The sequence below is a fragment of the Arthrobacter sp. LAR12-1-1.1 genome, assembly GCF_040676555.1.
Taxonomy (GTDB): domain Bacteria; phylum Actinomycetota; class Actinomycetes; order Actinomycetales; family Micrococcaceae; genus Arthrobacter.
Genome location: NZ_JBEGIG010000034.1, coordinates 1 through 56,988 on the forward strand (window position 1 = coordinate 1; position 56,988 = coordinate 56,988).

General features: G+C 67.0%; 46 protein-coding genes, 1 rRNA gene and 1 pseudogene (1 of these 48 only partly in view). 14 read left to right on the forward strand and 34 right to left on the reverse strand.

The annotated features are described in order from the left end of the window. The first annotated feature begins 327 nt into the window (after positions 1–327). The 5 genes from rrf (at position 328) to MRBLAR12_RS16220 (ending at position 5,674) form a co-directional block, all read left to right on the forward strand. Positions 328–444: ribosomal RNA gene (rrf, locus tag MRBLAR12_RS16200) — 5S ribosomal RNA — on the forward strand. Between the two features lie 261 nt (positions 445–705). After that, entirely contained in the window at positions 706–1,674 is a 969-nt protein-coding gene (locus tag MRBLAR12_RS16205; protein ID WP_364747138.1) for a GNAT family N-acetyltransferase, read from the forward strand. A gap of 525 nt (positions 1,675–2,199) precedes the next feature. After that, the gene (locus MRBLAR12_RS16210; RefSeq protein ID WP_364747140.1) at positions 2,200–4,464 is read left to right on the forward strand and encodes a hypothetical protein; all 2,265 of its coding nucleotides are present in this window, start codon (positions 2,200–2,202) and stop codon (positions 4,462–4,464) included. A gap of 191 nt (positions 4,465–4,655) precedes the next feature. Continuing rightward, positions 4,656–5,504: an SDR family NAD(P)-dependent oxidoreductase gene (locus MRBLAR12_RS16215; protein ID WP_229994022.1), complete on the forward strand. Its 849-nt coding sequence runs from the start codon at positions 4,656–4,658 to the stop codon at positions 5,502–5,504. Positions 5,505–5,584: 80 nt separating this feature from the next. Then, positions 5,585–5,674 (forward strand): excalibur calcium-binding domain-containing protein, encoded by a 90-nt coding sequence (locus MRBLAR12_RS16220; protein ID WP_229994021.1) that lies wholly within the window; start codon positions 5,585–5,587, stop codon positions 5,672–5,674. Positions 5,675–5,770: 96 nt separating this feature from the next. Here the strand turns inward: MRBLAR12_RS16220 and MRBLAR12_RS16225 are convergent, their stop codons facing one another. The 8 genes from MRBLAR12_RS16225 to MRBLAR12_RS16260 all read right to left on the reverse strand — a co-directional run bounded on the left by MRBLAR12_RS16225 (position 5,771) and on the right by MRBLAR12_RS16260 (position 17,322). Next, positions 5,771–7,588 carry a putative bifunctional diguanylate cyclase/phosphodiesterase gene (locus tag MRBLAR12_RS16225; RefSeq protein ID WP_364747143.1) on the reverse strand — a complete coding sequence of 606 codons (1,818 nt, stop codon included), beginning with the start codon at positions 7,586–7,588 and terminating at the stop codon, positions 5,771–5,773. Positions 7,589–7,745: 157 nt separating this feature from the next. Further along, entirely contained in the window at positions 7,746–10,088 is a 2,343-nt protein-coding gene (locus tag MRBLAR12_RS16230; RefSeq protein WP_364747145.1) for a multicopper oxidase domain-containing protein, read from the reverse strand. Next, positions 10,085–10,792, reverse strand: coding sequence for a hypothetical protein (locus MRBLAR12_RS16235; protein WP_229994018.1), 708 nt, complete (start codon positions 10,790–10,792; stop codon positions 10,085–10,087). The genes MRBLAR12_RS16230 and MRBLAR12_RS16235 overlap by 4 nt, the downstream gene beginning before the upstream one ends. 178 nt (positions 10,793–10,970) lie before the next feature. Beyond that, on the reverse strand, positions 10,971–11,297 hold the full coding sequence (locus tag MRBLAR12_RS16240; protein WP_090583485.1) for a GYD domain-containing protein: 327 nt from the start codon (positions 11,295–11,297) through the stop codon (positions 10,971–10,973). A 314-nt stretch (positions 11,298–11,611) separates the two neighbouring features. Continuing rightward, entirely contained in the window at positions 11,612–13,849 is a 2,238-nt protein-coding gene (locus MRBLAR12_RS16245) for a putative bifunctional diguanylate cyclase/phosphodiesterase (protein ID WP_414645523.1), read from the reverse strand. A gap of 136 nt (positions 13,850–13,985) precedes the next feature. Then, on the reverse strand, positions 13,986–15,158 hold the full coding sequence (locus MRBLAR12_RS16250) for a glycosyltransferase family 4 protein (protein ID WP_364747147.1): 1,173 nt from the start codon (positions 15,156–15,158) through the stop codon (positions 13,986–13,988). Between the two features lie 422 nt (positions 15,159–15,580). Beyond that, complete coding sequence (locus MRBLAR12_RS16255) at positions 15,581–15,820, reverse strand: hypothetical protein (RefSeq protein WP_364747149.1); 240 nt, start codon at positions 15,818–15,820, stop codon at positions 15,581–15,583. A 65-nt stretch (positions 15,821–15,885) separates the two neighbouring features. Further along, positions 15,886–17,322 carry a flotillin family protein gene (locus MRBLAR12_RS16260; RefSeq protein ID WP_229994015.1) on the reverse strand — a complete coding sequence of 479 codons (1,437 nt, stop codon included), beginning with the start codon at positions 17,320–17,322 and terminating at the stop codon, positions 15,886–15,888. Between the two features lie 346 nt (positions 17,323–17,668). Between MRBLAR12_RS16260 and MRBLAR12_RS16265 the strand changes: the two genes are divergently transcribed. Then, positions 17,669–19,096: a phenylacetate--CoA ligase family protein gene (locus MRBLAR12_RS16265; RefSeq protein WP_364747151.1), complete on the forward strand. Its 1,428-nt coding sequence runs from the start codon at positions 17,669–17,671 to the stop codon at positions 19,094–19,096. Positions 19,097–19,101: 5 nt separating this feature from the next. On the opposite strand, the gene MRBLAR12_RS16270 is transcribed toward MRBLAR12_RS16265, so the two are convergent. The 3 genes and pseudogenes from MRBLAR12_RS16270 to MRBLAR12_RS16280 form a co-directional block, all read right to left on the reverse strand. Then, on the reverse strand, positions 19,102–19,980 hold the full coding sequence (locus MRBLAR12_RS16270; protein WP_364747153.1) for an HNH endonuclease: 879 nt from the start codon (positions 19,978–19,980) through the stop codon (positions 19,102–19,104). An 89-nt stretch (positions 19,981–20,069) separates the two neighbouring features. Beyond that, positions 20,070–21,281, reverse strand: a complete 1,212-nt coding sequence (locus tag MRBLAR12_RS16275; protein ID WP_364747155.1) for a serine hydrolase domain-containing protein — start codon at positions 21,279–21,281, stop codon at positions 20,070–20,072. Between the two features lie 208 nt (positions 21,282–21,489). Further along, positions 21,490–21,639 (reverse strand): annotated as a pseudogene (locus MRBLAR12_RS16280) (helix-turn-helix domain-containing protein); the annotation flags it as partial. Positions 21,640–21,697: 58 nt separating this feature from the next. Between MRBLAR12_RS16280 and MRBLAR12_RS16285 the strand changes: the two are divergent. Next, complete coding sequence (locus MRBLAR12_RS16285; RefSeq protein ID WP_229994011.1) at positions 21,698–21,931, forward strand: hypothetical protein; 234 nt, start codon at positions 21,698–21,700, stop codon at positions 21,929–21,931. Positions 21,932–22,349: 418 nt separating this feature from the next. Here MRBLAR12_RS16285 and MRBLAR12_RS16290 read toward each other — a convergent pair whose 3' ends face one another. Continuing rightward, positions 22,350–22,913, reverse strand: a complete 564-nt coding sequence (locus MRBLAR12_RS16290) for a dihydrofolate reductase family protein (RefSeq protein ID WP_229994010.1) — start codon at positions 22,911–22,913, stop codon at positions 22,350–22,352. Between the two features lie 227 nt (positions 22,914–23,140). Here MRBLAR12_RS16290 and MRBLAR12_RS16295 point away from each other — a divergent pair, with 227 nt between their 5' ends. Continuing rightward, positions 23,141–23,620, forward strand: a complete 480-nt coding sequence (locus MRBLAR12_RS16295; RefSeq protein ID WP_364747157.1) for a hypothetical protein — start codon at positions 23,141–23,143, stop codon at positions 23,618–23,620. Between the two features lie 375 nt (positions 23,621–23,995). On the opposite strand, the gene MRBLAR12_RS16300 is transcribed toward MRBLAR12_RS16295, so the two are convergent. From MRBLAR12_RS16300 to MRBLAR12_RS16350, 11 genes are all read right to left on the reverse strand, one after another. Further along, on the reverse strand, positions 23,996–25,135 hold the full coding sequence (locus MRBLAR12_RS16300) for an aminopeptidase P family protein (RefSeq protein WP_364747159.1): 1,140 nt from the start codon (positions 25,133–25,135) through the stop codon (positions 23,996–23,998). Between the two features lie 116 nt (positions 25,136–25,251). Then, entirely contained in the window at positions 25,252–25,869 is a 618-nt protein-coding gene (locus MRBLAR12_RS16305) for a putative immunity protein (protein WP_364747161.1), read from the reverse strand. A 474-nt stretch (positions 25,870–26,343) separates the two neighbouring features. Beyond that, on the reverse strand, positions 26,344–27,267 hold the full coding sequence (locus tag MRBLAR12_RS16310; protein ID WP_364747163.1) for an MBL fold metallo-hydrolase: 924 nt from the start codon (positions 27,265–27,267) through the stop codon (positions 26,344–26,346). Positions 27,268–27,554: 287 nt separating this feature from the next. Then, positions 27,555–27,884, reverse strand: coding sequence for a ferredoxin (gene fdxA, locus MRBLAR12_RS16315; protein WP_364747165.1), 330 nt, complete (start codon positions 27,882–27,884; stop codon positions 27,555–27,557). 6 nt (positions 27,885–27,890) lie between these two features. After that, the gene (locus MRBLAR12_RS16320) at positions 27,891–29,366 is read right to left on the reverse strand and encodes an aldehyde dehydrogenase family protein (protein WP_364747167.1); all 1,476 of its coding nucleotides are present in this window, start codon (positions 29,364–29,366) and stop codon (positions 27,891–27,893) included. 47 nt (positions 29,367–29,413) lie between these two features. Then, the gene (locus tag MRBLAR12_RS16325; protein WP_364747169.1) at positions 29,414–30,199 is read right to left on the reverse strand and encodes an SDR family oxidoreductase; all 786 of its coding nucleotides are present in this window, start codon (positions 30,197–30,199) and stop codon (positions 29,414–29,416) included. Continuing rightward, positions 30,199–31,131 (reverse strand): dihydrodipicolinate synthase family protein, encoded by a 933-nt coding sequence (locus tag MRBLAR12_RS16330; RefSeq protein WP_364747171.1) that lies wholly within the window; start codon positions 31,129–31,131, stop codon positions 30,199–30,201. Before MRBLAR12_RS16330 ends, MRBLAR12_RS16325 begins: the two co-directional genes overlap by 1 nt. Positions 31,132–31,220: 89 nt before the next feature. Beyond that, on the reverse strand, positions 31,221–32,006 hold the full coding sequence (locus MRBLAR12_RS16335; RefSeq protein ID WP_364747505.1) for an enoyl-CoA hydratase-related protein: 786 nt from the start codon (positions 32,004–32,006) through the stop codon (positions 31,221–31,223). A gap of 29 nt (positions 32,007–32,035) precedes the next feature. After that, positions 32,036–33,298 (reverse strand): CaiB/BaiF CoA transferase family protein, encoded by a 1,263-nt coding sequence (locus MRBLAR12_RS16340; protein ID WP_364747173.1) that lies wholly within the window; start codon positions 33,296–33,298, stop codon positions 32,036–32,038. Continuing rightward, the gene (locus tag MRBLAR12_RS16345; RefSeq protein ID WP_364747175.1) at positions 33,295–34,677 is read right to left on the reverse strand and encodes an FAD-dependent oxidoreductase; all 1,383 of its coding nucleotides are present in this window, start codon (positions 34,675–34,677) and stop codon (positions 33,295–33,297) included. Before MRBLAR12_RS16345 ends, MRBLAR12_RS16340 begins: the two co-directional genes overlap by 4 nt. Positions 34,678–34,902: 225 nt before the next feature. Further along, entirely contained in the window at positions 34,903–35,511 is a 609-nt protein-coding gene (locus MRBLAR12_RS16350) for a helix-turn-helix domain-containing protein (protein WP_229994000.1), read from the reverse strand. Between the two features lie 590 nt (positions 35,512–36,101). On the opposite strand from MRBLAR12_RS16350, the gene MRBLAR12_RS16355 reads away from it, so the two are divergent. Both MRBLAR12_RS16355 and MRBLAR12_RS16360 read left to right on the forward strand, forming a co-directional pair. Continuing rightward, a complete protein-coding gene (locus tag MRBLAR12_RS16355) occupies positions 36,102–37,406 on the forward strand; it encodes an MFS transporter (protein ID WP_229993999.1) in 1,305 nt (434 codons plus the stop codon). Between the two features lie 41 nt (positions 37,407–37,447). After that, positions 37,448–37,945, forward strand: a complete 498-nt coding sequence (locus MRBLAR12_RS16360; RefSeq protein ID WP_229993998.1) for a hypothetical protein — start codon at positions 37,448–37,450, stop codon at positions 37,943–37,945. 254 nt (positions 37,946–38,199) lie between these two features. Here MRBLAR12_RS16360 and MRBLAR12_RS16365 read toward each other — a convergent pair whose 3' ends face one another. Then, positions 38,200–38,685 (reverse strand): DUF4383 domain-containing protein, encoded by a 486-nt coding sequence (locus MRBLAR12_RS16365; protein ID WP_090583425.1) that lies wholly within the window; start codon positions 38,683–38,685, stop codon positions 38,200–38,202. Positions 38,686–38,838: 153 nt separating this feature from the next. Between MRBLAR12_RS16365 and MRBLAR12_RS16370 the strand changes: the two genes are divergently transcribed. Beyond that, positions 38,839–40,158 carry a DUF6350 family protein gene (locus MRBLAR12_RS16370; RefSeq protein ID WP_364747178.1) on the forward strand — a complete coding sequence of 440 codons (1,320 nt, stop codon included), beginning with the start codon at positions 38,839–38,841 and terminating at the stop codon, positions 40,156–40,158. A gap of 32 nt (positions 40,159–40,190) precedes the next feature. On the opposite strand, the gene MRBLAR12_RS16375 is transcribed toward MRBLAR12_RS16370, so the two are convergent. Continuing rightward, positions 40,191–40,619, reverse strand: coding sequence for a hypothetical protein (locus MRBLAR12_RS16375; RefSeq protein WP_229993996.1), 429 nt, complete (start codon positions 40,617–40,619; stop codon positions 40,191–40,193). Between the two features lie 39 nt (positions 40,620–40,658). Here MRBLAR12_RS16375 and purN point away from each other — a divergent pair, with 39 nt between their 5' ends. Then, positions 40,659–41,237 carry a phosphoribosylglycinamide formyltransferase gene (gene purN, locus MRBLAR12_RS16380; RefSeq protein ID WP_229993995.1) on the forward strand — a complete coding sequence of 193 codons (579 nt, stop codon included), beginning with the start codon at positions 40,659–40,661 and terminating at the stop codon, positions 41,235–41,237. A gap of 97 nt (positions 41,238–41,334) precedes the next feature. Here purN and MRBLAR12_RS16385 read toward each other — a convergent pair whose 3' ends face one another. Then, positions 41,335–42,687, reverse strand: a complete 1,353-nt coding sequence (locus MRBLAR12_RS16385) for an MFS transporter (protein ID WP_229993994.1) — start codon at positions 42,685–42,687, stop codon at positions 41,335–41,337. A gap of 150 nt (positions 42,688–42,837) precedes the next feature. Here MRBLAR12_RS16385 and purH point away from each other — a divergent pair, with 150 nt between their 5' ends. Further along, on the forward strand, positions 42,838–44,523 hold the full coding sequence (purH, locus tag MRBLAR12_RS16390; RefSeq protein ID WP_364747181.1) for a bifunctional phosphoribosylaminoimidazolecarboxamide formyltransferase/IMP cyclohydrolase: 1,686 nt from the start codon (positions 42,838–42,840) through the stop codon (positions 44,521–44,523). A gap of 1,102 nt (positions 44,524–45,625) precedes the next feature. Here the strand turns inward: purH and MRBLAR12_RS16395 are convergent. After that, positions 45,626–46,624, reverse strand: coding sequence for a trypsin-like serine peptidase (locus MRBLAR12_RS16395; protein ID WP_364747183.1), 999 nt, complete (start codon positions 46,622–46,624; stop codon positions 45,626–45,628). Between the two features lie 245 nt (positions 46,625–46,869). On the opposite strand from MRBLAR12_RS16395, the gene MRBLAR12_RS16400 reads away from it, so the two are divergent. Then, on the forward strand, positions 46,870–49,092 hold the full coding sequence (locus tag MRBLAR12_RS16400) for an NADP-dependent isocitrate dehydrogenase (RefSeq protein ID WP_364747185.1): 2,223 nt from the start codon (positions 46,870–46,872) through the stop codon (positions 49,090–49,092). Positions 49,093–49,231: 139 nt separating this feature from the next. Here the strand turns inward: MRBLAR12_RS16400 and MRBLAR12_RS16405 are convergent, their stop codons facing one another. From MRBLAR12_RS16405 to MRBLAR12_RS16435, 7 genes are all read right to left on the reverse strand, one after another. Then, positions 49,232–49,816, reverse strand: coding sequence for an SRPBCC family protein (locus tag MRBLAR12_RS16405; RefSeq protein ID WP_229996098.1), 585 nt, complete (start codon positions 49,814–49,816; stop codon positions 49,232–49,234). A gap of 213 nt (positions 49,817–50,029) precedes the next feature. Next, entirely contained in the window at positions 50,030–50,551 is a 522-nt protein-coding gene (locus MRBLAR12_RS16410; RefSeq protein WP_229996097.1) for a mucin-associated surface protein, read from the reverse strand. Further along, on the reverse strand, positions 50,548–51,786 hold the full coding sequence (locus MRBLAR12_RS16415) for a serine/threonine-protein kinase (protein ID WP_364747507.1): 1,239 nt from the start codon (positions 51,784–51,786) through the stop codon (positions 50,548–50,550). The genes MRBLAR12_RS16410 and MRBLAR12_RS16415 overlap by 4 nt, the downstream gene beginning before the upstream one ends. A gap of 612 nt (positions 51,787–52,398) precedes the next feature. Further along, positions 52,399–53,643, reverse strand: a complete 1,245-nt coding sequence (locus MRBLAR12_RS16420; RefSeq protein ID WP_364747187.1) for a hypothetical protein — start codon at positions 53,641–53,643, stop codon at positions 52,399–52,401. A 154-nt stretch (positions 53,644–53,797) separates the two neighbouring features. Further along, entirely contained in the window at positions 53,798–54,868 is a 1,071-nt protein-coding gene (locus tag MRBLAR12_RS16425) for a Gfo/Idh/MocA family protein (protein WP_229992932.1), read from the reverse strand. 185 nt (positions 54,869–55,053) lie between these two features. Next, positions 55,054–55,761: an ABC transporter ATP-binding protein gene (locus MRBLAR12_RS16430; RefSeq protein ID WP_229992931.1), complete on the reverse strand. Its 708-nt coding sequence runs from the start codon at positions 55,759–55,761 to the stop codon at positions 55,054–55,056. Between the two features lie 2 nt (positions 55,762–55,763). Then, positions 55,764–56,988 carry the 3' portion of an ABC transporter permease gene (locus MRBLAR12_RS16435; protein ID WP_364747190.1) on the reverse strand. Its footprint extends 212 nt past the window's final position, so only the last 1,225 of its 1,437 coding nucleotides appear in the window; its start codon lies off the right edge, out of view; its stop codon occupies positions 55,764–55,766.

A 56,988-nucleotide genomic window follows, 5' to 3' on the forward strand; every position in this document is an offset into this window, starting at 1 on the left:
TGTGAGAGGCCCCCAGCCAGACCACTGGGTTGATAGGCCGGATGTGGAAGCGAGGACTAACGACTCGTGAAGCTGACCGGTACTAATAGGCCGATAACTTACACCACACACCCATCCCGTGAACGGAATCAAAAGACGTTCACACCCCGGGAAGGGTACAAAGAAACAAGACTGCTTGCGTCCACTATGTGGTTCCCAAACAACAAACCCGTCACCGACGGCACTGTTGCACAGGAACCGACAACAAAATAACAACACCACAGATGTTGTAACCACCAGATTTCCCACCCCCACGCCACCAGGCGCCGGCGGGTGCGGACACAGGGTTACGGCGGTCATAGCGTGGGGGAAACGCCCGGTCCCATCCCGAACCCGGAAGCTAAGACCCACAGCGCCGATGGTACTGCACCCGGGAGGGTGTGGGAGAGTAGGTCACCGCCGGAACACCATTCACGGTCGAGGACCCCCAACCACAGGTCGGGGGTCCTCCCGCATTTAACGCGCCTTCGCAGATGAGCATGGTTAGAGTAGGCGGGAGTGCTGGACGAGGCCACCCAACTCACGCCATAATGCACACCACCACCAAGCAACGCGCGCAGCGATTTAGACCACCCCACGTGACCCTATCGCCGGGAGTGTCGGACTCGTTTCGCGATGGGGTTGCGTCTGATGGTTTGATGCGTGACGTCGTGGAGGGAGAGACTCATGACCGCACAGGAACCCGGGCGAAAGAGTGTCGGGGGCCCGGCGTCGGTCCGGCCGCTGCGCGAGACGGACCTCGATCGCGCTGACGAGATCTGCAGGGCGGCGTTCGGGACGTTCCTCGGGGTCCCCGATCCGTTCGGGACCGCCGACTATGTCCGCACTCGCTTTGCCGCCGATCCGCACGCCGCCTTCGCCGCGACGGTCGACGGCGAGCTCGCCGGATCGAACTTCGCCGCCAACTGGGGCAGCGTCGGGTTCTTCGGACCGTTGACCGTGCGTCCGGACCTGTGGGACCAGGGCGTCGGCAAAAGCCTGATGGAGCCGATCATGGGCTGCTTCGAGACCTGGGGGAACAGCCACCTCGGCCTGTTCACCTTCTCGCACAGTCCTAAACACCTCGAGCTCTACCGCAGGTACGGCTTCTGGCCCCGTTTCCTGACCGCCGTCATGCGTAAGCAGGTCGCGGCCCCTGGCGCGGTGCCCGGCCGGGTGACGTATGCCGAACTGTCCGCCGGCGAGCGGCCCGACTACCTCAATGCCTGCAAGGCCCTGACCGACGCCGTATACGAGGGTCTGGACCTGGAACGCGAGATTGCGGCAACGCACGCGCAGGGGCTCGGCGACACCGTACTGCTTCCGGGCGAATCGGGGCTCGACGGGCTGGCCGTCTGTCACTGCGGACCGGGCTCGGAGGCTGGTGCGGATGTGTGCCTCGTCAAGTTCGGTGCCGTACGCCCGGGCCGGCAGGCCGATGACAGATTCGAACGACTACTCGACGCCGTTGAGCAACTGGCCGCCGAGCGCGGACTGGGTCAGCTCGACGCCGGGATGAATCTGGGTCGCCCGGATGCCTATCAGCGCATGGTCGCCCGCGGTTTCCGTACCGGGTTGCAGGGCGTGACCATGCACCGGCCCAACGAGCCCGGCTACAGCCACCCCGACGCCTATGTGATTGACGACTGGCGCTGACATATCCGTCCCGTTGCCATCATTCTTGCGATACCTGCGCCAAGGCGCGTCGCCTGAAGATCCTCGTTGCCCTTTGGCCGGGGTACACGGCCCAGACTGGATGGACACGTACTGCACCCGGGAGGGTGTGGGAGAGTAGGTCACCGCCGGAACACCATCCACGGTCGAGGACCCCCAACCACACGTTGGGGGTCCTCCCGCATTGAACCCCCCACACCATGAAATTGGACGAGCTGGCTCTGGATGGAATCGGCCGTTTGGATGCTAGAGTCCGTCTCACGGCTCTTTTGTGTAGCCCATAAATTCTGGTCTGTGGGGGGACTTGTGCGAACTGTGCGCTCAAAAGCTTGGGTTCAAAAACTGACGGCAGTATTGATTTGCAGCATCATGTTGGGAGGGGCCGCTTCAGCTGGCCCGGCGCAGGCAATTGTGCCTTCTGCATTCATCCATTCCGCGATGGCAATGGCGTCCGGAATGACGACTCCGGGGGACCCTGGAGCCTTTCGGTCCGTAGCACCGAGACGGGTGCTGGATACACGATGGGGTGGAGGCACGCCCGTCGGCTCCGATTCGTCGGTTTCCTTCTCGGTGGCCGAGTACAAGGGCACATCCAGCGGCATCGCAGCGGTGGTGTTCAACCTCACCGTGACGGAACCCGGGTCCTTCGGGTTCGTGACAGCCTACGCCGGCGGGGGCGCCAAGCCGTCCGCCTCGAATCTGAACTATTCCACTGGCCAGACGGTGTCGAATCTCGTCACGGCGCCCGTCGGAGCCGATGGCAAAGTCACCCTGTTCAACCGCTCGCCAGGAACGGCCCACCTCATTGTCGATGTGGCCGGCTTCTATCTGGAAGGGGCGGTCAGCCAGCCTGGGGCATTCCAGCCAATGGCACCAACCCGTTTCCTGGACACGCGCACCAGAAATGCTGTGGGACCGGGCTCGGCAGTGTCCTTCCAAGCCGCCGGGGTACACGGCATACCGTCGACCGCTGCGGCCGTGGTCTTCAACCTGACCGCCTCCGAGGCAAAGTCCTTTGGATTCGTGACAGCGTATCCGAGCGGGACGAAGCGGCCAACGTCGTCGAGCCTGAACTATTTGAAGGACCAGACGGTGCCGAATCTTGTCACTGTTCCCGTCGGCGCTGACGGGAAGGTGAGTTTGTTCAACCAGTCCTCCGGTAGCGTGCAGCTTTTGGCGGACGTTGCAGGCTACTTCCTGCCCGGAGATCCCACGGCGCCCGGCGTATTTCATCCGCTGGCGCCGTCACGGGTGCTGGACACGCGCAAGAGTTCCGCAGCGGCGGCCGACGGGGCGGTCTCGTTCCAGGCCGCAGGGGCCAACGGCGTCCCGGCGGGAGCTGCGTCGGTGGTGTTCAACCTGACAGTGACTGAAACGGAAACCTTTGGGTTCGTCTCGGCCTACCCCAGCGGCACGAAGCGGAGCGATGCATCAAACCTGAACTATTCCAGGGGGCAAACGGTTCCGAACTTGGTCACAGTGCCTGTCGGGGCGGACGGCAAGGTCACGCTCTTCAACCGTTCGAAGGGTAGAGCGCAACTGATTGCCGACGTCGCCGGCTACTACGTGGCCGGCACACCGACTGAAGGAGCGGCCTACACCTGGGGCGGCAACTACGCCCGTGAAGCAGGCACAGGCTATGGGGAAGGCACTTCCAGCCCGGATCAGGTGCTGGGGGTCAACGCCACGAGCATCAAGGCGGCTTACTACTCCCGGTACGCGCTGCTCAAGGATGGAACCGTGAAGGCCTGGGGCGACAACGCCGCCGGCCAGCTGGGCAACGGCACCACTGCCGAAGGGCTAAACCCCGTCACGGTCAAGGGGCTCGGCGGCGTGGCGGCAATCGAAGCAGGGTATCAAACGGCCTACGCCGTGCTGAGGGATGGTTCAGTTCGAGCGTGGGGTGCGAATACCCGCGGTCAGCTGGGAAACGGATCCACAACAGGCTCCCGTGTACCTGTGGCCGTCAAGGGCCTGTCCGGAGTGGCAGCCGTCGTTGCCGGCGAATCGGTCGCGTACGCGTTGCTGAATGACGGCAGCGTCTATGCCTGGGGCGACAACCGGAGCGGCCAACTGGGGAACGGCACAACAGTTAGTACGTCCACACCCGTCAAGGTGCACGGCTTAGCTGGAATCGCTTCAATCACCACAGCAGGGCAAACCACTTACGCCAGGACCACTGACGGGAAGGTCCTGTCGTGGGGGTCCAACGAGGGAATGGCATTGGGCAATGGAAACCCAAGCAATGACGCTGTGGTGAGAGAGCCCACGGCGATTCCACGCTTGTCCGGCGTGACCTCGGTAGTCTCCGGAATGTACAGCGCCTACGCATTGCTCGACAGCGGAGCCGTCATGGCGTGGGGCTCCAACAACTTCGGCCAACTCGGCAACGGGAGCACTGCGAACTCCGCCGTCCCGGTTCCCGTGGACAACGCCTCCGGGACCGTCTCCCTCGCCGCGGCATTAGGAGCTGCCTACGCCGTGCGTCGGGACGGTAGCGTCCTGGGCTGGGGAAACAACCGTTACGGCCAGCTGGGGAACGGAACCACCACGAATGCGCTGGTACCGACGCCGGTCGTGGGCGTTCAGAACGCGAAACACCTGGCGGTGAACGGCGACAACGGCTATGCGCTCACCTCCGACGGCACCGTATATGCCTGGGGGAAAAACGCTGACGGACAACTGGGCAACGGAACCACCACCGACTCCACGGTTGCCGTCAAGGTCAGCGGCCTCGAAGGGGTTGGTTCAGTCATCCCGAGTGGCTCTTGAAATTCGCTGCAACGACGGGCTGACTGCGCACGCAAGCCCCGATCAATGCATCGGCGGGATCAGGGAAACTCCCAGCAGATTCCGGGGAAAGCCCCGGCCCGTCCGGAACGAACACCTGGTTGGGCTCGTTAGAATTTGACGGGGCTGGATTCCAAAAGACCAGCCCAACGCTTCGTTCTAAGGACACTTCAATGCCCGAGCGCACTATCGTCATCACCGGAGCCAGCGACGGCATCGGCGCGTCCGCCGCCCGGACCTTCGCCGCGCAGGGGGAGCGAGTGGTCGTCGTCGGGCGTTCCGCGCAGAAGACCGAGACGATCGCGAACGAAATCGGCGCCGACTTCTTTGTCAGTGACTTCGCCGATCTTGCCCAGGTGCGCACACTGGCCGCGCAGCTGAAGGAAAGGTACCCGCGGATCGACGTCCTGGCGAACAACGCCGGCGGCATCATGGGACCGCGCGAGCTCACCGTGAACGGCCACGAGACAACCTTCCAGGTCAACCACCTGGCCCCGTTCCTGCTCACCACCGAGCTGATTGACGTGCTGACCGCCAGCCAGGCCACCGTCATCAACACCTCGAGCGTCGCGAATTCGCTCTTCGGCAAGCTGGACATCGACGACCTCGACGCGGCCCGCAAATACTCCACCAACCGCGCCTACGGCAACGCCAAGCTCGCCAACATCCTCTTCACCACCGAGCTCCACAACCGCTACAACACCGAGGGGATCTCGACGGCGGCGTTCCACCCAGGCGGCGTGGCCACCAACTTCGCGGCCGACTCCACGAGCCCCATGCGCCTGGCCTACAAGTCCTTCCTCAAGCGCTTCATGCTGACTCCGGACCAGGGCGCAGACACCCTTGTGTGGCTCGCCAACTCCACCCCGGGCCACGACTGGATCTCCGGCGCCTACTACGCCAAACGGACGCTCTCCAAGGCCAACAAGCAGGCTTACGACGCCGGCCTCGCCAAGGCCCTGTGGCAGCGCAGCGAGGCGATGGTGGCCCAGGACCTCGACAAGCTGGAGCACCGGCCGTAATTCCGCACGGGGTCGGCCGCAGCGGCGCCCGGGACAAGACCAGCGGAAAGCCGGTCACCACCTTCCGCGTCAACAGCACCGTGTACAGCTACAACGACGGCGGTGCGCGGCACTGGGGCGAATACGACCTGGACCGTGACAACGACGGCATCGCCTGCGAAAAGCGCTAATGTGAATCGTCGGGATCCCCGCCAGCGGCGGGGATCCCGACAGGTTTAGCCGGCGACCCGGCCCTAACGGCGCGCGCCCCGCCGGCGACCGCCCGGCTACCCCCCGGCGTCGACCTTGTCCAGGGCGTTCAGGGCGCTTTCCATGGTCCCGGCCAAGTGGCTTGCAGGGGCGGGCTTGGCGAACAGGTAGCCCTGCAGCGAATCGCAGCCTCGGTCCATCAGGTACATGGCCTGCGCGGGTGTTTCGATGCCTTCCGCCGTGACCAACAGGTCGAGGGCATGCGCGGCCTTGATCATGGTGGCGAAGAACGGGAGCTGTTCCTGGCCGGTTTTGATCATGGCCACGAAGGAGCGGTCGATCTTGACGTTATCCAGGGGCAGCTCCTGGAGCCGGCCGAGCGTGGAATACCCGGTGCCGAAGTCATCCATGGCAATCCGGACACCGGCCTCGCGCAGCTGCCGCAGCTGGCCCAGCACGTCCGAGGAAGCGTCGAAGAACACGCTCTCCGTCAGCTCAAGCGTGAGCTGGCGCGGATCAACACCGGTGGACGCGGCAATCCCGAGCACGTCCGTGGCGAAGTCCCGGTGCTGGAACTGCAGGCCCGAGACGTTCACGGCGACGCTGTAGGCGGGGTCGCCGGCCAGCCACGGCCGGATCTCGGCGCAGGCGCGGCGCAGGACTTCATCGCCGATCTCGCGGATCAGGCCGCTCTGCTCCGCCACGGGCAGGAACTGGTTCGGCGGCACCAGCCGGCCGTGCCGCTCCCACCGGGCGAACGCCTCGAACTGCACCACCGAACCGATGCCGGGCGAGACCACGGGCTGGTAGTGCACCGAGATCTGGCCCAGCTCGACGGCGCGCCTGAGGCCAGAATCGCCGTCGGCCTTGTGGGCCGCGGTGCTCAGCATCTCCGGCCGGAACCGCAGCCACGTGTTCTTCCCGGCAGCCTTCGCCGCGGTCATGGCGGCGTCGGCCTGCCGCAGCAGTTCCGCCCCGTCCAGCGTCTGCCCCGACTTGGACGCCAGGCCCATGCTCACGCCGGGCCGGACCATGGAGCCGCCCGCGCGCAGGGGCGCGTAGAGGGACTCGGCGATCCGCCTGGCCACCGCGTCCGCGTTGAGGCACTCGGTCAGCAGCACCGCGAATTCGTCGCCGCCGACCCGGGCCACGGTGTCATGCGGGCGGACGCAGTTGCGCAGCCTGCTCGCCAGCTCCACCAGCAGCTCATCGGCCGCCGAGCGTCCCAGCACGTCATTGAGGTGCCTGAAGTCATCGACGTTCAGCAGCAGGATGTCCACCGGATCCGGGCGGCGCAGGGCCGCGGCGAGGCGCTCGTTGAAGAGGGGGCCGTTGGGCAGCGCCGTCAGCGGGTCGCGGAGGGACCCGGCCTTGAGTTCGTCGTCGTGCTCGACAAACGCCGCGGGAGCGGCAGCCGCCGGAAGTCCCCCAAAGCCAGTCGCTCCCCCTGAAACAGGAGTACGACGGCGGAGAAAGTCGCCGCTTAGGGAACGGCCGGCGCCGCCGGCACTGGAGTTTCCTCCGGGGTTTCCTCCGGCAGCGCCACGGATCGAGAGGGCCACGGACGTTCCGGCGTCGGCCGATCCTGCCGGCGGGGGGACAAGGGCACACGTGATTTCGACCGGGAGTTCAGTGCCGTCGGCACGGCGGCCCGAGCCGGCGAACGGCGAGCGGGGACTGGCGGCCTTGCCCAGCCCGGCCAGGACGCCGTGGAATTCCTCCCGTGAGGCCTCGGCCAGGAGCATGCTGTGGTCCGCGCCCAGGAGCTGCGCCCGCGGGTAGCCAAAGAGCCGTTCCGCGGCCGGGTTGAGGAAGGTAATGGATCCGTCCGGGCCGACCAGCAAAAGCGCGTCCGGGCTGTACTCCAGCAGTTGTTGTGCGAAACCAGCTTCCATGATGTCTGACAGCCCCCCAGGCGGTGAATACGGATAGCGGGCACCTTGCTAAGAGCAGGGCGCACTGCACTGACTGAATCATATGCGGTGCGGGCTCCCCGAACGTGACGGGTATCACGCCGCAATCAGATGTGTCGAACGCGCCACCCGGGCCGCGCTAGACGGCGACGACTGGAATCCTCCGAGTGAAGAGGACCTTCTCGGTGATCCAGTCCAGCAGGTCCACGGTGAGCCAGTACGTGCCCGGTGCCGGCGGGCGCAGCAGCATGTCGTAGCGTTCGGCGGCGCCGAAGTTGATCAGGCTGGACCGCAGAGGGCCTGTGGAAGAAATCGGCCGTGCCGGTCCGGTGGGGTTGGACGTGTCCCGGAACGGCCGCCCGTCGTGCGAGATGAGTTCAGCCATGACAACCGGCTTGCCTGCGGAATCGGTGAAGCGCACATTGACCGGGAAGTAGTTGGCGTTGAGCAGACGCAGCAGGGTGGGTTTGGTGGCACCTCCTGCCATCCTGGCCCGGATGCGGGTCAGCCGGATTGGGCCTTCTATTTTCGGGGCACGGGCTAATTCACCGCCCAGAAGGTAGAAGTGCTTGGGATTGAACTTGTCCAGTCCGGCGTCTTCGCCCGAGAGCCCGGCGGCGTGGTTGAGTTCGTGCCAGCGGGGGTCGACGGAGAAAGGGACGAGGAGAGTCTCGGTGTCGATGTCGTATTCCGGTCCGTCAACGAAGGCCCGCCTGGCGCCTTTGGTCACCGGAAAGTCCGGGTGGACTGGAGGGTCGATGATCAGCGGGCCGAACATGCCCATTTGTACGTGCAGTGTGGTGTTGACGTGGCAGTGGTAGAAATACGTTCCGGACGCGCCCACATTCGGGTTGCCGGGCTGCCCGCGTTCCGGCCGCCACTGATAGGTGTAGCTTCCGGAAACCTCGAAGGAGGTGTGGCCGACGCCGTCGTTGCGTGGATCCGGCTCGATGCCGTGCCAGTGGATGGTGTGCACTTTCTTGCTCGGGAGCACAGTGCCGTGGAACAGCTGCCCCTCGGTGAGCCGGATCAGCGGTGCGGGGAAGATCCTCCCGGAGTTCTCGGTCTCGAAGGTCCAGATCTCGAATTTGCCGCCGTCGTCGAACACCATTTCGCGGTTGAAGAACTTGAACTCGTGTTCCACGTCCGGGCTCTGGCGGAACTCGGTTTCGGGGCTTCCCTCGTGCATCTGATGGGAGCTGAAATCGACCTGGGTGCGGAACAGCTCGTGGGTGGCCTCGCTTCCGGGTGCGGGGGCCGCTACGGTCCAGTGGCCAACGAGCCCGCCGGGATACATGCCGCCCCGCGCTACCTGGGAGGGCTCGGCATGGCAATGCATCGGGTAGTCATAGTCCTCTTTCCGGGCGTTCCACACCTCATCGATAATTTCCGGCGGCCGCCTCAACGGGAGCATGGAGTCCTTGCGGTCCAGCGGGTGCATTTCGATGACGTCTTCCCACTGCTGCAGCACCACGTGACCGTCAGCGTCAATGTTTCCGCCGGTACGCGGAAACATGCTCCCGTTGCGGTTGACGGTCCAAAGGTGGTTTCCGTGGAAGTGGAGCTGGTGGTGGACGACGCCGGCGTTGAGGAAGCGCATCAGCTGGCCGGTCCTCACAGTTCCGGCCGCGGCGCTCAGGCTGAAATTGCGGACGTCGATCTGCCGGGGCGAGCCTGACATCAGGGAGTCCTCTTCCCGCACGCGGTTCAGCGCCAGGTCAGTGGACGCGGCCAGCGATTGGAAGCCGCTGCGGCCGTTGAGCGTAAAAAACCGCGGATACACCGGTGTCTTGTCGGGATCCACCGTTCCGTTGCGCGACGCGATGCCGGCCCACACCGGGTCAACGTTGTGGAGCATCCACAACCATTGGCGTTCGAATTCCGGCCCGTTGGGCATGAGCAGCCACGGCGAGGCCGGATCGGTGACCAGCAGGGCACCAAAAAGGCCCAGGACGCGCTGGACCGGGTCGGCGGTCGGATCGGCCGGATCGGCGCCAGGATCGCAGTAAAGGTAGGTGCCTGCCTTGGGGGCCGCGAATTCCAGGGTTTTGGTTTGACCGGGCCTGATCACGCCTGTACCGACGTGGCTGTTCCCCGCTCCCGCGTTGAGGAACTGCAGTGCGTGCTCCTGGGCCAGGTGGTTGGTGACGCGGATGCTGACGGTGCTGCCTGTTTCGGCGATCAGGGTCCGTTCCGGGAAGAAGCTGGCCCAGAATGCGCGGCGGACCAGGAATTCCCCGGGGTTGGCAGGGTCCTTGGCGGCAGGTGCCGGGCGTCCGAGCGGGGGAATGGCGGCCTTCAGGGGGTAGGTGCGGCTCGCCACGATCGAACCGTTGCGCAGGAACACCCTCGGGCTTACCGTCAGGCTGGGCTTCGGGTCGTTCACCAGCGTCCGCCGGTCACCGAAACCCCGGTGGTAGACGCGGGATCCGTCCACCATCGGCAGAAATCCGTCATTAATGTGGATATCGAGCGGGCTCATGACTTCACCTGGCTGACCGTCAGAGACGGCAGGGGGAGGACGGCCGTGCCATCGTGTTCCGGTTCCGAATACTCCAGCTCCATCGCGACGGCGTCGTGAGGCGCCAGGTAGCTGATCCAGAGATGCTCTGCGGCCCCGGGCCCGACCGAGCCCGGGCCGCGGTCGAAGTCCTGTGGAGTGACAGTGGTTCCGGACGGGAGCAACCTGAGACGCAGTTGGCCGGGGCTGAAGAGCACGGGTTCCTGACTGGAGTTGCGGACTTCAACCTCGAGGAGGACGACGTCGCCCCAGGTCAGGTTTAGCGGCTGGGGCCAGCCGGGATCCTCAGGTGGTGCGCTGTCATGGTCATGGTCGTGGGAAGTTGCGGGGAGGGTCGTCGGGCTCGCGGCGCGATGGAAACTGCCCGCGACGGCCCTGTTTGCGCCGGCGGCCATGGCTCCGGGATCGGCGAGCACGGCGGCTGCGCTTTCGATTGACCGGAAGGCCTGTTGGCCCTGGGCGTTCAGCCGGGCGAGGCGGCCGGCCCGGGTGACCGCCAGGACACCAAAGGCCGTATCCAGTTGCGTTGCAGACCGTGGACCGCTTCGGGAGACGGCGGCGTATGTGCCGCCTGCCATCAGCAGGAAGGCCCCGCCCCCCACGATCAGTCCGAACTGGCGCCGGTTCAGGACTGGGCCGGAAATCAGGGGGGAGCGTGCGTCCATGGTTGTGCCTCCACGTTGAGTCCGCGATAAGGCCCAATGGTGCTTACACGGCCCTATAGAAAACTTGGGAGGAGCCCGGACGCGAGTTTGCGCACCGCTTTCGGGACGGCGGACGCGAGCCAGCGGCCAGGAGTGCGTTGCACTGCAGCCTGGCCGTGGTGCCAGTTCGCGTGGAATGTCAGGTGCCGGGCGGGCGGTACTTAATCTGTTCGGCTTTCCGCAGGGCTTCCATCGTTTCGTCGACGGTCAAGAGCACTGTCGTTTCGAAAGAGCTCAGTGCGCCTCCTCCGCTGATCGCCAAGGCAACCGCGGCCATGGACACGTTGTCGGGAGCCTCCCATAAGTTGTAGCCGTCGTGGGCGCCGAATGCGTACCAGAATCCATGGAGTTTTCCTCCGACCGATTCGATGTATGCCTGGGCGGCCTTTCCGCGGTCCTCGGGGTTGCTCATCAGCCTCGCCCAGGTCTCCGGTGTGTAGCTGAACTTCGACAGATAGAGCGGCATCGTCTCTTCCTTTCGTTCGCTGTCGGATGTGCGGATTCACCAAGAATGGCAGTCTGCTGCCAGGCCAGCAATGCAGCCGGGCCACGACGTCGCCCGGACCCGGCACCAGCCGAGCTACCCGGGCAGCGGTACGCCCTCGAGGTCAGCGATGGCCGCGGCTGAGTTTCGGGTTCCCACGACGATACCGGCCCCCAAGCGACGGAAGTTCATACAGCGATGATGTTCCCGGCCGAGGTGCCCGGATCAATGCGTTCCCTGCATCATAGGGTCCTTCGGCCCTGTGTCCAGCACATTGGCCACGGAGCTTTGGCGGGTCACCGGTTGCCGGGCACCCGATCGCCCCGCAGCGCGGCGATGGCCCGGGCCGCGCGGTCCAGCGCAGGCTTGAGCGCGGCCTCCGGCTGGGGGCCCGAAAACAGGAAACCCTGCAGGGCATCGCAGTCCAGCTTCATCAGGTAGCCGGCCTGGGCGGACGTTTCCACGCCCTCTGCTGTGACGGTGAGCCCCAGTCCGTGGGCCATGCCGATCATGGCGTTCAGGATGGGCAGCCGTTCCGTGCCGGTCTTGATCATGGACACGAACGACTGATCGATCTTCAGCGTGTCCACGGGCAGGCCCTGCAGGCGCCCCAGGGAGGAAAAGCCGGTGCCGAAGTCACCCAGCGCCACGCGGACGCCGACCGTGCGCAGGCTCATGAGCTGCTGGATCACGTGGCAGTCGTCCTCGAAGAAGACGCTCTCCGTCACTTCCAGGACGAGCTGGCGCGGGTCCACGCCGCAGGATTCCGTTACGGCCAGGACCAGCTCGGCGAAGTCCCCGTGCTGCAGCTGGACCCCGGAGACGTTCACGGCCAGCGACCGGGAGGAGTCCTCCTCCAGCCAGGGCTTGAGCTCGGTGCAGCCGCGCAGCAGCACCTCGGTGCCGATCTCGACAATGAGGCCGCTGCGTTCCGCCGCCGGAATGAACTGCTTGGGCGGAACCAGCGCGTCGTCGCGTACCCAGCGGGCCAGGGCCTCGACCTTGGTCACTGTCCCGCTGCCGGCGGAGACGATCGGCTGGTAGTGGACGGCGATCTGTCCGCTGTCCACGGCGAGCCGCAAGCCGGCCTCGAGGTCGTTGCGGTCCACCAGGGCCTTCAACATCTCCGGCCGGAAGCGCATGTACCGGTTCTTGCCGGCGGCCTTGGCGGCATACATCGCGACGTCAGCACGGCGCAGGAGCTCGGAGGCGTCCACGGCGGCCTCGCCGATCGAGGCGATCCCCAGGCTGAGGCTGGGCCGCAACATGGTGCCGTCGATCCACACCGGGACGCGCAGCGAGTCGACGATCCGGACAGCAACCGCCTCGGGCTCCAGCGACTCGATCAGGAGCACCACGAACTCGTCGCCGCCCAGCCGGGCCACGACGTCGTCCGGCCGCACGCACGCGCGCAGCCGCCGGCCTACCTCAATGAGCATCTGGTCCCCGGCATGGTGGCCCAGGATGTCGTTGACTTCCTTGAAGTCGTCCAGGTCCAGCAGCAGGACGTCCACGGCGGTGCCGCGCGGATCCGCGAGGGCGCTGGCGAGCCGGTCGTTGAACAGCTGGCGGTTGGACAGCCCGGTCAATCCATCCCGGAACGCCAGCGCCTTGAGCTGGGCGGACTGCGCGGCGAGGTCTGCCATGGCCCGGGTGATCCGGTCCTGGGCAACCTTGGCCGCGGTCACGTCGCGGAAGCTCCACACCCGTCCGACCACCTGGTCCGCGACTTTTTGTGGGCGCGAATAGCGTTCGAAAGTCCGGCCGTCGCGGAATTCCAGGATGTCGTGGCTTTCTGCCGCGGGATCGGCGTAGAGAGCCTCGACCTTTTCGACAAACTGGGCCGGCTCCCGCAGTTGGTCCAGGACGAAGCCCATGACGGCCTCATCGTCCCCGGTGGCCAGCATTTCCCGAGGGATGCCCCACATGGTGAGGAACTGATTGTTGACGCCGGCGATCTCGCCCTCGCTGCTGACCACGAGGATGCCGTCGGCCGTGGATTCGAGCGTCGCGCTCAGCAGCGACATGGCCTCGCGGAGGCTGTCATCGTTCTCCGGCCGGTGCGAGGTGTCCCGGACCGCGGCGATCATGCTCGCAGTTCCATTACCAGCGCCGTCCCCGGTCACGAAGATGGCCCCGGCCACCTCGGCCTGGAACTCCGTGCCGTCCCGCCTCACCCCGTAGGCCTCCACGGGAGCGGTGTCTGCCTCGTCGCCGTCGGCGTCTGTGTGCGCGTCGCGGCGGAGGTTGAAGAACAGCCGCTCTAGCCCGTTCCGGAACCCCTCGGCCAGGAGAATGCGGTGGTCCGAGCCCACGAGCTCCGCACGGGCGTACCCGAACATGCGCTCCGCGGCGGTGTTGACCATCCTGATGGACCCGTCCTCGGCCACCACCAGCAGGGCATCGGGGCTGGATTCCACGAGATCCCCGTAGCCCGGGACCGCGCCGGAGACTTCCTCTGGGACTGCGCCGGAAGCTTCCTCCGGGCACGACGACGCCGTCACCGGGCTGCCGCCGTGCGAACCTGAGACCACCAACGAGACATTTAGAACCCTCCCCTCGGGAAATCATAGGCGTCCCGAGGCTCCCTTGGGTGTCAACACGTGGGCGGAGCGGATCCAGGCCCGCGGGTAAGGACCAAACGCCCCGTTGCGCTATCACCTAGGGTGCTCAAAAGCCCGGGTTGGCCGCCCTAAGTGACAGGGCAACGAGAGGGGACTGGCCAATTAGGGGTTCCCGGGTCACGGCCTTGTAATGGCCAACGAGTTCGGCCCCGAGGACGGACCACGTCCGGCCCTGGACCGAGGCGTGCGCTGCCGCGGCGAACGCGCGGCGCTTGGCGTCGTCGCCCATCAGGTCCACCACCCGGGCACGGAGCGCGGCAAGGTCGCCGGGCTCGTACAGCCAGCCGGTCCGCGAATTCTCCACGAGGTCCAGCGGGCCGCCTCGGCCCGTGGCCACCACCGGCACTCCGGATGCCATGGCCTCCTGGATGGTCTGGCAAAAGGTCTCGAACTCGCCGGGATGGACGAAGAGATCGAAGGACGCCACCGCCCGGGCGAGGTCGGCGCCGCCGAGGAATCCGGTGAAGACCGCCTGCGGCAGCGCGGCTTCCAGGGCTGGCCGCTGGGGCCCGTCGCCCACGATCACCAGCCGGGTCCCGGGAACATCGCCCAGCACCGCCAGATCCTCCACCTGCTTCTCCGCCGCCAGCCGGCCCACGTAGCCGATCAGGCGCTCGCCGCCGGGTGCCACCGAAGCCCGCCAGCCGGCGTCGCGCTTCGCGGGGTTGAACCGCTGGGTGTCCACGCCGCGCCGCCACATGTCCACGCGCGGAATGCCGCGGCCGCGGAGCTGGTTGAGCGCAAAGATGGAGGGGACCAGGGTGCGCGAGGCCAGCAGGTGGATCTGGTCCACCCGGTTCCAGGCCCAGTTCTCCAGGAAGGGGACGCCGTAGCGGCCCGCGTAGCCGGGGACCTCGGTCTGGTAGATGGCGACCGTGGGGATGCCGAGCTGGTGGGCCGCCTGCGCTGCCCGCCAGCCGAGCACGAACGGGGACGCGAGGTGAACGACGTCGGGCGCGTAGTCGGCAAGGATTCGCTTGACCCGATACACACCGCCCATCGCCACCCGCACATTGGCATAGCCGGCCAGCGGAACCGAGGGGAGCCGGTGGACGTGGGCGCCATAGACCTCGTCCGGGACGTCCGTGTCCTGCGTGGACGGCGCGATCACGAGCACCTCGTCCCCGCGCTCCTGCAGATGCTCCAGCACGCGCAGGATGGAGTGGGTGACTCCGTTCATGAGCGGCAGGAATGATTCGGCGACGATTGCGATCCTCACTCCTCCACGGTGCGGGCGGCGGCTTGCGGCGCGGGGGAGCGGGTGTGGCCTGCAGGGGAAGAGTGGGTTAACACGTGGGCGCGCTCAGGCGTGAACTGCCACGGGGCGGACAGCGCGGAAAATGGGCGGTCAGGGCGGGGGCGTGCGGGGACCTAGCTAGGAAGTGCCAAGAGGGCGTACTTGACTGCGGCCATGCGTCCGAGGCGCAAACCCGACAAAGCAGCGGTGCCGGACGGCATGACGAAAGACGAGCTACAGCGGATCGGGCCAGTTGCCGACCGGGAACAGGGAACGGATGCCGGAAACCATCGCTATCCTCACACCCGGACCGCTACGCGCACGCATATTGCCTTCCATCTGAAAATACCTCCAGAGGCTACGGAACTTCAGAATACGCCCGTCGCCTCCAAGCGTCCAGAGGGTCATTCGGCCTTGAGGATATCCGGAAGCTCGTCCACAAACACGGTTTGCGGCGGTTCAAAATAGATGACCAGGACCTGCTCGCCCACGGCGAAGACGCTGCTCTTGTCGAACGGGTGCGCATGGAACGCGCTGGTTCCGCCGCGGACGGGGAGCATGACCTCGCCGATGGTGCCCGGGCCGATCCGACCCGTGACCCGCCCGATCTTTCCAGTCAGGCTCCGGTCAACATCCCTGTGCATCAGAATCCCCGTACATCTAAACCCCTGCGTATAGAATCCCCGTGTTTGCCCTCGCAGGGCGGCCACTACGCCCCCGGAGCCTTGGTATCCCGTTTGGCGGCGTCCCGGCCGTGCTTGAGCGCGGTGGAGAGTGCCGGGAGGTAATCGCCCACCTGTGCCAAAATACCGCCGATCATCCGGTTGACCCCTTCGCCGCCGTTGAGGACGGTCATCTGTCCAACGTGTGAAAACGGCTCGGCCGCCGCCGCCACGATCGCCGGCATGTTCTCGGCGAGCTGCTGGGAGATGACGGCGTCCTGGTTGGTTGCGAGTGCTTCGGCACGGGCCTTGATGCCTTCCGCCTCGGCCAGTGCCTTGGCCTTGATGGCGGAGGCGGCGGCATCGCCGCGGGCCTTCGTGGCGGCGGCCTCGGCCTCGCCGGTGACCTTGGTGGCCCCGGCCGCCGCCGCTGCCGCCGTCGCGTTCGCCTGGGCCTGCAGCTCAGTCCGCCGGGCGTTGGCCGTAGCCTCGAGCTCGGTGCGCCGGGCCAGCGCCTCGGCCGCGCTGATGTCTGCGGATTTCTGACCCTCGGCATCGGTGCGCTTGGCGTAGGCCCTCGCGTCGGCGGGCTTGCGGACGGTGGTCTGTAGCTTCTGCTCCTCCCGGTCGGCCTCGAGCTTGGCCACTTCGGTTTCCTGGACCACCACCTGCTGACGCGCCGTCGCGTCCGCCAGCGGCCCGGCCTGGGCCGCGTTCGCCTTGGCGCGCTCGGCATTGGCCTGCGCCTCGGACTGCCGGATCGCGGACACGCTCCGGGCGTCGGCAATCAGGGCCTCGGCCTCCGCTTCCTTTTCTGCGGCCTCCCGGTTCCGGGTGGCCTCCGCGATGCGGGCTTCCATCTTGACCATGGCGATGTGCGGCTTGGCGATGTTCTGGATGTAGCCCGTGGGGTCCTGGAGGTCCTTGATCTGCAGCGAGTCGACCACCAGGCCTAGCTTTTCCATTTCGACGCCGCTGGCGCTGCGGACCTGGGAGGCCAGTTTGTCGCGCTCGCGGATGATTTCCTCGACCGTCATGCTGCCGATGATCGAACGCAGGTGGCCCTCGAAGACGTTGTACACCTGGCTTTCCATCTTGGGCTGCTGGCCCAGGAACCGCCGTGCGGCGTTGGCAATGAACGGCGGGGCGTCCCCGATCTTGTAGATGACCACGCCGTCGACAATCACCTGGATGCCCTGGGAGGTCACGCAGGAGACCTTGAGTTCGGTTTCATTCAGCGTCAGGGACAGCGGCCGCACAGTCTGGAGGCCGGGCAGCACCAGGGCCCCCTTGCCCGTGACGATCTTGAAGTCCATCCCCTCCCGGGTTTCCAGCGTGCCGCGGGTCAGCCCGGAGATGATGAGGGCCTCGTTCGGTTCCGCTACCTTCCACATCAGTTTTGTTGCCACCCAGATGACGCCGACGACGGCGACCGCCCCCAGGATGATCGAAATGAGCGGATACAAAAATGACAAGTCCGGCATAACCAGGTCCTTTCACGGCGGTGGAAAAAGGTATTAAGCAAAGCCCCAAACGATGCTGCTGGTAGTCCCGGCCGGCCTGGAGGCAGGAATTCTTACGCCGCCCAGCCAGCCGTTGTACACAGTCTGTGGTGCTGCCTGCCGTTAGTCCAGCAATTCGACGGTGTCCGGGCATATGCCCAGGTCCCGCCGGTGCCTAAAGCCCCTGTTGGGGCGGCCGCCGCCGTGCCAGCGTGGGAGAGGGTGCGAGCGTGGAAGAGCGGGTGAGCGTGAAAGAGCGGGTGAGGCCGAGATCTGGAGTGCCGGCCCCGCGAAAGGATGATGGGTGATGCGCGGCTCTCCTCTCGGGATGACACGACTGACCGGGATCGCGTGGGACATCTGGCGGGCCGGGCGGGCAAGCCAGGACGCGATCGCCCGCCGGCAACGGGACCGGCTCGCCGCGCTGGTTGAGTGCGCGCGGTCCTCCTCGCCCTACTACCGCAGGCTGTACCGGGACGTTCCGGACACGGTCACCGATCCGGTCACGAACCTGGGGGAGCTGCCTCCGGTGGGCAAACGCGAGCTCATGGAGAACTTCGACGAATGGGTCACCGACCCGCACATCACGCTCGCCGGGCTGAAGCAAGACCTGCTCGATGACCCCTCGCGCATCGGCGGCCTCTACCGCGGGCAGTACCTCGTGGTGACGTCGTCGGGGTCCACGGGGGACCCCTCGGTCCTGGTCCACGACCGGACCTCGCAGCTGGTGGCGAGCCTCCTCGGCCCGATCCGCGAACGGCGGACCCTGATGACGGCTGCGGAGGCCCGCGCTTTCCTGCACCGGGGGCTGCGGGCCGCGGCGCTGATCGCGGACGGCGGCCACTTTGCCGGCGTCGTGCTGACCGAAGCCGCGCGGCGACGCAGCCCCCGCATTGCCCGCAGGGTCCGCGTGTTCTCCGTGCTCCGGCCGCTCCCGGACCTCGTGGCGGACCTCAACGACTTCCAGCCGACCGTCCTCTACGGCTATCCGAGCGCCATGCTGCAACTGGCCGCCGAACAGAAATCGGGACGGCTCAGAATACATCCGCTCCTGGCGGTCGCTTCCGGGGAGTCCCTGGCAGCCCATGCCGGGGCGGACATCGAGGCGGCCCTCGGCTGCCGGGTCACTGTGCGGTACCTTGCCTCGGAGGCCCTCGCACTGACCAGCCGCTGCCGGCAGCGGCTGCTTCATGTCAACGCGGACTGGAACATCGTGGAGCCGGTGGACGACGCCTTCCGTCCCGTGCCGGCCGGGGAACTCTCCCACACGGTGCTGGTCACCAACCTGGCCAACCGGGTCCAGCCGCTGATCCGGTACAACCTGGGCGACCGGGTGCAGCTGGGTGCCGGGCCGTGCGCCTGCGGCAGTCCGTTTCCCACGCTGCGGGTCGAAGGGCGCAGTGGCGACGTACTGAGCTTTGGTGCCGCCGAAGGGGCAGAGTTCGACAGCGCAGGGTTGGACGGCGCAGGGTTGGACGGCGCAGTGGTGACCGTGTTGCCGTTGGCGCTGGGGACGGTGATCGAGGAGACCGCCGGCGTCCGGCGGTTCCAGGCGATCCGCACCGGGCTGCGGTCGCTCACCGTGCGGCTCGAGCTCTGGCCGGGCGCCGAGCCAGGTGCCGTGCAGGCGGCGACTCGGGATCGCCTTAGTGCGTTCTTCGCGGCCCAAGGCGCCGACGGCGTCGATGTCCGGTTTGCCGAGGAGCCACCCCGGCCGGACCGCAGCGGCAAGTTCCGGCAGGTGTGGTCCGCCTGAGAACGCTACTGCTGATTAAGGATCCGCCGGGCGTCCTGCTGGGCCTGGAGCTCTTTCTGGGTCAGCGCCTGCCCGGTCAGGTACCCGGCTCCGGCCATGGCCCGGCGCAGCTCCGCGACCGTGCGCGGCGTCGTCACCCCGAGGTGCGCCATGGCATGGCAGTTGGCGCAGAGCGGCACGAGGTCCGTGACGGGATCAAGTTCATAGGTGCTGCCCAGCTGTGACACCGGGACCAGATGGTGGACCGGGATGAAGTCCTTGCCGATGTCCCCGTAGGCGATTTCAAAGGAGAACCCGCACACGGCGCAACTGGTCCCGTGATGGGCGATGCAGGCCCGCCGCGCGTCCGGATTGTGCTCATACCGGTTCACCTCGACCCGGCTGACCGCCGCCGACGTGACGGTTCCGGGCACCGGCTGGGTGGGGTCGGCCCCCGGCGGCGGGCCAAACTCTCGCCAGAGTCCGCGGAGCAGGGGCTCGACGGGCGGTTCGACCGCCAGCGCGGGGCCGTGCAGCGCTTCCCAGTCGAGGCCGGGCACGGTCTCCTGGAGGACCGCAGGCGGGATCTGGTCCCCGGCGGGCAGGAGGGCGTCGAAGGCCACCCGGACGTAGAGCGGGGACCAGTCCTCCGCGGCGCCCGCGGCGTCCGGTGCTTGGGGCCGTGGCGCCGGCCGCTCCGAGACGATAACGCCGTGGCCGATCAGGCCGCGCCCGTGGCGGCCCTGGAGCACCAGCCACGCGTCCGCGCCGGAGGTAGCGAAATCTGTAGTGCCGACCTCCCAGCTGGCCAGGAACCGGCCGGTTTCGGCGACCTCTTCCAGGACCGCCGGGTAGGTCCATTCGTTCCATTCGTCGGGGTTCCAGACGAGGATGATGGCTGTCATCTGCCCATTGTCGCAGTGACTTTTGCCTGCTTGTCACGGAGACGACTACTGGTCACAGAGACGCCTGCTTGTCACAGAGACTGCCGCCGTTAGCCCGGACTTCCTGCGGCATTGTTGAGGGGCCCTGTCGGCCCGGTCTGGCACGTCGCGTTGAGGGTGTCCTCCGCGATGGATTCCATCTGGTGCAGGATGCGGGTGTCCCCGGACCGGAGCGGTTCCGGCGGGTAGGCCACGGCCATGGTGAGCTGCCGGGTTCCGTCCGCGCTGGTCATGGCGATGGTGCCGTAGCCGGGCACGTCGCCGGGATGGCCGTAGTAGAAGTTGTTGGTGCAGAGGTCGTTCCAGCGGACCACCCCGAGTCCGTACCTGGCGTAGAGCGGGCTCTCCATTTGCGCGATCGTGTCCGGCTTGAGCAGCCGGTTCTGCAGCAATGCGCGGTAGAACGTATTCACGTCCGCCACGGAGGACACCATGCCGCCGGCGGCGTTGTCGATCTGGGCGGCCGGGTACGTGACATCGAGTTGTTTGCGGTCCAGCGCGATGTAGCCGTGGATCATGGACGACGGCGGCGGCCCGACGGCCGTCATCGAAGTTTCGCTCAGGCCAAGCGGCTGGATGATGTCGGTGCTGATCACCTCGCCGATCCGGCGGCCGCTCAGGCGCTCGACGATCAGCGCCAGGGCAATGTAGTTCGAGTTGGAGTACTCAAATCCCTGGGCCAGCTTCGCCTGCCACGATATCCGCCCCGCCATGGCCAGCAGGTCCGCCAGGCTCACCCTGGTGGTCAGGGCCTCCCGCACGGTGGCCGGATCGAACAACGGCCCGTCCACGGACGGCATGCCGGAGCGGTGCTGCAGCAGTTGGCGGACGGTGACAGGTCCCGGCGGGTGCATCACCTTGTTAAACTCCGGCAGGTAGGTGCTGACCGGTGCGTCCAGCTCCAGCCGGCCTTCCTCGGCCAGTCGGAGCACACAGACCGCCACCATGGATTTGGTGATGCCGCCCACGTGCACAGGGTCCGTTATTTCGGCCCGGGAATGGCTGGCCAGGCTTCGAACACCGTAGGCCGCGGACCACTCGTCCCCGCCCACGCGGATCTGGATGAGCACGGCCGGGGCGCCGTCGTCGAGCAATCTCCTGCTGAACTGTTCCAGCATGGCCCGGTAGCCGGAATCGGGCGACACCGGCTGCGCCGGCGGCTGGGGCCCGGGACTGCACCCGCCCGTCGCCGCCGCGAGCACGACGGCGACGATCGCGGCCGTGAGCCGGCGGAACGATGCTCGAGTCCAGGCCACCGACATGATGGTCCTTCTTGCAGGGCGGGTTTGTGGTCGGCGTAGGAGGATGCCCCTGGCCGGGCACAGTCCTGACCCTTGTGATGCTCCTCAGCCGGACGTCAGGAGACCAGAGCCATAGGTCACGGGTGTGGATTTGATAGCTCTTCGGCGGCGTTCTGTGATCGCTTGGTGTCGCCTTCAGGGAGGATGCGACGCGGCTAGTCCCTTGAGTGCTCGCGACCCGTCTATAAAACGTTGCTCGGGACATTCCGAGATCGCGGGCAACCTGCGCAGCGGGCTGACCGCCTTCGACCAGGCGGACAGCGCGTCGAATCTGACTGTCGGTGACCCGGCGGGGTCGGCCGCCAAGGTCCTTTCCTCCGGAGCTCGTCCCACGGCGGAACCTGTACACAGGACTTCGTCGGTGCAACACTGCGTCGATGAACATCTTCGAGTGGTGGCCTCTGGTCGATGCGGAAACACGCCGCTGGCTCATTGAGCACAACGGCGAGCCGCTGCCGCCGCATGTCATCGCCGACATCATGGCGACTACGGGCGGCGTGACCGATTCTGAGTGGTGGGCTGGCGAATCAGGAGACGGTCCCCAGCTTTCCGACGAGGCTGTGGATTGGATCGAGGCTGTCGCCAACGATGAGGAGCCGACAGCCGGCTGATATCTTCCGCCGCGTCCCGCTGAGCGTTCGGCTTACGGGCAGAGCTGCCTGCTGGTGCTTCAGCGTGGCACCACGTCACTGAAAGGGATCACTTTGTGGTGCTGCTCGCGGAGGCGGAGCTAGTGTGCGGATAGGCCAGTTTTCTCGCGTGGGTCGCACAATTCGGTGTCGTTCAAGGGACCATCATCGACGCCACACTGCGGAGCGGGATCTGGTGATCTGCGAGTCCCAATTGGAGTTGGCGCGTTTGCTGTTCGCGGACTTCGATGGCTCGGTGGGCCATATTGTGGCGCAACCGTTTCTGTTGAAGGCTGAGGTCGCCGGGGCGGTGCGCAGGCACATTCCGGACTATCTGCTGCCCGCCGACGTGGGGCCGCTGGTGGTGGAATACTTCCCCGACCGCGCGGAGGAATTGCGCTCAGCGCCTCGTCTCGTACCTGGTCAGGACCACGCCGCCGGGAAACGTCCGCGTCTCCACCAGGTCCAGGTTCACCCAGCTGTCCAGCGCGGTGAAGAACGGAGTGCCGCCGCCGACCAGGACCGGATGGGTGGCCAGCACGTACTCGTCGATCAGCCCGGCCCGCATGGCCGCCCCGGCGAGCGTTGCGCCGCCGACGCTCATCGGGCCGCCGTCCCCGGCCTTGAGCCGAGTGATCTCGGCGATCGCGTCGCCGCTGACCAGGCGGGTGTTCCAGTCGACCCTGTCGATCGTCGAGGAGAACACCACCTTCGGCGTGTCCCGCCAGTTCCGAGCGAACTCGATCTCCGCCGGGGTGGCGTCTGGCTGCTGGTCGCCGGTCGGCCAGTAGGAGCTCATTGTCTCCCAGAGCTTGCGCCCGTACAGCGACAGGCTGCTAGCCCGCTCCTGGTCGAGCCACCACTGGAACAGTTCGTCGCTCGGCCCGCCCCAGCCGATGTCGTCGCCGGCCGCGGCGATGTAGCCATCCAGGGTCAGATTCATGCCGTAGATTAGTTTCCGCACGGCGCCAGCCTTCCGTCTTGTCGTGGTCGAGGGCGTCATTGAACTCTGTCGTCCCGCATATGATCGGCAGCGTCCTGTCCCTCATGGAGCCACCGTAACTGCCCATGATCTGGATGCAATAGCCTTCGCTCCGCGTTTCAACTGAGCTGACCCGTGAAGGATCCCCTATCAGACGGCCGCACCCTCGGCACGGGCGGGAAACTTTTGCGCATCGGTAGGCTAAGCCCATGGCATTGGGGGATGCGGCGCGGCTGCAGGCAGTTCGGTCACAAAGAGTGGTGCTGGATGCGTACGCGTTCATCAAGGGCTGGCTCATCGCCACCTCGCTCTGGGTGGGCGTGCTACTTCTCCTGGTGGCGGCAGGCTATGGCGTGCCCGCCTCGCGGGACGGCACCGACGCCGGCCACGTATGGGGCTTTTTGGGCATGGCGATTCTGTATGGCTTCGGAGTTTCCCTGGTGGTCGCGGCGCCACTGGCCTGGGTGCTGGCCTATCTGTTGCGCCCGGTCCGGAATCAATGGATCCACATCGGAGCCTTTTTCGCGGTGCCCACCCTAGTGTTCTGGCTGCTCGGAAGCGCCCTGGGCCTCGGCTGGCAGCCCTGGCTACTGATCCCATGGGCCACCGTTGGCGCAGCGGCAGCCATCGGCCGTTGGGCAATCCGCAAAGACGTCCTTGCCTCGAATTCTGCAGCTAACCCGGCCTGACCGCCCGCTGCACGATCCCCTTGCGGGCTGCGAGATGACAAATAGCGCTGCGAAAGGACCGCCATTTATCGCTGCGAGTCACATTGCCGGCCCGCCACAGCTTGATGCAGAGGGGGTATGTCACGCTGCGGCACGGCATCACCCATTTAGCTACCGAGGATCTGTTTTGCTTCGCCAACCAGTGATACCGCGGGGATGCTGGTTCTGTTATGGGATCAGAGCAGGCCGGCAGGCTGCAGGCGAAACAGAGAGCGCATACACCGTGACCACAACACTGAATGAAACGACCCTCGACGTCCCCGTGGACGTCCGGTTCACCGCGCCGGGCATTCCGCTGGCAGTGCGCCACGTCAGATCGTGGACCACGTCGGCTAACTAGTGGACGATTCTCATCTCGTGCGAGGTCTGATTGAGTCGCCGTCCGCCGTCGGGAACGACCGTCACAATGTCCTCGATCCGTACGCCGAACCTGCCCGGCAGGTAGATTCCGGGTTCGATCGAGAAGCACATGCCGGGGTGGAGGATCTGGGTTTCGCCCTCGACCATGTACGGCGGCTCGTGAGTCGTCAGTCCGATTCCGTGCCCGACGCGGTGAATGAAGTAGTCGCCGTAGCCGGCTTCAGTGATCACCGCCCGGGACACGCGATCGATCTCCTGGCACTCGACGCCTGGCCGCACGGCCTCGAACCCGGCCTGCTGTGCGTGTCTGACGACGTCGTGAACCTCGCGCTCCTCGGCGGTGGGTTCGCCGACGTGCACGGTCCGCGTCGTGTCTGATCCGTAGCCGTGTTTGAGGCCGCCGAAGTCGAGGACCACCATGTCTCCGTCCTCGATGATCCGTGGGCCGATCTCGTGGTGAGGGTTGGCTCCATTCGGACCCGAACCGACGACGGTGAAGTCCACCTGCGAATGACCGAATTGGCGAAGGAGGTCGGCGAGATCAGAGCCGACGTCGGTCTCGCTGCGCCCAGCGAACCGCACGGTGACGATCTCCTCGTACGCCTGGTCTGCGGCCGCGCCGGCCGCCGCCAGCCGCTCGATCTCGTCGTCATCCTTGATCGCCCGAAGCATCGGCAGGGCGGTCGTCATCGAGACGTAGGACGACTTGGGCAGTCGATCCTGCAGGCCGAGGAGGTGCATGGCCCAGGCCGAGTCAGAGACGGCATAACGTCCGGTGCCGGCCATCAGCGTCGCAGATTCCGTGTAGGGGTCGCTCCCGTCGGTCCAGTCGGTGATCCGCAGAATCGAGGCGCCGGCGGCCGCTTCCGCGTCGGGCCTCTCGAGCCTCGGAACGATCATGGCGGGCTCCGCGTCGACGGGGATCACGAGCATGGTGATGCGTTCAGTGATGGCCACGGGTGCATACCCGGTGAGGTACAGCAGGTCCGGTCCGGGAGTGACCAGGATGCCGTCGAGCCCGGCATCTTGGGCGGCGTGGGCTGCTCGCCGCAACCGCTCGGCGAAGTCATCGGCGGTGAACGGAGCCGGCTCGGAAAGGCTGCGATGATCACTCATGGTTCGCATTTTCGTGCGCGGGGCATCACTGGTCAACCCGTCGCGGGTTTGTCAGACGCCCTAGCAGTTTCCGGTTCCTTTACGTTCGCTCTCGACCCCGCCCGTAAGCCGTTCGCCTACCGGGCACCCTCCTGTGGCGAGATATTGTCCATAGCGGCCTGAATCTTCCGAATGATTGACCCGAGAATGCCCGACGCGAGAAGTCCGGTACCGAGCGGGCCCGCGGAGTCTTCACCAAGTGGTGGCAACTGCTGAAGCGCCGCCCTCACTTGAGCATTCATGTGCTCGAGTTGCCAAGAGATCTCGTCGGAGATGGCCGTGGGCTGATTCGGAGCGGCCAGCCCGGCCGCTTTCGCGGCGTAGGCGGCTGCGCCGAGAGCGTGCGCGCCCATGTGAGCGACCCCGGCAGCTTGTCCAGCAGCCCGGGCGGCCGCCACAGCCGCAGGAGAGCTAACCGCGTGCGCGGCCCGACCAGCAACGAAGCGCCGGCGAATTTCACCGGCGGCATCAAGTTCACCGTGAGCAAATGCCCGAGTACGAGCGATGGCATCACGTGGTCGACCGTCGGTCGGAGCCTCCGTCTCGAACAGGACCAGGACCCGCTCCGCACAGTCCGCCGCCCACGCTGCGACGAGGCGGCGATCAGTTTCGCTCAGTGACTGCGGGGACGGCATGCCAGCATTTTCGCACGCGGGCCCGCTGGACGATCGTCTACCAGGCACCAGGGGTGACATTTAGCGCTGCGAAAACGCCGCCACTTATCGCTGCGATCCGCAGATTTCGGGCGGCTGCGAGCACGTAGCACCAAGCTGGAGTTCGTGAGACCGCGCGTGCCACCCGGCGCGCGATCCGCGATCGAGTCCCTCAACGCCCGCTACCGGTGAGCGGTGCGAGCGGGCGGGCGCTTACCGAACGACGCCGCAGCGCTGAAATGCCTCAACTCGGGGCCCTCGTTCACGCGATCACACAACGGATCCCAGACTGACCCTCCATGCCGGCGCAGACGAGTTCGGACATCGGTGCAGACGACTTCGGGCGCTGACAAGTGTGTCTCGAAACCTCTGCATCTCATAACCCATGCCATGTAAGACGGCACCTGCCGCCGACAACTGCGACATCGAGCGATTACTCAACGGCGGTGAATCGCAGCGATAAGTGGCGGCGTTTTCGCAGCGCCAAATGTCACCCCCATGCCCGCAAGACGATCGCTAGCCGGGCGTCCCGTCGCGCTCGCTTCTTCGGGCGAGGAGCTCGAATTGCCGTGCGTGCACGCCGCCCACCCAGTCCCAGCCGGGCATGGCCGACGGGCCGATCCGCGGGTCGCTGGGAACATGGGCATCACGCAAGGCGTGCACGTACGCCCGATCCTGGTCGATCCGTGCGCGTATCTGATCAGCTCCGCCGATGGACCCGTGGCCGGGGACGAGGACATCGACGTCGCCCGCCACGCCCTCGAGCAGCCGCAGCGCGGCGAGGTAGTCCTCGATCGGGTCAGCGGTGTCGTTCAAGTCGATCATCGGAATCAAGACATCAGAAAGCATGTCGCCGGCGACGAGAACCCCTCGTTCCTCAATCAACAGCGCCGCATGGCCCGGGGCGTGCGCCTGATGCTCAATAATCCGGACATGAGGGCCATCCCAAGGAATCTGCGCCATCCCGGCGGGCAGGCCCGTAATGAGGCCGAGCAGGTCCAGCGGTACCTGCTCGGGGATGCCGAGCCGGCGTAAATCGAGCCCGACCGACAGCCGATCCCGGACAGTAGCCGCACAGCGCGCGGTGCCGTAACGGGGCGCCGCGCCGAGCCCGGCGTGCCAGAGCAGGTGATCCCAATGAGGATGCGTCGAGAAGCCTGCCACCACGGTCTGGCCCGAATCGGACAGGTCGTTCGCGAGGCAGGCCATTTCGTAGCCGTGCACCCCGGGGTCGATGAGCAACACGCCAGCCCGGCCTTGCACCACAACGGCGTTGCTCTGGCAGAACTCGCTCTCGTGGATCAGCACACCCTCCGCGACCGGCCTCAGCATGGCTGCAAGGCTACCGCGCCCAGCGCCCGCCAACAACGATTCGCGCGACTCGCGTCGCGACGGGTGCAGATCGGTGTGCCTGGCGGCCCGCCAGTTGATCACCGTCACACCGTTTGACGCGGCGCCCGCAGAGGATCGTCGGCGGTCGGCTGGGGGGTCTGGGGCTGTTGCGCAGCGCGCCCATTCGCGAGGATGTATTCCATCCGTGTAGTGCGATCAAGGAGGCGACACAATGGCGCGCAGGAGGTGCGTGCGTTCCAGTACGACGCCGCGAGCTGACGGGCCTCAAACTCGCACCCGCCCGCAGTAGCGGAGCGATACCAAGCGATCACAGGGAGCGATACGAAGCGATCACAGAACGCTGGCACGAAGCGCTGAACTCCACAGTCACGGGCTCAGCCGACGGCGCCGGCCGTTGCGGGCGCATCCGCCACCACAGGATGGTCGCGGTGCAGGTTTCCGAGGGCTGAGGCGCCTTGCGGCGACCCCAGCTCCTCGAAGAACTCCACGTTGGCCCGCACGTAATCGGCCCATTCGTCCGGGACATCGTCCGAGTAGTAGATCGCCTCCACGGGGCAGACGGGATCGCAGGCGCCGCAGTCCACGCACTCGGACGGGTGGATGTAGAGCGTGCGTTCACCCTCATAGATGCAGTCCACCGGGCATTCGTCGATGCAGGCCTTGTCCTTGACATCCACACAGGGCTGGGCGATCACGTACGTCATGACTGGCTACACGCCCGTGTAGACGGTCTTGCCCCACGTGAAGAAGTCCAGCGCGGACTTCCCCTGTTCGCGGAACGTGTTGGTGGAGGAGTCCTTGACGCCGCCGAACGGCACGTTCAGGTCCAGGCCCGCGGTCGGACGGTTGACCTTGATGACCCCGGCCTGGGCGCGGGCGGCGAAGTCCGTGGAGAACGCCAGGGAGTCGGTGCAGATGCCGGCGGTGAGGCCGTAGCGGGAATCGTTGATCGCGGCGAGCCCGGCCTCATAGTCGGGGACCTCGAGGACGGCCACCACGGGACCGAAGATCTCCTCGGTCACGGCGGCGTCGTCGAAGGGCAGGTCCGTGAGGATGGCGGCCGGGAAGCGGAAGCCGGCGTCCGTGCCGCCGTCGTACTCGCCGTGCAGGAGCGTGGCGCCGCGTTCGACGGCGGTGCGCACCGCTGCCTGGTTCTGTTCGAACTGCTGGCTGCTCACGACGGCGCCCATCCTTGCGTCGAACCCGTCACCGGCGGTGTACTGCGCGGCCTCCTCCGTCAGGGCTGCCAGGAAGGCAGCACGGATGCCCGGCGTGACGTAGACGCGGGACGTGGCGGTGCAGGCCTGGCCGGTCAGGCCGAACGCGCCGGCCGCCACCACCTGGGCAGCCTTGCGGGGATCGGCGTCGTCCAGGACCAGCACGCCGTTCTTGCCGCCCATTTCCAGCTGCACCCGGGCGCGGCGGGCGCTGAGAATCTCCTGCAGGCCCAGACCCACGTTGGTGGAGCCGGTGAACGACATCCCGGCAATGCGGGGATCGCGGGCCAGGGCGTCGCCCACCACGCGGCCCTTGCCGTGGACCACGTTGAACACACCGGCGGGAAGGCCGGCATCCTGCAGAGCACGGGCCAGGTGCGTGGCTGAGAGCGGTGTGAGCTCGGCAGGCTTGATGACCACGGCGTTGCCGCTGATCAGCGCCGGGGCGGCCTTCCAGGCCGGGATGGCGATGGGGAAGTTCCACGGCGTGATGAGCCCGACGACGCCCAACGGCTCGCGGCGGGTGGTGATGGTGGTGTCCGGCAGGCCGCTGGGCAGCACCTCGCCGGTGGCGGCCCAGCCGAGGGAGCCGAAGAAGCGCAGCACGTCGGAGGCGCGCTTGACCTCGCCCTTGGCCTCGGCGAGGGTCTTGCCCTCTTCACGGACGAGGTCCTCGGCGATGGCCGCCTGGCGGTCCAGGAGCAGGTTTCCGGCGGCCATCAGGATGGCGCCGCGGGACGGGGCGGGCAGGGCTGCCCAGGCAGGCTGCGCGGCGGTGGCGGCGGTGATGGCGGCGTCGACGTCGGCTGCGGTGCCGCTGGGGGAGAGTGCGGCGAGCTCGCCCGGGCGGGCAGGGTTCATCCGTTCGGTGTCCGCCCCGCCGAGCCATTCGCCGTTGATGAGGTGCCGGGCGGTGATGAGGTCCCGCTCGGTGGAGTTGGTGGAGTGGTCGGTGATCGTGGAAGTCATGGTGTTCCTTCGGGAGAGTCGGAGCAGAGAGCGTGCGTGCGGGTCGGTTAGAGCCCGCGAATGAGGCCGCCGTCGCAGCGCAGCGCCACGCCGGTGATGTAGGAGGCCGGGGCGCTGCAGAGGAACGCCGCGGCGGCGCCGAATTCCTCGGGTTCGCCGTAGCGGCGGGCGGGGATGGTCTTGCGGGATTCCAGCTGGATTTCCTCGGGCGTGGTGCCGCGGCGCTTGGCAGCGGCCTGGTCCAGTTCCGCGACCCGGTCCGTGGCGATACGTCCGGGAAGGAGCATGTTGACCGTGACGGCGTCCAGGGCGACCTCGGCCGCGAGGGTCTTCAGGTAGCCGGCCAGCGCCGCGCGGCCGGTGTTGGATACGGCCAGGTTGGGCAGCGGCGCCACGACGCCGCTGGAACCGACGGCGAGAATCCGTCCCCAGCGCCGTTCCCGCATGCCCGGCAGGATGTGCGAGACCAGGGCGTGGTGCGGTTTGACCAGTTGTTCGAACGCCGCGGCGATGTCGTCGGCGCCGAGGGTGGCGGCCGCGCCGGGCTTCGGTCCGGGACCGTTGAGGACAAGGATGTCGATGGGCCCGAGCGCATCCATGGTGCGTTCGACAGCGGCGGCGACGCCGTCGGCGGTGCTGAGGTCGGCTTCGACGGCGACGGCGCTGTGCCCGTCGGCCTGGAGGCCGGCCGCGATCTCCTCGGCCCGCTCGCGGCGCCGGCCGGTGATGGCTACGCGTACGCCTTCGGCCGCGAGGGCCCGGGCGACGGCGAGGCCAAGTCCGCCGGTGGAAGCGGCCACCAGGGCGGTCCTCCCGCTGATTCCGAGGTCCATTAGTTCCTCCCCGCTGTGGCGAGGGCGATGGCCGGGTTCGGGCCAAGGGCCTTGGCGGCCTCGGCCAGATGGGTGCGCAGCCCGGTCCGAAGAACCTCCGGGAAGACCGCGGCCGGGGCCCGGACACCGGCGTCGGCAATCAGTCCGCGCTGGTGCAGGCATTCCTTGCGGACCGCCAGCGCGATTTTGGCCTGTTGCTCGAAGTTGATCAGCGGCAGGTACGGCAGCAGGGCATCGCGGGTGGCCTCGTAGCCGTCCTTCTGCCAGGCCCGCACGCAGGCGATGAGCGCCTCCGGGTAGGAGAATCCGGTCATCGCCCCGGCGGCGCCGGCCATGAGCTCGTCCAGCAGTCCCTGGCCGCCCAGGCCGCCGAACACGGAGACGTCGAGGGCTGCGGTGAGGTGTGCGATCGCCACCGACGTGGGCGGGGCCTCGGCCTTGACCGCGGTGACGAAGCTGCAGGCCTGCACCACGGAGATCAGTGCCTCGGTGCTGATGTTGACGCCGCTGGCCAGGGGGTAGTCCTGCAGCACCACGTTGGCGCCGGTGGACTGGTGAATGGCGTTCAGGTGGGTGATGACCACGCCGGGGTTGGCGGAGTTGGCCTGCACCATGACGGCCGCCAGCCGGTCCCCGGTGGCTGCCTGGATGGAGCGGATTTCATCGACGGCCGTGCCGGTGTAGAGGGAAGTCACTCCCACCACGAGGGGCAGGCGCGTTTCCTCCACGATCACTTCCAGGACCAAGCTGCGCTCGGCTGCCGTCAGGGCCGCGGCTTCGCCGAACACGCCCAGGACCGTGAGTCCGGTGGCGCCGATCGACTCGTAGTAGCCCACGAGTCCGGCCAGGCTGTCCGTGTCGACATCCAGGGCGCTGCCCTGGAACGGTGTGGCGACGACGCCCCACACGCCGGGTGTCAGTGACTCCCGCATTGGTTTCTCCTTCTAAGCTCTTGTTGTTCTTCGAGCGGCTGAACGTCAGCCACCGGAAATCAGGCGGTGGAACGGCTAGCGTCCGTCTCCTAATGTCCCGGCCAGACCGGCGGGCGTTTCTCCTGGAAGGCGCGCACGCCCTCGGCGGAGTCCTCGCTGTCCAGCGCCGCCATGAGGGCGGGGAGCCGGAGTCCGCGGGCCTCGGTGGCGGTCAGGTGCAAGGTCCGGGTGACCATCTGCTTGACGGCCCGGACGGAGGTGGGGGCGCAGGCGAGGATCTGGTCCAGCCAGCGCTGCACGGCGGCGTCGAGCTCCTCCGCGGGGACCACCTCGTTGACCAGGCCCATGGACTGCATCTCCGCGGCCTCGGCCTTCCGCCCGGTCAGGAGCATGCCCATCGCCTGGGTGTACGGGATCCGGCGCACCAGCTGGTGGATGCCGCCGTCGAGCGCCAGGCGCCCGACGCGCGGTTCCGTCAGCCCGAAGCGGGCCGTGTCCGCGGCGATCACGATGTCCGCGCCGAGCACGATCTCCATGCCGCCGCCGAGCGCGTAACCGTTGACCCGGGCGATCACCGGGATGTCCAGCGTGGTGCGCAGGCTGAGCCCGCCGAAGCCGTTCGGGTCCAGGCCCGCCCAGTATTCAAGGCCCGTCTTGTCCACGGCGGAGGCGGACATGTCCGCGCCCACGCAGAACGCCCGGGTGCCGGCGCCCGTGATGACCACGGCCCGGACGTCGGGATCGGCTTCGAGCTGGTCCCAGATCTCGTTGAGCCTGGCCTGGGCGGTGCCATCGACGGCGTTGAGCACGTGCTGGCGGTCGATGACCACCGTGGCGACGTGGTTCTCGACGCTCAGGGTGACCTGGTCCAGCATCGTCTTCGCGGGGGAGTCTGTTGTGGCCGTCACCGGAGCACCCCCAGCTGCTGCAGGCGCTCGATGGTCTCGGCGTCGAACCCGTTCTCCAGCAGCACCTCGACGTTGTGTTCGCCGAGCCGCGGGGCCACCCGGCGGATGGTGGGCGGGGTGGCGGAGAGCCGGATGGGCGCGTTGAGCATTTTCACGGTGCCGACACCGGGGTGTTCTGCCTCGACGATCATGTTGTTGGCGTGCGTCTGCGCGTCGGCCAGGGTCTGCTCGAGCGTGTGCACAGGGGCGTTGAGCAGGCCCTGGTCCTCCAGCTGGGAGGTCCAGTACTCGGTGGTGTTCGTGGCGATGCGCTCGCGGAAAATCGCCTGCAGCGCCGGCTTGTTCTCGAACTGCTGCTCCAGGTTGGCGAACTCGGGCCGGGCCGTGAGGTCCTCGTCCAGGCCCAGGGCCTCGGAAATGCGCAGCAGCGGGTCCGGGGTGAAGCCGCCCACCATGCAGACGGCGCCGTCGGTGGTTTCGAAGACGCCGCTGAGCGGCATGGCGCCCCAGTTGACCTCGTAGCCGCGGTTGAGCTGCATGCACGCCTCCTGCATCTGCAGGTGCAGCATGGAGTCGTACATGGTCACCTCCACCTTCTGCCCGACGCCGGAGGTTTCCCGGGTGCGCAGCGCCAGCAGGATGCCCTGCATCAGGTGCATGCCGGTGATGTAGTCGCACAGCGTGGTGGGGTAGATGGACGGCTTGACGTCGTCCGACTCGCGCCGCCACATCACGCCGGAGTAGGCCTGGGCGATCGCGTCCTGGCCGCCCTTGTGCGAGTAGGGGCCCTCGGGGCCGAAGCCCGTGCCGGAGGCCCAGATGATGCCCGGGTTCTGCTCCTTGAGCTCCTCGTAGCCGAAGCCCATCCGCTCCATCACGCCGGAGCGGAAGTTGCTGACCACCACGTCCGCGTCGGCCAGCAGCCGGCGGAGCACGGCTTTGCCGTCGTCGGTGCGGGTGTCCACGGAGATGCTGCGCTTGTTCCGGTTGATGGACAGGAAGATCGGGTTGTCCTGGCCGTCCTTGTCCGGGAACGAGTTGCGGGAGATGTCCCCGGCGCCCGGGCGTTCCACCTTGATGATGTCCGCACCGTAGTCGCCCAGCAGCTGGGTGCAGGACGGGCCCATGAACACCTGGGTGAAGTCCACGATCTTGATTCCATCGAGCGGGAGCGGGGTGCCGGCGGGTTCAGCGGCGGTGGCCGCCGTCGTGCTTGCAGTTGTTGTGCCTGACAGCAGGTCGTCGATGACGGTGCTCATGCCGGCACCGCCACATCCGCGTCAACGGTGGCGTTCGACGACGGGACGTCGCCCGGGTCCGCGCCGTGCCGGCGCATGCCCTGCTGGATGTCCAAAGCGGAGACGTCGCGGACGAGGGTGCCGGTCTGGACCGCCAGCGCGGCGGCGACGCCGACGGCCTGGCCCATGGCCATGCAGGGCGGGATTTCGCGGGACATCTTCTGCGCCTCGGGGGTGGCGGAGTAGTGCCGGCCCGCGACCAGCAGCTGGTCCACTTCCTTAGGCAGCAGCGAGCGGTAGGGGTAGTAGTAGTCGCGGCCGCGGGCCACGGTGTCGGCGAAGTGGCGGCGGGAGGTGACGTCGTCCTTCGTCATGACGTACTCGCCTTCCAGCAGCCGGGTCTGCCGGACGCCCATCTGGGACGCGACGTCGAGCATGTAGCAGTTCTCGAAGCCGGGCAGGTTGGCGCGGACGTAGTCCACCGCCTCGGTGATGCGGTCCCGTGCGGCGAACTCGGCGGCGGTCATGTCCGCCGGGTCCACGCCGTCGAAGCCGGTCATGTGCGGTGCGTTGCACCAGACGACGCCGTCGATCGGGGTCTTGAGCCACCACAGTTCCCAGGCCCCGCCGAGGAGGCGCTTGATCTTGCGGTTGATGGCGCGGGCTTCCTTCGGGTTGGCCTGTTCGAACGCTTCCGCGGCGTTGGTGTCCACGTTGCCGAGGCGGAAGACGAGCGTGGTGAGGTAGCTGTCCTTGACGTAGCTGGCGCCGGCCCGGGAGGCGACGTCGATGTCGCCCGTGGTGTCGATGACGATGTCCGCCATGAAAGCCTGCGGGCCGGACTTGGTCTCGCAGATGACGCCCTTCATGACGCCGTTGTCCACGATCGGGCGGGAGAACCAGGAGTGCAGGCGGAGGTTGACGCCGGCCTCGCGGACGAGGTCGTTGGAGACGCGCTTCCAGCCGTCCGGGTCGAAGGCGGCGGCGTAGCAGACCGGCTTGGGGGTGGTGTGCGAATGGAAGTCAAAGGTGCCGTAGCGGCCCCACTTGTTCCACAGTTCCTCGGAGGACTTGCGGTCATCGGCGGGCGGGACGATCGCCAGGCCCAGCTTCTGCAGGCGCTCGACGTACTCGGAAACGATGCCCGTGACGGTGATTTCCTGGCCGTTGATCATGTCATCCAGGACCAGCACCATGCCGCCGGAGGCGAGGCCGCCGAGGGAGGAGTAGCGTTCCAGCAGCGTGACCGAGGCGCCGGAGCGGGCCGCGGTGACGGCGGCGGCCACACCTGCGGGGCCACCGCCCACCACGAGGACGTCGGAGCGGGAAATGATGGGAGCGGTGAGGTCCGCCGTGGTGGTGCTGAGTTCCAGCGACGACATGGCTGTAGACGGGTTCATGGGGATCCTAACTTTTCCGGCGAGAGTGCCGTTGGAAGGGCGGCCGGTGACGTGGAAGACGGTGCTCAGGAGGGGATTGCGGCGACGCTGACCGTGAAATCCACCCGGCAGAGGGTATGACGCAGCGCGGCCCCTTGCGGACCTTGCTGCGGAGTGTAGATAAGGTTCCGGCGGACACCTTGGGTGTCGGGACCGGAGTTGGCGACGGCGGCTAGGGCCGGCTGATCACCACGCGTGAGGTGCGTTAACCCAGATCGCTACGCAGACCTCTTCGTAGCTGTTCTTGTACCAGTGCGGCGTATCCGAAGAGAAGGTGATCGAATCGCCTGCTTCGAGGGTGTATTTTTCGCCGTCCAGGAAGACGTCTTTCCGGCCGGAGAGAATGATGCCGAATTCCTCGCCGCTGTGCCGGAAAGGAGTGGCGCTGGTGTCGTGGCCTGGCGGACTCACGATCCATTGGGCCTCCAGCGCACCGTTGAGGTCCGGGGTGAGCAGTTCAAAGACCGCCTCACCCATAGACTTCTTGGTAACGCCCTTGAGGTTTCGCCGCTCGGCCTTGCGGACTACGGGGGACCTGGTTTCTTCCTGTCCGAGGAAGAACTTGCCCACGGGGATGTCCAGGCCGTGCGCCAGCTGCGCCAAAGTGGTGAAAGACGGATTGGCCAGGCCGCGTTCGATCTGGCTTACGATCGCCGGGCTGAGGCCGGTGACTTCCGAGAGCTTCGCAAGGGTCATTCCTTTGTCCTTGCGCATGTTGCGGACCTTGTTGCCTACGGTGGCAAGGAGGACGCTCGTGCCGGCTGGGGAAGATCCCGTGACGCTTTCGGTTGCCATGGCCCGTCTTTCTCTTGGTGAGCTGACACACATAACTATAGTGAAAACTTTTAGCGAATCAAGGTTTTGGTAAATATTTTACTTCTCCCGCCCGGATTGGCGCCTGACGTGCAGCTTTGTCGGCCAGCCTGCTGCGGCGGGACGGGACTTTCCTGAAAATCGTTGACTCTGTGAAGAACTTCAATATAGTTGTGTGAGCCGCAACACTTTGGGTTCGACGCTAAGCGAACAGGGACGGGGCGCAACGACCTTCTGGCGGAAGGCGCGCCCGGCCCGCGTTCGTGATCGTTCCCTTGTACTGATGCAGTGGCATCTGCCAAGCCATCCGCAAGCCCGATGTTGGCCGGTTAACAGGACGCGTTCCTTCGGGGATCCGTTCCATGTTGCCGAGCTGGATGGCCCGTTTGCATTCAATCGCTACGAAGAGGCATGCGTAGCTATCTGGGCTAACTCGCCTCCCATGTGGTGAGCCGGTCCCGCCCTGCGGACCAAGCCAAACGATAGTTTCGATTACCGGTGACCCCAACAGGGCGTCCGCCGGTGATCCGTACCCTCCCGCGCCCCGAAGGCGCGGGGGAAGGAAAAGTATCATGACTGACACTGCCGTCAAGATTGACCTAGAGAGCGGCCGGAAGTCCCGGCTCTCGCCGGAAGTACGCCGCGGGCTGCTGGGCCTCGGACTAGGCAACACCCTGGAGTGGTACGACTGGATGGTCTTTGGCCTTCTGTCGGCATTCATCGGGCCGAAGTTCTTCCCGTCGCAGGACCCCGTTGCCGCCACGCTGAGCGCACTGGCAGTCTTCGCCGTCGGCTTCGCATTCCGTCCGCTGGGCGGAATCATGCTCGGCACCCTAGCCGACCGGATAGGCCGCCGCCGGGTGATGCTCTGGTCCATCATGATGATGGCCGGCACCACCCTGATCATTGCCCTGTGCCCCACCTACGACCAGATCGGGGCCGCCGCCGGCGTCATCCTGCTGGTCTGCCGCATCATCCAGGGCATCTCCACAGGCGTTGAAGCTCCGCTGTCCACGGCCCACGCCGTCGAACTCGTTCCTGAGGGACGCGAGGGCTTTGTCGCGGGCATCATCTCCTTCTACGTCAACGCGGGCATCCTGCTCGCCTCGCTGGTCAGCTACCTGTCGTCCCTGATGCTCGGCGGAGCCGTCATGGCCGACTGGGGCTGGCGTGTGCCCTTCATCGTCGGCGCGGCCTTCGGCTTTGTGGTGGTCTACCTTCGCCGGACGCTTCCGGAAACCATGAAGCCCGAGGAGTTGGCGGACAACTCCGCGAAAAAGGTCTGGGGCGGGGTGCGCAAGCACTGGCTCAGCGTGCTGGCCATCACGTTCGTCGTCGGAGCTGCGCAGGCGTACAACTACGCGTGGAACACGGGCCTCCCGACGGCGGCCCGCAGCGGCTTCAAGGAAGACGCAACCGCTGTCTTCGCGCTCACGACCGTCCTGGGCGTCGTGCTGGTTATCGGAAGCCTCATCATCAGCAAGGTCTGCGATGGCAAGTCGATCTCCAAGTGGTTCCTGATCACCCGCGCGCTCGCCATTCCGTCCGTCTTCCTGATGCTGATGTACGTCAAGCCCGGCATCGCGGGCTTCGCGGCCGTCCTCCTCGGCGGCTCCGTCGTGCTGGTCCTTAACATGACCCTGTACAACGTCGTCTGCAGCTCCCTCATGCCGAAGACCATCCGCGGCGCCGGAACTGCCCTCGGCTACGGCCTGGGCGTCGCTCTCTTCGGCGGCACTGCCTCCTACCTCCTGGTCTGGCTCCAGTCCGTGAACGCGTCCTGGATCTTCCCGGTCTACGTGGCCGTCCTGTCGGCGCTCAGCATCGTCTTCTACCTGCTGGCCCGGAAGAAAAACGGCATCTTCATCGGCAGGTAAGAACACGGTCAGGGCAGGAACACAGGAAAGCAGGAACACTCATGGACGCCAGTCGCCCGGACCGAACCAGCCTGGAGGCAAACGTGATCTCCTTTGATCTCGACGTGTCAGACGTGGAGCTTTACGAGGCAGCTCGTGGGCTGTTGCTTACCGCCCATCACAGCGAGAACCACCGGGTGGCCGCGGCCATGCGCGGTGAGTCGGGGGCTATCTACCTCGGGCTCCACATTGGCGCAAAGCGCATCAACGTGTGTGCCGAATCCAGCGCCCTCGCCAATGCCCGCATGGCGCAGGAGGCATCAATCCACTCCGTAGTGGCCGTCAGTATGGACGGACAGGGACAACCCCAAGTCACGAACCCCTGTGGCCTCTGCCGGGAACTGCTGCGTTCATACGGAACCGAGACGTCCGTCCTGGTGGATGCCGAGGGCGAAGTGGGGAAGGTCCGGATCAAGGAGCTGCTGCCATTTCCCTGGATGCGGGCCGCTGAAACGGAGTGGGACACCCTTCCGCCCCGCCTGGAGCACAGCACCACCTAACGCGGCAGCGTCAGTCGCGGCACTGCCAGCCGCGGGACCAGCGGCAAGTGCGTAGGCATTACGGAAGGCCGGGACTCACAAGGTCCCGGCCTTCCGGCTGGCCGGACGCTTCGCCGTCGACGGAAACTGTGCCGAGCAGGCAGGAAGCGGGCACACAGAAAGCTGGTGCAGCCGCCGCGTTTCCGCTAAACCACTGCACCAGCAGGTAGTACGAATTTTTTCGATTCTATGAAACGTTACTCATTCGCGGCTCCCTATGTCCCGGGGGTTGATGACCGGGTCTCCACACCTTCTTCAATATGCCTCGACATCAGCCAGCCTGCGCCGGCCATTGCAATGCCCATCACCATAAAGGCCCAATTGTCCATGGTGTTCAGCGACAGGAAGTTGGCCGCCGAATCCACGCCGACGATAAACCCGTAAATGCTAAGGACGATGTACAGCAAGCCGGAGCCCATGAGGAAGTTCCGGGCGCCCAAGGCGGTCCGGGACATGGTCAGGCCGACGGCGCCGATCGCGAGCTGAACGATGTTCAGCAACATCGACACCTGGAACAGGCCGAGGAACATAGCCTTGGAATCAGGCCCGAAGAACCTCAGTTCGCTGTAGTTCGTGGTGATGCCCGGGATGAACCCCAAGACGCCTACGACTAAAAGGACGATACCTACACCCATGCCAACGTTCTGTACATCTGTCCGACCAAAATGAACGCCATGCGCATGGGGAGATGCGGTAGTCATGTTCTGCCTCCAACCACTGATTGCGGACATTTACAATTTTACGGCCCGGGTCTGGAAAAAGCTCGGCGGCCCATGAGGGCGAATTCCGCGGATCCGGGCGTTGTGCCTGTCGGAAACCGGCCGGATGCCGGGCGCGTGGCACCATGGATCTCGATGAAACTGCGCGCTGATCAGACCGGACAACGTGGGCTGCCCATGCCTTTGTGGCTGCAGGGCGGCCTCGAATCCGCCCAGGCCGCCGTCATCTCCGCCCTCGTGGTGGTGGCGCCGATCGTCACGGTCTGGGCAACGGCCGGATTCCAGAACAGCGGCTTCGACGTGCTGGCTCGTTTGGCCGGGCAGGCCTGGCTGCTGATCCACGGCGTTCCGCTGCTGCTGGATACGGCCAGTGCCGGGTCCGCGGCGCACCCGGATTCCGGCACGCTCTCCCTCATTCCGCTGGGGCTGGCCCTCATCCCGTTCCTGCTCGCCTGGCGCGCCGGACGACGCCTCGCCCGCGCCTCCTACACGGACCAGCTCTGGCAGGCGCTGCTCGGGTCCTGGCTGGTGTACGCGGGGTTCGGGATCGCCACGGGCTTCGTCTGCCGCACGGCCGACGTCGGCATCAGCCTCTGGGCCGCCGCGTTTATCCCGCTCATCCCGTTCGGGCTCGGCATGGTGGTCGGCGCGCGCCGCGAGGCAGGCTCGTGGAGCCGGCTGATCGGCGTCGACGCCGTGGCCTGGCTGTCCCGCACCAGCCAGCACTCCCGCTGGGCCGGCTCGTACCTGGGCTCGGCCATCAAGGCCGGATCGGTGGCGCTGATGGCGAGCCTGGCAATGTCTGCCGCGCTGCTCGCCGTCGACCTCTTCATCCACTGGAACCTTGTGGTCGCCGTCTATGAAGGGCTCGACGCCGGCGCCATGGGCGGCGGCGTGCTCACCATCGTGCAGCTGGGCTTCCTGCCCAACCTCGTCGTGTTTGCCCTGGCATGGATCTGCGGCTCGGGTTTCGCCCTGGGCGTCGGCTCGCTGGCCGGACCGCTCGGGACCGCCGTCGGGCCGCTGCCGTCCATTCCGGTGTTCGCCGCGCTGCCGGCCGGCTCGCTCGACTTCGGCTTCGTGGCACTGGTGGTGCCGGCGCTGGCCGGGGCGCTGGCCGGCTGGTGGTTCCTGCGCGAAGGCGAAAACCACTTCGACGAATGGCTGTCCATCAAGATCCGGGCCCGCTGGTTTACCGCCGCGGCCTCCACCCTGGTGCTGGGCGCGGTGATCGGCTCCGTCGCCGGGCTGCTCGCGGCGGGACTCGCCTGGCTGGCCCGGGGCTCGGCCGGCATCGGGCGGCTGACGGAGATCGGGCCGGATCCGCTCCGCACGGCACTGTTCGTTGCCGCGGAGGTAGGGATCGGCGTCGTGATCGGGTACGCGGCCGGACCCTGGCTGGAACGCCAGCAGAAGCTGCGTGAGGCGGACCTGGAGACGGTCAACAGCCGCTAGGGCAACGTCCAGCGCAACTTCCGGGGCAGCTGCTAGCGCAGCCCCGTGGGCATGGAGTTCTCCAGCTGCGTCCTGCACGCGGACGTTGACTGCTCCGTCAGGGCGTGGCGGACGCACTGCTGGTAGTCGCGGATCTGGTTGAAGAACAGCGTCGAGGCCAGGATCACCAGCAGCATCACCGCCGAGACCACCAGCCCGGAAATCGTGCCGAACAGGACCAGCCGGGATTCCTTGTACTTCACGGCCCGGATCAGCACCACGACGCCCAGCACAATCCCGGCCGCCGTGAGGAGCGCCGTCAGCCACAGGTAGCTCACGTCGAGCTGGAAGACGAAGAACGAGCCCAGGACCGCGACGATGAACAGCCGGAATAGGGTGTGGGTCAGCCGCGCGGATTCTTTGACAGCCGTATCGCGGGGTTGCCGGCCCGGCTCGCTGCCGGAGTCCGTGGGGGAATTCATGTTTTCCAGCCTACGCGAGCGGCCCCATAAGCTAGGACCATGCGCATAGTTGTCCTCGTTTCCGGCACCGGCTCCAACCTCCAGGCAGTTATCGATGCGGTGACGTCCGGCGCGCTCGACGTCGAGATCGCCGCCGTCGGCGCGGACCGGCCGGGGACTTTCGGGGTGGAGCGCTCCGCCGCCGCCGGGATTCCCACGTTCGTGGTGGACTTCAAGGCCTACCCGGACCGGGCAGCCTGGAATGCGGCCCTGACCGAGGCTGTCGCCGGCTTCGCCCCGGATGTGGTGGTGTCCTCAGGCTTCATGCGGATTGTCAGCGCGGACTTCATCGACGCGTTTGGCGGCAAATACCTCAACACGCACCCGGCGCTGCTGCCGTCTTTCCCAGGCGCCCACGGTGTCCGCGATGCACTGGCCTACGGCGTGAAGGTCACCGGCTGCACGGTGCACTGGGCCGACGCCGGGGTGGACACCGGCCCCATCATCGCGCAGGAAGCCGTGGCGATCGGGGACGGCGAGAGCGAGGAATCCCTGCACGAGCGCATCAAGGTCGTGGAGCGCCGGCTCCTGGTCTCCACCCTGGCGACCCTGGCCGCGGCCCAGCACGCCCCCGCCTGACCCGCCCGCCTGATTTCCCCGATGCGCTATCACTTGAGGTGGTCTCGCAGCACCCAGAACCGCCTGAAGTGATAGCGCAACGGGTGGTGTGGGCGCGTTATTCGAGCCGGCGCTGCTTGGTTTCAGGGGCGAAGAACGCCATCCACAGCACGGAGATCAGCACCAGGACGCCGGCCAGCGCGAACGACGTCGCGAGCCCCAGTTCCGGCCACAGGAAAGCCGCGAAGATCAGCGGGCCGAAACCGGCGCCGAGCCGGGAGAATGTCGAGGCCCAGCCGAAGCCGGAGCCGCGCAGCTCCGTGGGGTACAGCTCGGAGACGTAGGCATAGAGCACCGGGATGGCCACCTGCACTACAAAGCCGAACACGAGGAGCCAGAACACGGCGGCGGTGGGGATGTCCACCACGATCGCCACAATCACCAGCGTCAGGGCTGACAGCGGACCGGTGATCGCCAGGATCCACTTGCGGCCCACCCGCTCCACCAGCAGCGCGGCCACCACCACGCCGAGGAGTCCGACGGCGGCCATCGACGCCGTGGTCAGGAAGGCCTTGTACTCCTCGAAGCCGGCGCCGATCAGGATCCGCGGCATCCACGTCAGCGACAGGTAGTACACCAGCAGGATGCTGAAGAAGAGGGCCCATGCCGCCGTCGTGATCTTCCAGTTGAACTGCCAGAGGGCGCGCAATTGCGTCCATGCGCTGCCTGCCGAGAGGCGGGGCGCATCCTGCGGTTCAGGCAGGCTGTAGACCCGGGCCTCGGCGCCGGTGGCCCGAACCAGGTTGTCGATGACCTTCGCGGCTTCCTCGCGGCGGCCCTTGCGGATCAGGAACAGCGGGGATTCGGGCACGCTGCGGCGGATCCAGAACACCAGCAGCGCCGGGAGCACCATGACCAGCATGGTCAGCCGCCAATCCCCGTACAGGGCCACGAGGCCGGCGGAGACAAAACCGCAGAGGGCCGCGCCGATCGGCCACCAGCCGTCCATCGCGGTGAGCACCCGGCCGCGCTGTTTGCGGGGGGTGAACTCGCCCACGAGCGCATAGTCCACCGGAATGCAGCCGCCCAGGCCGAACCCGGCCAGGAAGCGGAACACGACGAACCACAGAAAATCGGGGGAGACCGCGCCGAGCACGGTGAAGATGGAAAAGATCAGCAGGGTCGCGGTGAAGGCCTTCTTGCGGCCGATGGTGTCCGCGATGGTGCCCCAGACAAAGGCGCCCAGGGCCATGCCAATCAGGTTCGCGGTGCCGATCCAGGCGGCATCGCCGGGGCTCAGCGACCAGTGCTTGGACAGCAACGGAATGAGGATGCCGTTGAGGGTGACGTCCCAGGCATCGAACATGAAGCCCAGTCCGCCGATCAGGAAGATCCGGCCTTGGACCTTCCACCGCCACGGCAGCTCCTGGACCACCTGTTCGCCGCTGGGCACAGTGGTGTACGTGTTCATCTTGGCCTCCTGTGAAAACTCTACGTGCCCCGGCCGCGGCCCGGGTGTGCTTCACACTCTGGCGCGCGGGACGGCCCGGCGCCGGGACGCGATAAACTGGCCGCATCCCCACCACCCGCGGCCCCGCCGCGATATAAGACGGAGACTTTTGTGAGCTTCACGCAGCTTGACCGTGTATCCATCGACCGAGTTCCCATCCGCCGGGCACTGATTTCGGTCTACGACAAGACCGGTCTGGAGGAGCTCGCTCAAGGCCTGCACGCCGCCGGCGTCAAGATCGTCTCCACGGGCTCCACGGCCAAGAAGATCGCCGCCGCGGGCATCCCCGTGCAGGAAGTCGAGGAAGTCACCGGCTCCCCGGAAATGCTGGACGGCCGCGTCAAGACCCTGCACCCGCGCGTGCACGGCGGCATCCTCGCGGACCGCCGCGTCCCGGCCCACATGCAGACCCTCGCGGACATGGAGATCGAGCCGTTCGACCTCGTCGTCGTCAACCTCTACCCCTTCGTGGAGACCGTGAAGTCCGGTGCCGCGCCGGACGACGTCGTCGAGCAGATCGACATCGGCGGCCCCGCGATGGTGCGCTCCGCCGCGAAGAACCACGCCGCCGTCGCAATCGTGGTGGACCCGTCGTCCTACGGTGCCGTGGTGGAGGCGGCCGCCTCGGGCGGCTTTGACCTGAAGACCCGGCGCCAGCTCGCCGCCAAGGCGTTCGCGCACACCGCGGCCTACGACACCGCCGTGGCCACCTGGACCGCCAGCCAGTTCCGCGACGAGGACGGCGACGGCGTGATCGACTGGCCCGCCTACGCCGGCCTGGCCCTGGAACGCTCCGAGGTGCTCCGCTACGGCGAAAACCCGCACCAGCAGGCCGCACTGTATGTGGACAAGGCCGCCCCGGCCGGCATCGCACAGGCCGACCAGATCCACGGCAAGGCCATGAGCTACAACAACTTTGTCGACGCCGACGCCGCACTGCGCGCCGCCTTCGACTTCGCCGAGCCTGCCGTCGCCATCATCAAGCACGCCAACCCCTGCGGCGTGGCCGTGGGTTCCGCTTCGGCGGCGGACCCCATCGCCGACGCCCACGCCAAGGCCCACGCCTGCGATCCCGTGTCCGCGTTCGGCGGCGTCATCGCCGCTAACCGCACGGTCACGGCCGGCATGGCCCGCACCGTGGCCGGCATCTTCACCGAGGTCGTCATCGCGCCGGGCTTCGACGAAGAGGCCGTGGAGATCCTGTCCAAGAAGAAGAACATCCGCCTCCTGGCCCTCCCCGACGGATACGGCCGCTACCCGACCGAGTTCCGCCAGGTCTCCGGCGGCATGCTGGTCCAGGCCACGGATAAAGTCGACGCCGACGGCGACACCCCCGCGAACTGGACCCTTGCCGCGGGCGACGCCGCCGATGCCGCCACCCTGGCCGACCTCGCGTTCGCCTGGACCGCCTGCCGCGCAGCCAAGTCCAACGCCATCCTGCTCGCGGACAACGGTGCCGCCGTCGGCATCGGCATGGGCCAGGTCAACCGGCTCGATTCCTGCAAGCTCGCGGTCGAGCGCGCCAACACGCTCGGCGTCACCGTGGAGTCCGACGTCGATGCCGCCGGCGGGGCAGCCGGAACCGACGCGTCCGAAGCACCCGAGCGTGCCCGCGGCTCGGTGGCAGCGTCAGACGCGTTCTTCCCGTTCGCCGACGGACTGCAGATCCTGGTCGATGCCGGCGTCCGCGCGGTCGTCCAGCCCGGCGGCTCCGTCCGGGACGAGGAAGTCATCGCCGCGGCCAACGCCGCCGGCATCACGATGTACTTCACGGGAGCCCGCCACTTCTTCCACTAGGTCTATTCCACCAAGGTCTGTTCCACCAAACCGCACAAAGAATGGACATGCCCTCCCTCATCCGGAGGACATGTCCATTTTTTGTGCCCAAAAGTGGGCTGGTGGCCGGCCCGCGGGACATGCCCATTCTTTCCGCGGGACGTGCTCATTGTTCGCGGCAAGGAGTGGGCATATGGGGGATATGTCCAGGCCTCGGGGCGTGGGGAGGGCATGTCCTGTGAGTTTTGACGCTGGCCGGGCCGGCCTGGGGACAGGCTCATTCTTGCCTGGGAACATGCTCATTCATTTCGGACTCCGGGGACCTGCCCGGGGGACATGCTCATTGTTCGCGGCAAGGAGTGGGCATGAAGGGGATATGTCCAGGCCTCGGGGTGTGGGGAGGGCATGTCCCACGAGCTCTGACGCTGGCAGGGCCAACCTGGGGACATGCTCATTCCTGCCTGGGAACATGCTCATTCATTACGGACTCCGGGGACCGGCCGGGGGACATGCCCATTGTTCGCGCCAAGGCCCGGACACAGGGGTATATGTCCAGGCCTCGGGGTGTGAGGAGGGCATGTCCCGTGAGCCCTGACGCTGGCCGGGCCAACCTGGGGACATGCTCAATCTTGCCGGAGCGCCGGGGACCAGCCCGGGGGACAGGCTCATTGATTGCGGACCGTCGAGGACCTGCCCCGGGGGACATGCCCATTGTTCGCGCCAAGGCCCGGACATAGAGGGTATATGTCCAAGCCATGCCGTGTGGGGAGGGCATGTCCAGCGGATAGCCGCCGTCGCCGACTGATGCCAACGCGGGGCCACCGCGTCCTCCCCACTGCTGAAGAGGGGCCGCAAGTGACCCCGCGCTGGGGTGCACAAGGTCGGGGTAACAAAGGCTGGAGGAAACAAGGGTTGGGCTAAACAAGAGGCTGGGCAATCAAGGGTTGAACAAACAGGCCGCGAATCAAAGCGGGGGTGCCCGCGCTAGGGATAACACGGCTGGGCATCCACCCCGGTCCGCACCCGGGGTAACAAGGCTGGGCATCCACGCACCCTGTCCACGCACCTGGGGTGACAAGGCTGGGTGCACGGGCCCCGCGTGAACGGGGCCCGTGCCCTCAGGCTAGGAAGCGGCCGCGGTGGTGTAGGCCTGCTGGATGACTGTGCCCCAGTAGGGGCCGTACATCTTGGTGGATTTGCTGCCGTAGCCATAGCTGTTGATGGAGTTCTGGTAGCCGGAAGCGCTGGTGCCGATGAACCACGGACCGCCCGAGGACCCGCCGGTCATGTTGCAGGGGATCCCCTGGGTGTTGAACTGCGGGTTGTAGGGATCGTTGGTGGCGGTGCCGGTGCAGCTCTTGAGGGATTCACCGTTGAAAGGCGCCGCGGCCGGGTATCCGAATGACTTGTAGCTCAGGCCGCGGGCGGCGTTGAACTGCAGTCCGGAGCCGCCGACGACGTCGCTCAGGTACTGGCCGTTGAGCGTGGACATTACGGCGAAGCCGGTGTCGTAGGTCATGTCGCCCGCGGAGCTCCACTGGGTGGGGGCATAAAGGGCCTTGGCCGTCCACATGCCGTAGGGGGCCGCGCCGTTCAGGTACGCCGGGACGAACGTGAACTTGGTGGCGAAGGCGCCTGGACCCTCATTCACGCAGTGTCCGGCCGTGGAGACCGTGCTCTTGTTGGCGGAGGAGACCGAGTTGCCGGAGCAGACGTAGTTGGTGCCGCCGAGGGTGAAGAAGACCTTGCCGATGTGCGGGACGGGGGTCTCGCTCGCATTGGCCTTGGTCTGGAGCGCCTGGGTTTGCAGCTTCGGAGCAGCGGCCTCGACCTTGCTCGGCGCGCCCGTTTCCGCCGGGCCCTGGGCCGAGGAAGCCTTGCCACTGCGCTTCATGGCCCTGTCGGCCAGGACGTCGCCGGGGACGGCGCTGCGCATGCGTTCCGGGGTCCAGTAGTCGGCCGTCCCCGTTTCGGTGACGGTGTGGCTTGCGACATCGGAGGCGGAAACCGGTGCCTTGGCCGGTGCGGGGGAGGCGGTGGCCGCCCCCGCGACACTCAGGGCCAGCAGAGCGGCGGCCGACAGAGTGAGCAGGCTGGTGGCCAGAGTCTTGGGTGTTCTCATGGGTGTCCTAACCGGTGGAAATGCGGGGCGGCCGCTGGTGGCGGCCGCTGGATGGAACGAAACTACGGCAAATTGACTAATCTGTAAAGTAGCTTGTCAATTCTTGTTATGCCGTATTGGGGTGTCACCTATCCGTCCGCGCACGACGCCGGTAGGCGCCAACGGGGGCACCTCGGGTAAGTTAGGGGTGTTGAGATAACACAAGATTCCGGAAATACCCAGACCTTCAGGGAGACGCCCGAGCAATGGCAAAGATTATCTATACCCACACCGACGAAGCGCCGATGCTGGCCACCTATTCGTTCTTGCCGATCATTGAGGCGTTCGCCTCGACGGCCGGTGTGGAAGTGGAGACCCGCGACATCTCGCTGGCCGGCCGCATCATCGCCGCGTTCGGCGACTACCTCACCGAAGAGCAGCGCGTCAGCGACGCCCTGGCCGAGCTTGGCGCCCTTGCCAAGACGCCCGAAGCCAACATCATCAAGCTGCCCAACATCAGCGCCTCCGTGCCACAGCTCAAGGCCGCAATCGCCGAGCTCCAGGGCCACGGCTACGCGCTGCCGGACTACCCGGACAACCCCTCCTCGGACGAGGAAACGGACATCCGGTCCCGCTTCGACAAGATCAAGGGCTCCGCCGTGAACCCTGTCCTGCGCGAAGGCAACTCGGACCGCCGTGCCCCGCTCTCGGTCAAGAACTACGCCCGCCAGAACCCGCACAGCATGGGTGCGTGGACTCCGGACTCCAAGACCAACGTGGCCCACATGGAGGCCGATGACTTCCGCTCGAACGAGTTGTCCGTGGTCATCGATGCGGACACCAAGATCAAGATCCAGCTCGTCAAGGAAGACGGCACTGTCAAGGTCCTTAAGCGTGCCTTCCCGGTCCTGGCCGGCGAGGTCATCGACGGTACCGTGATGCGCGCGGCGGCCCTGGATGCATTCCTCGCCGCCCAGGTGTCCCGGGCCAAGGAGGAGGGCGTGCTGTTCTCCGCCCACCTGAAGGCCACCATGATGAAGGTGTCGGACCCCATCATCTTCGGCCACGTCGTCAAGGCCTACTTCGCTGACCTCTTCGCCACCTACGGCGAGCAGATCGCCGCCGCCGGCCTGAGCCCCAACAACGGCCTGGCCTCCATCCTGAACGGCCTCGGGGACCTCCCCGAGGAGATCCGCGGCGACGTCCAGGCGGCCATCGAAAAGGGCCTCAACGACGGCCCCGAACTCGCCATGGTCGACTCCGACAAGGGCATCACCAACCTGCACGTGCCCTCCGACGTGATCGTCGACGCCTCGATGCCGGCCATGATCCGCAGCTCGGGCCACATGTGGGGCCGTGACGGCCAGGAGGCCGACACCCTCGCCGTCCTCCCGGACAGCAGCTACGCCGGTATCTACCAGGTTGTCGTCGACGACTGCCGCGCCCACGGCGCCTTCGATCCCACCACCATGGGCACCGTCCCGAACGTCGGCCTCATGGCCCAGGCCGCCGAGGAATACGGCAGCCACGACAAGACGTTCGAGATCCAGTCCGCCGGCACCGTCCAGGTCGTCGACGACGCCGGCACCGTGCTGATCGAGCACCAGGTCGCCCCGGGCGACATCTGGCGCGCCTGCCAGACCAAGGATCTGCCGATCCGTGACTGGGTCAAGCTCGCCGTCACCCGTGCCCGCGCCTCCGCCACACCCGCCGTCTTCTGGCTGGACAAGGGCCGTGCACACGACGCCCGGATGATCGCCAAGGTGGAGGAATACCTCAAGGACCACGACACCGAGGGCCTGGAGATCGCCATCATGTCCCCGGACGAGGCCACCGCCTTCACGGTGGAACGCCTGCGCAAGGGCGAGGACACCATCTCGGTGACCGGCAACGTGCTCCGCGACTACCTCACGGACCTCTTCCCGATCCTGGAACTGGGCACCAGCGCCAAGATGCTCTCCGTGGTGCCGCTGATCAACGGCGGCGGCCTGTTCGAGACCGGCGCCGGCGGATCCGCCCCGAAGCACGTCCAGCAGCTGCTCAAGGAAAACCACCTGCGCTGGGACAGCCTGGGCGAGTTCCTCGCGCTGGCCGTCAGCTTCGAGCACCTCGCCACCAGCACCGGCAACGCCCGCGCCCAGGTCCTGGCTGACACCCTGGACCGCGCCACCGGCACGTTCCTGCTCGAGGACAAGTCCCCGAAGCGCAAGGCCGGCGAGCTGGACAACCGCGGCAGCCACTTCTACCTGGCCAAGTTCTGGGCCCAGGAACTGGCCAGCCAGAGCGACGACGCCGAGCTCGCCGCGGCCTTCGCCGCCGTTTCCGAGGCACTGAACTCCAATGAGGACACCATCACCGGAGAACTCCTGGCCGTGCAGGGCTCCCCGGTGGACATCGGCGGGTACTACCGGCCGGACGAGGCCAAGGCCACAGCGGTCATGCGCCCCTCGGCGAAGTTCAGCGAAGTGCTGGCGACGCTGACCAAGTAGTCACCGCCGCGGCGCTCCCGCAGCGCTCCACGGCGCCCGCTAGGTCGCCATGCAAAACGCCCCGTCTCCCGAAAGGGAGGCGGGGCGTTTTGCCGCCAGTCCGGCAGCGCAACCCAGCCGGATCAGTGCGAACGCCAGGTCAGCGCTGCTGGTCCTGGCCGAAGGGCGGCTGGGGGGCAAGGTCGGGATCGGTGTCCACGCGCTGGAAGGCAGGTTCCGCGCCGTAGCCCACCTCCTCCTGGAGCGGCACGGCGGTGGTGGCGCCCGGCGCGACTGCGTCCACGCGACCGCGCCATCCGCCCGTCTCGGCGCCGCGCTCTTCGATAAACAGCTTGAATTTCTTCAGGTCGGCAGCAACCTGGCGGGAATCAAGGCCGATGGCCGCGCCGACCTTTTCCGCGGCCGAGTCCGGCTCCCAGGTCAGCTCGACGTTCACCTTCGTTTCGGCGTCGCCGAGGTCCTCGAACCAAACGGTGCCAGCATTCCGTGGTTCGTCAAGGCTTTCCCACGACACGCGCCGGTCCGGTTCCTGCGCGGTGATCCGCGCGTCGTACTCACGCCGGACTCCACCGATGCTGGTCTTGAAATGGACAGTGGTGTCGTCCAGCTGACTAACGGATTCCACGCCGCTCATGAAGAGCGGAAATTCCTCGAACTGTGTCCACTGGTTGTAGGCCTGGTTCAGCGGAACATTGACTTCGATGGATTCCTGAACAGTTGCCATGCAGGCGTCACTCCTTCGATTGGCGGACGGCAGTCCGCGATTCTTGTCGTTGACCGGCGCAAGGCCGTTTCTCCACGCTAGCGGACTTCCTCCGAAATAGTAAGCAGGCTGACGATGGTGACGACGGAGGCGTCCCGGTCGGTCTGCGGCCAGGGCCGATGTCGCGGCCTTTTACCGTCGCGGAATCTGGTGCGGCACCAGGTAGGCGGCTCCTCAGCCCTTGCCCTTCCCCTTGTCCTTCGATTTGCCGTTACTGTTCGCGATATCGCTGGCGACCGGAGCGGGAGCCGGCGCCGGGGCAACGGCGGCAGGGGCAGTCTGGGCAGCAGCTGCCGCCTGAGCCGCGGCAGCCTGTTCAGCCGATGCTTCTTCCGCCGCCTTTCGGGCCGCCTCGGCCGCCTGCTGCGCGGCAAGATCCACCCGGACGGCCTCAATCGATGACTTGATGCTCTGGTGGCGTCTGGAGGACACCTCGCCGCTCGCGGCTGCGGCATCCAGGCGGGCCAGTAGCTCGTCAAGGTGCTTCAGGGAACCGGCGGGATCATTGGCGGCCGCAGCCTCGCTGACAGCCAGAACCTGGGATTGCAGCTGCCTGGCCGCGTCGCGGCCGAGCTCGGGCGCAGGGGAGCCGCAGCCGGCCAGTGCCCCGGCCACCAGCAGTCCCGCGAGGAGACCCGCCGGCACCCGGTACCTGGGACCGTCGTGGTCCTGCCCGGCTGTTCGCGAATGGCTCATGGTTCCACGCCCTTCTGCAGATTCTTCAGATGATCGCCGAGTGGCCCCGTAACGGTGGGGTAGGGGACGACGTCGGGGGCCGCCGGGACGGACAGTGTGACGGCGACCGTTGCTACGACAGCAAGGACTGCCAGTCCGGCAAGCAGCAGGGCCAGGCGGGTGCGGAGCCCGGCCCGGAGGAACCAGGAGGCTCCATGCGAATGCGAAAGACGGTGGCGCGGCCGGCGCGGCAGAGCATCCGGGTCCAGCCAGCTCAAGGAGCGTGTTCCTCCCGCCGCCGCTCCCGTTGCTCCTGCGGATTCGGGCCGGGATGGGCGGGGCCGCCTCGGCGGCGGGACTGGGAGTGTCCGGGTGGGCTCCGCTTGGACGGGCCCCGGCAGGGACCCGGGGGAAACGAGGGCGGTCCGGAAGGCAGCCTCGAGTTCGGCGGCCGAGGGGCGGTCCAACGGGTCGAGGACTGTCATGGCCTGGATTAGCTGTGCCCACTCCTCGGGCACGGCGTCCGGGATGACGGGTGCGCGGTGCAAACGGGCCACGGCGGATTCGACGGCGCTTCCCGGGTACTCCACATCGCCCTTGAGGCATTCGAGCAGGACCAGGCCCAGGGAGTAGATGTCACTCGCTGGTCCGAGATCGGCGCCGCGGGCCTGTTCCGGACTGAGATAGGCGGCCGTTCCCACCAGGGTTCCCGTGGACGTAAGCCGTGTCCCATCGATGATCCGGGCAATGCCGAAGTCTGTGAGCTTGGGCCGAAGCGGCTCGCCTGGCCGGACCGGCACCAGGAGGATGTTGGCGGGTTTGATGTCCCGGTGGACGATGCCGAGCCCGTGGACGTAAGCGAGGGCGTCGGCTATCCCTGCGCCGACCACGGCCAACTCGTCCAGCGGCAGGGGACTGTGGCGGATCCGGGTCCGCAGATCCTGGCCGTCTACGAGTTCCATGGTCAGGAAGGGCCGGGGTTCGTCGGGAACCCGGGTGTCCGTCCCGACGTCGAACAGGGTCACCAGGCTTGGATGGCTCAGGGTTGCCAGCAGTTGGATCTCTGCCTCCTGGCGGCGAAGCTCGTCAGGATCAGCTGATTGAGGCGCGAAGAGTTTTAGGGCAACGTCCCGGCCAAGATTCAGGTCCTTGGCAGCGTAGACCGACGCCATGCCGCCCCGGCCAATCAACTCCCCCAGCTGATAGCGGCCACCCAGGGGCTCCGCCGTGACGCTGTTGGGCGAACTGTCCACGATTTCCCCATACCTTCCGTGTGCGCACCGGCGGCGCTCCTAAAGAATGATACGGGGGACGGGTATGCGCTTCTGTTCAGTGCAGCAGATCAGTTCGATGCGGCAGATGTGTTCAGGCAGCAGATTTGCTCACTGCGGCAAAGGCGCCGGTCCCTGTATTGAAGCGCATTACGTGACGTACTTATTGACGGTCCGCTCATCCGCGGGTGCCCGTCCGCCGGAGCCGGAGCATGCCGTTGGGTCCCCCAGCGGACCCAACGACCTCGCTCCGGCGGTTACAGCACCTTGATGGGAGCGGTGGCATGCGTTAGGGCGGGCGGGGTTTGCAGCCGGGGCGCGGCTGCGGACCGGAGCGCTCAGGGTGCGAGGGAGGGCGCCGTCCTTGGGCCAGTCCTTCCCGGGCCAGCCCGGGCGTGGCCAGCCCGGGCGTGGACGGCGAAGGCATGGATGGCGAAGGCGTGGAGGGCGAAGGCGCTGACGGGGTCAGGCGGGCGGGAATTGGGGTGCCGGATACCCGGCGGTGGACGGTCGAGTCCATGGGGGATTCTCCTGGGTGACTGTGGGCGGCCAAGGCAGCCCGAGGGGCCGTGCTCTGTGGAGGCAGAGACGGCCCGACTAGTCAGGAGAAGAACCAGGATCAGCGCATACGGCTGAGTACTCGTGCTGGAGCGGACCGCCGATGGGGTCAGCCCCGATGGTGGGCAGGTAGAAGAACAGGCTGGGCATCCACGCAGCTGTTCCGGCAGGTCCGTTGGCGCAGTGCCCGCTGCCGGACCCCGAGCCCGGAGCAGGCGGGAGCGCTTCCGGGGCAGGCAGGTCCGTGCCGCCATGCCATGGGCTCGGGCCCGGGTTGCCGGAGGGAACCGGCGGTTCACCAGTCCCGGCAGGGGGGTCGGCCGCAGGGGCAGCGCCAGGCCGGACAGGCGCCGCCGCACGGGGCTCAGGCAGCAGCAAGGGCGCGTAGGTTACTGGGGTGACCGGGGGATGGTACGCCTCGAGGGGACGGGCCGCAGTGGGACCGGTGGTAGCGGGCGCCGGCTGCGTTGATGATGCTGCCTTCGCGGTGTCTGCTTTTGCGCTACCCGCGGTGGGAGTGCCGGCCGACGACGATGCGCCGTCGGCGGCTGCCGGCGTGCCCGCCGGCGTCCCCGTTAGGACCTCGCCCGGAACGACGCCGCCTGGAGGGACGGCTGCCGGGTCACCGGGCAGTGGGCCAGCCGGATCGGTAATCGGAAGCGTGGGGTCTGCAACCGGCGGAACAACGCCGGGATCCGGTGCCGCGGGGTCAACAACCGGTGGGTCAACAACCGGTGGGTCAACAACCGGTGGGTCAACAACCGGTGGGTCAACAACCGGTGGGACAACGCCGGGGTCCGGGACGGCAGGATCCACACCGGGGACGCCGGGGTCCACCACGGGCGGGGTCACTGCCGGAGCAGGGAGCGCCGGGTCGACTGCCGCCGGCCCTGTGGCGGGCGGTGCCGAGTCCGGAACCTGGGCCGCCGAGCCCGGGTCCGCCTGCGCAGGCTCGTCGGCGTCGGCGGGATCAACGTCCGCGATATCTGGCCTCGGGCCAAGAACGGCACCAGCGGACCAGGTGCTGGGCGGTACCGGAGCGATGTCCACGGAGACCGGGCCGTCGAGGGAGGGAACAGGGAGGTCGTCGGCGTCCGTGCAGTCGGCGACCGCCGATCTCTCGCCGGCGTCGTCGGCTGTCCCGGAGAACGTGCACGCGTCATCCGCCTGTGCGGCCGTGCCGGAGAGGGTCAGCCACGCGGCACCGGCGACGGCGGCCAACAGCACATGGCGCAAGGGGCGCAGGGTGCGGCCCGCGCGGGAGGACGCTGCTGCTGGATCCATTCGCGCACCCCCGCTCCCGGAAAACTGGACGATTGCCTACAGGGTAAGTCGGCCCCAACGGGAGAGTCCAGAGCGGAACCGAAACTGTAGGCATACCGAGACACTCGGAAGGCGTCGGATCCGGTGCCTGTGGGACGTGGAAAGTGGGACGTGGTCAGTGGGCGTCGTTCGGGTAGGTCACCCCGAGTTGCGCGCGCACACCGTCGAATAGCCGCATGGTGTTCAGGGAGTCCTCCAGCGGCATAACCGGGCTCTCGGTGAGTCCGTGCTGGATGCACCGCGTGACCTCGCGCAGTTCGTAGGTGTAGCCGCGCCCGACCACCGCGAACCGCTCGGTCCGGGGATCGTCGAAGCCGATCCTGACCAGCAGTTCCTTGGGGTTGTTAATGGAGCCGGACGTCTGCAGGAAGCCCTGGCTGCCGGCGACGGTGGCCGTTCGGGGCCCGTGCGCCAGCAAAGAGGATGTCAGCTGGGCTTGCCCGCCGTGGTGGTAGCCGAGCGTCAAGGCGTTCTGGGCGTCCACGCCGTCGTCATTGAGCCAACCGGTGGCGCTGACAGTTTGCGGGAACCCCAGGGTGCCAAGCGCCCAAAGCAGCGGGTAGACCGTCAGGTCCAGCAGGGCGCCGCCGCCGTCCTTGGGCGCCCAGAGCCGGGAGGCGGGCGAGTACGGCGCCGGAAAGCCGAGATCGGCGCCCACCCACTTGACCGCGCCGATCTCGCCCGAGGCAGCGATCTCAAACGCCCGCTGCATGCTGGGCAGGAACCGGCTCCACACCGCCTCCATCAGGAACAGGCCCTTTGCCCGGGCCGCCGCAATCAGCTCGGCGGCTTCCCGGGCGTTGACGGTCAGGGCCTTCTCGCACAGCACATGCTTGCCGGCGTTGAGGGCGGCAAGGGCGATCTCGTGGTGGTGGGCGTGTGGCGTGGCGACATAGACGACGTCGACGCCGTCGTCCGCGAGCAGGCGGGCATAACCGCTGACGCCGTCCCGGTCACCGTAGGCGCGGACAAAGCCGTAGTCGGCCGCGAAGGCATCGGCCGCCGCTTGGGTGCGGGAACTGACGGCGTACAGTTCCGCATCCGCCAGAAGTTCAAGGTCACGGGTGAGCGCAGCGGCGATCCCTCCGGTGGCGATGATTCCCCAGCGCAGCCTGGCGCCGGTGGCTGTGCGGGGATCCTGGTCAGGCTGGCTGAACAGCCACGGTTTCGCGATGAGGTCAGACATGATGCCATCTTCTCACCCGGGGGCGGAAGGGCCGCGGTGTTGCAGGCCCGGCACGCGTGAGGTTCAGCGCGCAAGGAGGTTCAGTTCAGGAGGCTCGACGCCGAAACCGCGGACGGCCCCGGAAGGACCGCCCGCGGGGCGGCGCCGGGCGGGCCTCAGCCGGGTGGGCGTCAGCCCGGCCGGCCTCAGCCGGTTACGGCCGCCGTCGCACGGGTCCGTACCGGTTCCTCCGTGAGCCGGCCCTGCTGGAGCCGGAAGCGCCGGTCCGTCTTGTTGGCCAGGGCGCGGTCGTGGGTGACCACGAGGATGGTGGTGTTGTGGTCCCGGCTGAGCGTGCTGAGGAGCTCGATGATGTGCTCGCCGGTCTGCTCGTCCAGGTTGCCGGTGGGTTCATCGGCCAGGATCAGCTTGGGTTCGTTCGCCAGCGCCCGGGCAATCGCGACCCGCTGCTGCTCGCCGCCGGAGAGCCGGTTGATGCGCCGCACGTGCTTGTACGGATCGAGCTGGACCTGTTCGAGCAGCTGCCGGGCCCGCTCGGCCCGGACGCCCTTGCGCACGCCGGCAAACTCCATCGGCAGCATCACGTTGTCCACGGCCGAGAGATTCGGGATCAGGTTGAACTGCTGGAACACGAATCCGATGTCCCGGCGCCGGTAGTTGGTCAGCTTCCCGTCCGGCATGGTGGCCAGGCTCACGCCGTTGACCACCACATCGCCGCTGGTGGGCTTGTCCAAGGCACCGAGCAGGGAGAGCAGGGTGCTTTTGCCGCTGCCGCTCTTGCCCACGATCGAGGCCAGCGCGCCCTGTTCGAGCTCGAAGCTGACGTCGTTGACCGGCTTGATGGTCCGGTCGCCGGACTTGAACGTGCGGACCAGGTTCTTGACTTCGATCATGGCTATTCTCCTCGGAGGACTTCGATGGGACGGATGCGGGCGGTGAGCAGGGCCGGCACCAGGGCCCCGATGATGGCGACGCCGAAGACCGCGGCGATGCCCGCGGCAATGACGCCGGGGGAGGCGCTCGCCGTCACGGAGGTCAGCAGCTGGCTGGCCCCGCCGAGCGGGCCGCCCGGCCCGCCCGGGAAACCGCCGGGACCGCCGCGCTGGGCGGTTGCCGCGCTCGTGGTGCTGCTTGAGCTGATGAGGGCGCTGGCGATGCCGCCGCTGGCAAGGGAGGCGACGGCGGCGCCCACCACGCTGCCCAGTGCCACCAGCACGAGGGCCTCCAGCACAAACTGCAGGCCGATGGTGCGGTTTGGGGCGCCGATGGCCTTCAGGACGCCGATCTCGCGGCGGCGTTCGCGGACCAGCATGACCATGATCAGGAGGATGATCAGCCCGGCGGTGCCAAGGGCCGCGACGAAGGCGATGAAGGAAATATTCTTGACGCTGTCCAGCGAGCTGACGGCAGTCTCAAGGTTCCGCTGCCCCTGGGTGACGTCGGCCTTGTCGGCGCCGAGCGCCGCCTGCAGGGCGGTCTTGGCGGCGTCGACGTTTTCCATGCTGTTGACCGTGACGATCATGGTGGAGAGTTCGTACGGCAGCGCGGCGAGGGTCTGGGCGGTCGGAAGCGTTACATAGAGGGCGTTGTTGCCGAAGGCGGTGCCGGAGTCGAACAGTCCCTGGACAGTGAAGGTCTGGTCCTGGATGGTGAACGTCGAGCCCACGCTGAGGCCGTTCTTGGTGGCCAGGGTGGTGCCCAGCAGGGCGCCGGTGGACGCGGCGGTGTAGTTGCCCAGACCGGTGCCTTGCGTCAACTGCAGGGCCTTGCCGGTGGAGTCCATCTCGGCGTCGATGCCCGTTGCGGTGATGGGCAGCGAGAACGCCGGCGCGGCCGCAGTGGTACTGCCCGTGGTGCCGCTTGTGCTGCCCGCTGTCCCGGAAGTCGCTTGGTTTCGGTTGCCGAGAGTTCCGGCGTCGACGGCGGCCGTGAGGCTCGTGGTGACAGAGGTGGCAGACTGCCCGCCGGGGCCGCCTTGGCCTGTCCGTCCTGTCTGGCCCGCGGCCGCCTCGGCGGCAATTTCTGCGGCGTTGCGCAGGCGCAGTGCCTTGGTGCCGACCACGCTGCTGACGTTGGGGACGGCCGCCGCCGTGGCCGCCTGTGCCGAGGTCAGCGGCTCG

What these genes read in the sequence shown, in the direction of transcription:
- MRBLAR12_RS16205 (WP_364747138.1), top strand. Translation starts at nt 706, where the DNA reads ATGACCGCACAGGAACCCGGGCGAAAGAGTGTCGGGGGCCCGGCGTCG.
- MRBLAR12_RS16215 (WP_229994022.1), top strand. Translation starts at nt 4,656, where the DNA reads ATGCCCGAGCGCACTATCGTCATCACCGGAGCCAGCGACGGCATCGGC.
- MRBLAR12_RS16225 (WP_364747143.1), bottom strand. Translation starts at nt 7,588, where the DNA reads ATGGAAGCTGGTTTCGCACAACAACTGCTGGAGTACAGCCCGGACGCG.
- MRBLAR12_RS16230 (WP_364747145.1), bottom strand. Translation starts at nt 10,088, where the DNA reads ATGAGCCCGCTCGATATCCACATTAATGACGGATTTCTGCCGATGGTG.
- MRBLAR12_RS16235 (WP_229994018.1), bottom strand. Translation starts at nt 10,792, where the DNA reads ATGGACGCACGCTCCCCCCTGATTTCCGGCCCAGTCCTGAACCGGCGC.
- MRBLAR12_RS16240 (WP_090583485.1), bottom strand. Translation starts at nt 11,297, where the DNA reads ATGCCGCTCTATCTGTCGAAGTTCAGCTACACACCGGAGACCTGGGCG.
- MRBLAR12_RS16255 (WP_364747149.1), bottom strand. Translation starts at nt 15,820, where the DNA reads ATGCACAGGGATGTTGACCGGAGCCTGACTGGAAAGATCGGGCGGGTC.
- MRBLAR12_RS16260 (WP_229994015.1), bottom strand. Translation starts at nt 17,322, where the DNA reads ATGCCGGACTTGTCATTTTTGTATCCGCTCATTTCGATCATCCTGGGG.
- MRBLAR12_RS16265 (WP_364747151.1), top strand. Translation starts at nt 17,669, where the DNA reads ATGACACGACTGACCGGGATCGCGTGGGACATCTGGCGGGCCGGGCGG.
- MRBLAR12_RS16270 (WP_364747153.1), bottom strand. Translation starts at nt 19,980, where the DNA reads ATGACAGCCATCATCCTCGTCTGGAACCCCGACGAATGGAACGAATGG.
- MRBLAR12_RS16275 (WP_364747155.1), bottom strand. Translation starts at nt 21,281, where the DNA reads ATGTCGGTGGCCTGGACTCGAGCATCGTTCCGCCGGCTCACGGCCGCG.
- MRBLAR12_RS16285 (WP_229994011.1), top strand. Translation starts at nt 21,698, where the DNA reads ATGAACATCTTCGAGTGGTGGCCTCTGGTCGATGCGGAAACACGCCGC.
- MRBLAR12_RS16295 (WP_364747157.1), top strand. Translation starts at nt 23,141, where the DNA reads ATGGCATTGGGGGATGCGGCGCGGCTGCAGGCAGTTCGGTCACAAAGA.
- MRBLAR12_RS16300 (WP_364747159.1), bottom strand. Translation starts at nt 25,135, where the DNA reads ATGAGTGATCATCGCAGCCTTTCCGAGCCGGCTCCGTTCACCGCCGAT.
- MRBLAR12_RS16305 (WP_364747161.1), bottom strand. Translation starts at nt 25,869, where the DNA reads ATGTCACCCCTGGTGCCTGGTAGACGATCGTCCAGCGGGCCCGCGTGC.
- fdxA (WP_364747165.1), bottom strand. Translation starts at nt 27,884, where the DNA reads ATGACGTACGTGATCGCCCAGCCCTGTGTGGATGTCAAGGACAAGGCC.
- MRBLAR12_RS16320 (WP_364747167.1), bottom strand. Translation starts at nt 29,366, where the DNA reads ATGACTTCCACGATCACCGACCACTCCACCAACTCCACCGAGCGGGAC.
- MRBLAR12_RS16325 (WP_364747169.1), bottom strand. Translation starts at nt 30,199, where the DNA reads ATGGACCTCGGAATCAGCGGGAGGACCGCCCTGGTGGCCGCTTCCACC.
- MRBLAR12_RS16330 (WP_364747171.1), bottom strand. Translation starts at nt 31,131, where the DNA reads ATGCGGGAGTCACTGACACCCGGCGTGTGGGGCGTCGTCGCCACACCG.
- MRBLAR12_RS16335 (WP_364747505.1), bottom strand. Translation starts at nt 32,006, where the DNA reads ATGCTGGACCAGGTCACCCTGAGCGTCGAGAACCACGTCGCCACGGTG.
- MRBLAR12_RS16340 (WP_364747173.1), bottom strand. Translation starts at nt 33,298, where the DNA reads ATGAGCACCGTCATCGACGACCTGCTGTCAGGCACAACAACTGCAAGC.
- MRBLAR12_RS16345 (WP_364747175.1), bottom strand. Translation starts at nt 34,677, where the DNA reads ATGAACCCGTCTACAGCCATGTCGTCGCTGGAACTCAGCACCACCACG.
- MRBLAR12_RS16350 (WP_229994000.1), bottom strand. Translation starts at nt 35,511, where the DNA reads ATGGCAACCGAAAGCGTCACGGGATCTTCCCCAGCCGGCACGAGCGTC.
- MRBLAR12_RS16355 (WP_229993999.1), top strand. Translation starts at nt 36,102, where the DNA reads ATGACTGACACTGCCGTCAAGATTGACCTAGAGAGCGGCCGGAAGTCC.
- MRBLAR12_RS16360 (WP_229993998.1), top strand. Translation starts at nt 37,448, where the DNA reads ATGGACGCCAGTCGCCCGGACCGAACCAGCCTGGAGGCAAACGTGATC.
- MRBLAR12_RS16365 (WP_090583425.1), bottom strand. Translation starts at nt 38,685, where the DNA reads ATGACTACCGCATCTCCCCATGCGCATGGCGTTCATTTTGGTCGGACA.
- MRBLAR12_RS16370 (WP_364747178.1), top strand. Translation starts at nt 38,839, where the DNA reads ATGAAACTGCGCGCTGATCAGACCGGACAACGTGGGCTGCCCATGCCT.
- MRBLAR12_RS16375 (WP_229993996.1), bottom strand. Translation starts at nt 40,619, where the DNA reads ATGAATTCCCCCACGGACTCCGGCAGCGAGCCGGGCCGGCAACCCCGC.
- purN (WP_229993995.1), top strand. Translation starts at nt 40,659, where the DNA reads ATGCGCATAGTTGTCCTCGTTTCCGGCACCGGCTCCAACCTCCAGGCA.
- MRBLAR12_RS16385 (WP_229993994.1), bottom strand. Translation starts at nt 42,687, where the DNA reads ATGAACACGTACACCACTGTGCCCAGCGGCGAACAGGTGGTCCAGGAG.
- MRBLAR12_RS16395 (WP_364747183.1), bottom strand. Translation starts at nt 46,624, where the DNA reads ATGAGAACACCCAAGACTCTGGCCACCAGCCTGCTCACTCTGTCGGCC.
- MRBLAR12_RS16400 (WP_364747185.1), top strand. Translation starts at nt 46,870, where the DNA reads ATGGCAAAGATTATCTATACCCACACCGACGAAGCGCCGATGCTGGCC.
- MRBLAR12_RS16405 (WP_229996098.1), bottom strand. Translation starts at nt 49,816, where the DNA reads ATGGCAACTGTTCAGGAATCCATCGAAGTCAATGTTCCGCTGAACCAG.
- MRBLAR12_RS16410 (WP_229996097.1), bottom strand. Translation starts at nt 50,551, where the DNA reads ATGAGCCATTCGCGAACAGCCGGGCAGGACCACGACGGTCCCAGGTAC.
- MRBLAR12_RS16420 (WP_364747187.1), bottom strand. Translation starts at nt 53,643, where the DNA reads ATGGATCCAGCAGCAGCGTCCTCCCGCGCGGGCCGCACCCTGCGCCCC.
- MRBLAR12_RS16425 (WP_229992932.1), bottom strand. Translation starts at nt 54,868, where the DNA reads ATGTCTGACCTCATCGCGAAACCGTGGCTGTTCAGCCAGCCTGACCAG.
- MRBLAR12_RS16430 (WP_229992931.1), bottom strand. Translation starts at nt 55,761, where the DNA reads ATGATCGAAGTCAAGAACCTGGTCCGCACGTTCAAGTCCGGCGACCGG.